This is a genomic window from Citrobacter sp. BDA59-3 (genome assembly GCF_015167655.1).
In the GTDB taxonomy this organism is placed as follows: domain Bacteria; phylum Pseudomonadota; class Gammaproteobacteria; order Enterobacterales; family Enterobacteriaceae; genus Phytobacter; species Phytobacter diazotrophicus.
This window is the reverse complement of record NZ_CP063427.1, coordinates 288,358-346,028: the sequence shown is the minus strand read 5'-3', so window position 1 is coordinate 346,028 and position 57,671 is coordinate 288,358. Positions and strand designations below refer to the sequence as shown.

42 protein-coding genes, 1 tRNA gene, 3 rRNA genes, 1 pseudogene and 1 riboswitch (2 of these 48 only partly in view) are annotated in these 57,671 nt (G+C 54.1%); of the genes and pseudogenes, 17 read left to right on the top strand and 30 right to left on the bottom strand.

Going from position 1 to position 57,671, the window contains the following annotated elements:
- Positions 1-2,206 carry the 3' portion of a glycerol-3-phosphate 1-O-acyltransferase PlsB gene (gene plsB / locus IP582_RS01615; RefSeq protein WP_039077916.1) on the top strand. Its footprint begins 215 nt before the window's first position, so only the last 2,206 of its 2,421 coding nucleotides appear in the window; its start codon lies beyond the left edge, outside the window; its stop codon occupies positions 2,204-2,206.
- A gap of 117 nt (positions 2,207-2,323) precedes the next feature.
- On the opposite strand, the gene ubiA is transcribed toward plsB, so the two are convergent.
- The 5 genes from ubiA to malK form a co-directional block, all read right to left on the bottom strand.
- Complete coding sequence (gene ubiA, locus IP582_RS01610; protein ID WP_193794893.1) at positions 2,324-3,193, bottom strand: 4-hydroxybenzoate octaprenyltransferase; 870 nt, start codon at positions 3,191-3,193, stop codon at positions 2,324-2,326.
- Positions 3,194-3,204: 11 nt separating this feature from the next.
- Positions 3,205-3,702, bottom strand: coding sequence for a chorismate lyase (gene ubiC / locus IP582_RS01605; RefSeq protein ID WP_039077918.1), 498 nt, complete (start codon positions 3,700-3,702; stop codon positions 3,205-3,207).
- A gap of 179 nt (positions 3,703-3,881) precedes the next feature.
- On the bottom strand, positions 3,882-4,847 hold the full coding sequence (malM, locus tag IP582_RS01600) for a maltose operon protein MalM (protein ID WP_193794892.1): 966 nt from the start codon (positions 4,845-4,847) through the stop codon (positions 3,882-3,884).
- A gap of 108 nt (positions 4,848-4,955) precedes the next feature.
- On the bottom strand, positions 4,956-6,266 hold the full coding sequence (locus IP582_RS01595) for a maltoporin (protein WP_039077920.1): 1,311 nt from the start codon (positions 6,264-6,266) through the stop codon (positions 4,956-4,958).
- Positions 6,267-6,375: 109 nt separating this feature from the next.
- Positions 6,376-7,485, bottom strand: coding sequence for a maltose/maltodextrin ABC transporter ATP-binding protein MalK (malK, locus tag IP582_RS01590; protein ID WP_039077921.1), 1,110 nt, complete (start codon positions 7,483-7,485; stop codon positions 6,376-6,378).
- A 369-nt stretch (positions 7,486-7,854) separates the two neighbouring features.
- On the opposite strand from malK, the gene malE reads away from it, so the two are divergent.
- The 3 genes from malE to malG all read left to right on the top strand — a co-directional run bounded on the left by malE (position 7,855) and on the right by malG (position 11,684).
- On the top strand, positions 7,855-9,045 hold the full coding sequence (malE, locus tag IP582_RS01585; RefSeq protein WP_039077922.1) for a maltose/maltodextrin ABC transporter substrate-binding protein MalE: 1,191 nt from the start codon (positions 7,855-7,857) through the stop codon (positions 9,043-9,045).
- Positions 9,046-9,234: 189 nt separating this feature from the next.
- A complete protein-coding gene (gene malF / locus IP582_RS01580) occupies positions 9,235-10,779 on the top strand; it encodes a maltose ABC transporter permease MalF (protein WP_193794891.1) in 1,545 nt (514 codons plus the stop codon).
- Positions 10,780-10,793: 14 nt separating this feature from the next.
- Positions 10,794-11,684, top strand: coding sequence for a maltose ABC transporter permease MalG (gene malG, locus IP582_RS01575; RefSeq protein WP_039077937.1), 891 nt, complete (start codon positions 10,794-10,796; stop codon positions 11,682-11,684).
- A 337-nt stretch (positions 11,685-12,021) separates the two neighbouring features.
- On the opposite strand, the gene psiE is transcribed toward malG, so the two are convergent.
- A complete protein-coding gene (gene psiE, locus IP582_RS01570; protein ID WP_039077938.1) occupies positions 12,022-12,435 on the bottom strand; it encodes a phosphate-starvation-inducible protein PsiE in 414 nt (137 codons plus the stop codon).
- A 145-nt stretch (positions 12,436-12,580) separates the two neighbouring features.
- Between psiE and IP582_RS01565 the strand changes: the two genes are divergently transcribed.
- Both IP582_RS01565 and IP582_RS01560 read left to right on the top strand, forming a co-directional pair.
- Positions 12,581-13,093 carry a GNAT family N-acetyltransferase gene (locus tag IP582_RS01565; protein WP_193794890.1) on the top strand — a complete coding sequence of 171 codons (513 nt, stop codon included), beginning with the start codon at positions 12,581-12,583 and terminating at the stop codon, positions 13,091-13,093.
- 21 nt (positions 13,094-13,114) lie between these two features.
- Complete coding sequence (locus tag IP582_RS01560; RefSeq protein WP_193796165.1) at positions 13,115-13,561, top strand: acyltransferase; 447 nt, start codon at positions 13,115-13,117, stop codon at positions 13,559-13,561.
- A gap of 75 nt (positions 13,562-13,636) precedes the next feature.
- Here the strand turns inward: IP582_RS01560 and IP582_RS01555 are convergent, their stop codons facing one another.
- The 5 genes from IP582_RS01555 to pgi all read right to left on the bottom strand — a co-directional run bounded on the left by IP582_RS01555 (position 13,637) and on the right by pgi (position 19,451).
- Positions 13,637-15,733, bottom strand: a complete 2,097-nt coding sequence (locus IP582_RS01555; RefSeq protein WP_193794889.1) for a YjbH domain-containing protein — start codon at positions 15,731-15,733, stop codon at positions 13,637-13,639.
- The gene (locus tag IP582_RS01550; RefSeq protein WP_193794888.1) at positions 15,733-16,473 is read right to left on the bottom strand and encodes a capsule biosynthesis GfcC D2 domain-containing protein; all 741 of its coding nucleotides are present in this window, start codon (positions 16,471-16,473) and stop codon (positions 15,733-15,735) included. Before IP582_RS01550 ends, IP582_RS01555 begins: the two co-directional genes overlap by 1 nt.
- Positions 16,470-17,108, bottom strand: a complete 639-nt coding sequence (locus IP582_RS01545; protein ID WP_039077928.1) for a YjbF family lipoprotein — start codon at positions 17,106-17,108, stop codon at positions 16,470-16,472. Before IP582_RS01545 ends, IP582_RS01550 begins: the two co-directional genes overlap by 4 nt.
- A gap of 65 nt (positions 17,109-17,173) precedes the next feature.
- Positions 17,174-17,416 (bottom strand): exopolysaccharide production protein YjbE, encoded by a 243-nt coding sequence (gene yjbE / locus IP582_RS01540; protein ID WP_039077929.1) that lies wholly within the window; start codon positions 17,414-17,416, stop codon positions 17,174-17,176.
- Positions 17,417-17,804: 388 nt separating this feature from the next.
- Positions 17,805-19,451, bottom strand: coding sequence for a glucose-6-phosphate isomerase (pgi, locus tag IP582_RS01535; protein WP_193794887.1), 1,647 nt, complete (start codon positions 19,449-19,451; stop codon positions 17,805-17,807).
- A 243-nt stretch (positions 19,452-19,694) separates the two neighbouring features.
- A riboswitch (Lysine riboswitch) is annotated at positions 19,695-19,890 on the top strand.
- Between the two features lie 114 nt (positions 19,891-20,004).
- Here pgi and lysC point away from each other — a divergent pair.
- Complete coding sequence (gene lysC / locus IP582_RS01530; RefSeq protein ID WP_071194369.1) at positions 20,005-21,366, top strand: lysine-sensitive aspartokinase 3; 1,362 nt, start codon at positions 20,005-20,007, stop codon at positions 21,364-21,366.
- Positions 21,367-21,607: 241 nt separating this feature from the next.
- Positions 21,608-21,832: a hypothetical protein gene (locus IP582_RS01525; protein ID WP_193794886.1), complete on the top strand. Its 225-nt coding sequence runs from the start codon at positions 21,608-21,610 to the stop codon at positions 21,830-21,832.
- A 188-nt stretch (positions 21,833-22,020) separates the two neighbouring features.
- Here the strand turns inward: IP582_RS01525 and IP582_RS01520 are convergent, their stop codons facing one another.
- From IP582_RS01520 to IP582_RS01510, 3 genes are read right to left on the bottom strand one after another with little or no spacing between them, the layout of a single operon-like run.
- Entirely contained in the window at positions 22,021-22,812 is a 792-nt protein-coding gene (locus IP582_RS01520; RefSeq protein ID WP_193794885.1) for a nucleotidyltransferase domain-containing protein, read from the bottom strand.
- 5 nt (positions 22,813-22,817) lie between these two features.
- Positions 22,818-24,044, bottom strand: a complete 1,227-nt coding sequence (locus IP582_RS01515) for an RtcB family protein (protein ID WP_071194371.1) — start codon at positions 24,042-24,044, stop codon at positions 22,818-22,820.
- 4 nt (positions 24,045-24,048) lie between these two features.
- Entirely contained in the window at positions 24,049-25,173 is a 1,125-nt protein-coding gene (locus IP582_RS01510) for a slipin family protein (RefSeq protein ID WP_193794884.1), read from the bottom strand.
- Between the two features lie 459 nt (positions 25,174-25,632).
- Between IP582_RS01510 and rtcR the strand changes: the two genes are divergently transcribed.
- The 3 genes from rtcR to IP582_RS01495 all read left to right on the top strand — a co-directional run bounded on the left by rtcR (position 25,633) and on the right by IP582_RS01495 (position 28,716).
- Complete coding sequence (gene rtcR / locus IP582_RS01505; protein WP_193794883.1) at positions 25,633-27,213, top strand: RNA repair transcriptional activator RtcR; 1,581 nt, start codon at positions 25,633-25,635, stop codon at positions 27,211-27,213.
- Between the two features lie 121 nt (positions 27,214-27,334).
- Entirely contained in the window at positions 27,335-28,276 is a 942-nt protein-coding gene (gene panS / locus IP582_RS01500) for a ketopantoate/pantoate/pantothenate transporter PanS (RefSeq protein WP_193794882.1), read from the top strand.
- A 167-nt stretch (positions 28,277-28,443) separates the two neighbouring features.
- On the top strand, positions 28,444-28,716 hold the full coding sequence (locus tag IP582_RS01495; RefSeq protein ID WP_071194375.1) for a DUF3811 domain-containing protein: 273 nt from the start codon (positions 28,444-28,446) through the stop codon (positions 28,714-28,716).
- Here the strand turns inward: IP582_RS01495 and rluF are convergent.
- The 3 genes from rluF to IP582_RS01480 all read right to left on the bottom strand — a co-directional run bounded on the left by rluF (position 28,713) and on the right by IP582_RS01480 (position 32,005).
- The gene (gene rluF / locus IP582_RS01490) at positions 28,713-29,591 is read right to left on the bottom strand and encodes a 23S rRNA pseudouridine(2604) synthase RluF (protein WP_193794881.1); all 879 of its coding nucleotides are present in this window, start codon (positions 29,589-29,591) and stop codon (positions 28,713-28,715) included. The genes IP582_RS01495 and rluF overlap by 4 nt on opposite strands.
- A gap of 174 nt (positions 29,592-29,765) precedes the next feature.
- Complete coding sequence (locus IP582_RS01485; protein ID WP_193794880.1) at positions 29,766-31,397, bottom strand: Na/Pi cotransporter family protein; 1,632 nt, start codon at positions 31,395-31,397, stop codon at positions 29,766-29,768.
- 161 nt (positions 31,398-31,558) lie between these two features.
- Positions 31,559-32,005, bottom strand: a complete 447-nt coding sequence (locus IP582_RS01480; protein ID WP_193794879.1) for a hypothetical protein — start codon at positions 32,003-32,005, stop codon at positions 31,559-31,561.
- A gap of 298 nt (positions 32,006-32,303) precedes the next feature.
- Here IP582_RS01480 and IP582_RS01475 point away from each other — a divergent pair, with 298 nt between their 5' ends.
- The gene (locus IP582_RS01475) at positions 32,304-32,744 is read left to right on the top strand and encodes a helix-turn-helix domain-containing protein (RefSeq protein WP_193794878.1); all 441 of its coding nucleotides are present in this window, start codon (positions 32,304-32,306) and stop codon (positions 32,742-32,744) included.
- A 542-nt stretch (positions 32,745-33,286) separates the two neighbouring features.
- Here the strand turns inward: IP582_RS01475 and IP582_RS01470 are convergent.
- The 3 genes from IP582_RS01470 to metH form a co-directional block, all read right to left on the bottom strand.
- Positions 33,287-34,654 (bottom strand): L-serine ammonia-lyase, encoded by a 1,368-nt coding sequence (locus IP582_RS01470; protein ID WP_039076771.1) that lies wholly within the window; start codon positions 34,652-34,654, stop codon positions 33,287-33,289.
- A gap of 63 nt (positions 34,655-34,717) precedes the next feature.
- A complete protein-coding gene (locus tag IP582_RS01465; protein ID WP_193794877.1) occupies positions 34,718-36,001 on the bottom strand; it encodes an HAAAP family serine/threonine permease in 1,284 nt (427 codons plus the stop codon).
- Positions 36,002-36,524: 523 nt separating this feature from the next.
- Positions 36,525-40,208, bottom strand: a complete 3,684-nt coding sequence (gene metH, locus IP582_RS01460) for a methionine synthase (protein WP_193794876.1) — start codon at positions 40,206-40,208, stop codon at positions 36,525-36,527.
- 193 nt (positions 40,209-40,401) lie between these two features.
- On the opposite strand from metH, the gene iclR reads away from it, so the two are divergent.
- Both iclR and IP582_RS01450 read left to right on the top strand, forming a co-directional pair.
- Entirely contained in the window at positions 40,402-41,235 is an 834-nt protein-coding gene (iclR, locus tag IP582_RS01455) for a glyoxylate bypass operon transcriptional repressor IclR (RefSeq protein WP_039076768.1), read from the top strand.
- Complete coding sequence (locus IP582_RS01450; RefSeq protein WP_193794875.1) at positions 41,228-41,641, top strand: ASCH domain-containing protein; 414 nt, start codon at positions 41,228-41,230, stop codon at positions 41,639-41,641. The genes iclR and IP582_RS01450 overlap by 8 nt, the downstream gene beginning before the upstream one ends.
- A 6-nt stretch (positions 41,642-41,647) precedes the next feature.
- Here the strand turns inward: IP582_RS01450 and aceK are convergent, their stop codons facing one another.
- From aceK to metA, 4 genes are all read right to left on the bottom strand, one after another.
- Positions 41,648-43,390, bottom strand: a complete 1,743-nt coding sequence (gene aceK, locus IP582_RS01445; protein WP_193794874.1) for a bifunctional isocitrate dehydrogenase kinase/phosphatase — start codon at positions 43,388-43,390, stop codon at positions 41,648-41,650.
- A 125-nt stretch (positions 43,391-43,515) separates the two neighbouring features.
- Positions 43,516-44,820: an isocitrate lyase gene (gene aceA, locus IP582_RS01440; RefSeq protein WP_103245891.1), complete on the bottom strand. Its 1,305-nt coding sequence runs from the start codon at positions 44,818-44,820 to the stop codon at positions 43,516-43,518.
- Between the two features lie 155 nt (positions 44,821-44,975).
- Entirely contained in the window at positions 44,976-46,577 is a 1,602-nt protein-coding gene (gene aceB / locus IP582_RS01435) for a malate synthase A (protein ID WP_039076764.1), read from the bottom strand.
- 268 nt (positions 46,578-46,845) lie between these two features.
- Complete coding sequence (gene metA, locus IP582_RS01430) at positions 46,846-47,775, bottom strand: homoserine O-succinyltransferase (protein WP_193794873.1); 930 nt, start codon at positions 47,773-47,775, stop codon at positions 46,846-46,848.
- Positions 47,776-47,930: 155 nt separating this feature from the next.
- Between metA and IP582_RS01425 the strand changes: the two genes are divergently transcribed.
- Positions 47,931-48,371, top strand: a complete 441-nt coding sequence (locus IP582_RS01425; RefSeq protein ID WP_193794872.1) for an acetyltransferase — start codon at positions 47,931-47,933, stop codon at positions 48,369-48,371.
- A 21-nt stretch (positions 48,372-48,392) separates the two neighbouring features.
- On the opposite strand, the gene IP582_RS01420 is transcribed toward IP582_RS01425, so the two are convergent.
- The 5 genes from IP582_RS01420 to IP582_RS01400 form a co-directional block, all read right to left on the bottom strand.
- Complete coding sequence (locus IP582_RS01420) at positions 48,393-48,776, bottom strand: YjaA family stress response protein (RefSeq protein WP_193794871.1); 384 nt, start codon at positions 48,774-48,776, stop codon at positions 48,393-48,395.
- Between the two features lie 73 nt (positions 48,777-48,849).
- Positions 48,850-48,965 (bottom strand): 5S ribosomal RNA (gene rrf / locus IP582_RS01415).
- A 195-nt stretch (positions 48,966-49,160) separates the two neighbouring features.
- A 23S ribosomal RNA gene (locus tag IP582_RS01410) occupies positions 49,161-52,063 on the bottom strand.
- A 182-nt stretch (positions 52,064-52,245) separates the two neighbouring features.
- Positions 52,246-52,321, bottom strand: a tRNA-Glu gene (locus IP582_RS01405).
- An 85-nt stretch (positions 52,322-52,406) separates the two neighbouring features.
- Positions 52,407-53,946: ribosomal RNA gene (locus IP582_RS01400) — 16S ribosomal RNA — on the bottom strand.
- The 16S, 23S and 5S rRNA genes sit together here with 1 tRNA gene alongside, the layout of an rRNA operon.
- Before the next feature lie 563 nt (positions 53,947-54,509).
- Here IP582_RS01400 and purH point away from each other — a divergent pair.
- On the top strand, positions 54,510-56,099 hold the full coding sequence (gene purH, locus IP582_RS01395; protein ID WP_193794870.1) for a bifunctional phosphoribosylaminoimidazolecarboxamide formyltransferase/IMP cyclohydrolase: 1,590 nt from the start codon (positions 54,510-54,512) through the stop codon (positions 56,097-56,099).
- A 15-nt stretch (positions 56,100-56,114) separates the two neighbouring features.
- On the top strand, positions 56,115-57,407 hold the full coding sequence (purD, locus tag IP582_RS01390; protein WP_193794869.1) for a phosphoribosylamine--glycine ligase: 1,293 nt from the start codon (positions 56,115-56,117) through the stop codon (positions 57,405-57,407).
- Here purD and IP582_RS01385 read toward each other — a convergent pair.
- A pseudogene (locus IP582_RS01385) lies at positions 57,404-57,671 on the bottom strand (sigma 54-interacting transcriptional regulator) (its annotated part continues 308 nt past the right edge of the window); the annotation flags it as partial. The gene purD and the pseudogene IP582_RS01385 overlap by 4 nt on opposite strands.

The window sequence follows — 57,671 nt, the reverse complement described above, 5'->3', positions numbered from 1 at the left end:
TGAAATCGACGGAGCAGAGCTGCCGCGTTATATCTTTATTCACGGCGGACCGCGTGTCTTTACCTGGTACACGCCGAAAGAAGAGTCGATCAAGCTATTCCATGACTATCTCGATCTGCACCGCAGCCATCCTGATTTGGATGTTCAGATGGTGCCTGTGTCGATGATGTTTGGCCGTTCTCCAGGTCGCGAAAAGGGCGAGGTCAACCCGCCGCTGCGTATGCTAAACGGTATTCAGAAATTTTTCGCGATCTCGTGGCTTGGCCGCGACAGCTTTGTGCGTTTCTCCCCGCCGGTTTCGCTGCGTCGTATGGCAACCGAGCACGGCACGGACAAAACCATTGCGCAAAAACTGGCGCGCGTCGCGCGTATGCACTTTGCCCGTCAGCGCCTGGCCGCCGTGGGGCCGCGTTTACCTGCCCGTCAGGACCTGTTTAATAAGCTGCTCTCCTCCAAAGCCATCGCTCGCGCCGTAGAAGACGAAGCGCGCAGCAAAAAAATCTCCCATGATAAAGCGCAGCAAAACGCAATTGCGCTGATGGAAGAGATTGCGGCGAACTTCTCCTATGAGATGATCCGTCTGTCAGACCGTATCCTCGGCTTCACATGGAACCGTCTGTATCAGGGCATTAATGTGCATAACGCGGAGCGTGTTCGTCAGCTCGCCCATGATGGCCATGAAATTGTCTATGTGCCCTGCCATCGCAGCCATATGGACTATTTGCTGCTCTCCTACGTGCTTTATCACCAGGGGCTGGTACCGCCGCATATTGCAGCCGGGATCAACCTGAACTTCTGGCCGGCGGGCCCCATTTTCCGTCGTCTGGGCGCGTTCTTTATTCGCCGTACTTTTAAGGGTAATAAGCTCTATTCGACCGTTTTCCGCGAGTATCTGGGTGAACTGTTTAACCGTGGCTACTCAGTGGAATACTTTGTTGAAGGCGGACGCTCCCGTACGGGCCGTCTGTTGGATCCGAAGACCGGCACACTTTCTATGACGATTCAGGCCATGCTGCGTGGAGGTACCCGTCCGATCACGCTGGTGCCAATCTACATTGGTTATGAGCATGTCATGGAGGTGGGTACTTACGCCAAAGAGCTGCGCGGCGCGACGAAAGAGAAAGAAGGTTTTGCCCAGATGATACGCGGTCTGAGCAAGTTGCGTAATCTCGGTCAGGGTTATGTGAACTTCGGCGAGCCTATTCCGCTGATGAACTACCTGAACCACCGGGTGCCGGAGTGGCGCGAGTCTATCGATCCTATCGAAGCAGTACGTCCCGCCTGGCTGACGCCGACGGTGAACGCTATTGCTGCTGATTTGATGGTACGCATTAACAATGCCGGTGCGGCAAACGCCATGAACCTATGCTGTACCGCGCTTCTGGCCTCTCGCCAGCGTTCTCTGACCCGTGAACAGCTCACCGAGCAGTTGAATTGCTACCTCAACCTGATGCGCAATGTGCCCTATGCCGCCGACACAACGGTACCCACCGTAAGTGCGGACGCGCTTATTGAGCATGCGTTGCAGATGAACAAGTTCGAAGTAGAGAAAGACACGATTGGCGATATCATCATTCTGCCGCGCGAGCAGGCGGTTCTGATGACATACTACCGCAACAACATTGCGCATATGCTGATGTTGCCCTCGCTGATGGCGGCCATTATTACCCAGCATCGTCATATCTCTCAGGACGAGATGCTGCGCCATGTTGAGCTGCTTTACCCGATGCTGAAAGCCGAGCTTTTCTTACGTTGGGAAAAAGAAGAGCTGGCAGGCGTGCTGGAAAGTCTTGCTCAGGAACTGCTGCGCCAGGGGCTGATTACCATGAAAGATGGCCAGCTTTATATCAACCCGGCACATTCCCGAACTCTGCAATTGCTGGCGGCGGGTGCGCGCGAAACGCTGCAACGCTATGCCATCACCTTCTGGCTGCTGAGCGCCAATCCGGCAATGAACCGCAGTACGCTGGAGAAAGAGAGCCGCACGCTGGCACAGCGACTGTCTGTTCTGCACGGCATCAATGCGCCGGAATTCTTCGATAAGGCGGTATTCAGTACCCTGGTGCTGACGCTGCGTGACGAAGGGTATATCAGCGATACCGGAGATGCCGAGCCTGAGCAGACGCTGGCGGTGTATCAACTATTAGCCGAGCTGATTACCTCTGATGTGCGCTTGACGATTGAGAGCGCAACCCAGGCTGAGTGAATAAAGCAGTCGCATCAGGGAGTAACGTCCCCGATGCGCTTTGCTTATCGGGGCTACGCTGAGCCTGGCGCTTGAGGTAGCCCGGATAAGGCAATGCCGCATCCGGGAAGAGGTGAATTACGCCAGATAACTTGCCGCGAGACCGATAAACAGCACCAGCCCCACATAGTTATTATTCATAAACGCCTTAAAACAGGCGTCGCGATCGCGATTCACAATCAGCTTCTGCTGATAAACAAACAGCGCACCCGCAATAATAACCGCCCCATAGAATTGCCAGCCTAAGCCATTGAGCGCACCGATCGCCACCATCAGCGCCAGCACCGCCACCTGCAATATGCCGATGATTAACTTATCGTGGCGTCCAAAGAGTATAGCGGTCGACTTTATACCGATTTTCAGATCATCGTCGCGATCCACCATGGCGTACTGCGTATCGTAGGCCACCGCCCACAAGATATTGGCAAGAAACATAACCCAACAACTCAGCGGCACCGACTCACTCACGGCGGCAAACGCCATCGGAATCGACCAGCCAAACGCCGCCCCCAGCACCACCTGCGGCAAATGGGTATACCGCTTCATAAACGGATATACCCAGGCAAGCAGAAGCGCCGCAACGGAGAGCAGAATGGTCATCATGTTAAGCGTCAACACCAGTGCAAACGCCAGCACCACCAATACCACAAACAGTACGCGCGCTTCGTTTTCCGTGACGGCCCCACTGGGCAGCGGACGATTGGCCGTGCGTTTCACATGCCCGTCAAATTTACGATCTGCATAGTCATTTACCACACAGCCTGCCGCACGCATCAACCAGACCCCTGCAACAAAAACCAGCAGGATCCACAGGGGAGGAACGCCCGGCGTTGCCACCCACAGCGCCCACAGTGTTGGCCAGAGCAGCAGCAACGCACCAATGGGCTTGTCCGTGCGCATGAGTCGATGAAAGGCCAGCAGCTTATTCTGCGAGAGACTCCACTCCATTTTTTTTCCTCTTAGTACAGCGGTGACGCAGGCAAAAACAGTTCAGTCAGCAGGAGAGGTTTCCCCCCCAGGCGCAAGCGGGAGCGTCTTCCCCACAGCGTGTCATAGCGACCAACTTCAATAAAATCTCGTGTCAGCGTAGATGATGTAAAGAGATAACGCCCAAGCGGCGTGGTACCCAGCTTCTGCAGCGCTAGTTCCGGGCCGGTCAGCGTAGACTCCGGCACCACGGTTCGCCCGGCAAGCCAGGGTTCGCCGTCAGCGCACAGCAGGATCTCCCGCAGCCAGTACCGCGTATCGTCAGGCAGCAAATGGCGCTCGCCATCAAGCATATCGGACGTCACAAACCCTTCCTGGATAAGCGTCACAGACACCTGTTTACCCTGTTGCTCAAAACGTTTCGTCATGGAATCTTCCAGCAACAGCCAGTCCAGTTGCTGCGGGTCGAGCGCGGGAAGTGCGTCAAAATAGCGTAGCGCACGCAGTTGCGTAAGCGCGGGGTGTGACATGCCTTACTCTCCAATACATAACGTCACATTATTGTATCGCAGAACAGGCTGCCTCGTGCGGGGAACTTCATTCAGTTTTCATAAGCGCAACAGATATGCAACAGCGTCGTTGCGCCAGAAAAAAGGGTGCGTCAGGCGACGCACCAGTTGTTGCAAACATCAGCATTGCGGGGAGACGGTTACCCCTTGCCTTTTACACTGCTGATAAAGGTTTTCCGGGCGGATGTAGACCCGAGACGCTCAGCTTCATTCAGTAATTTCAGGGCCTTATCGATATCACCTTTTGCGGCGGCCTGTTTAATGGCCTGGTTGAAATAGCTTTCAGTGTCATTCAGCATCGGCTCACTTTTCGCGGCAGGCGCAGGTGCAGAGGTCGGCGCGGTAGCCACCGCAGCAGGTGCGGCCGCTGGTGCGCTATAAGCGGTGGCAGGCGCGGCGGTGTTGCCCACCGTCACCGGCCCTGGTCCGGATGAACCAAACAATGGGCCAACCAGCACGCTGGAACCGCTGTTGGTTTTCACTTTCAGTTTCACCACGCCCTCAGTAACGTGACGGGCTATCGGATCGGGGATATCCGGTACCGCGTTACCCGTTCCTTTGGCATAGGATTTGGCCGGGTCCATCAGTTTGGTGGTCTGGCGCAGATCGTTTTCGGTTGTGAAGACCAGCAGATAGATTTTTTGTTGGCCCAGCGCAGGCGTCAGGCGCATCACCCCTTCCAGCCTGTCGGCACTCATCACTCCCGGCTCCTGATAGGTAAAGAAGCTGCTGGGGAAGTACGCGGCAGGTGACATGTTCTGGTCAAGAACCAACACATTGGGCGCAAAAACGCTGGTTTGTTTATTCACTTCACTGCTGAGCGTGAGCGTCAGTTCACCGATGTTCGCCGGGACACTGTATGCGGCCACCGGGCCACTGATCCCCGCTACATTCAGGCGCTGGCCCGTGGTGGCAAGCTCAGTTGTTTGTGTTTTGCTTTGATCGACAGGCGTCCAGCTCAGTTGCTGGAGTGCGGAGGCCGGAATGGCAGGGGCCGCCGTGGTATTTTGCGGGACAATGTTAACATCTGCGAAGCTAACCCCAGGCGCTGCGGTGAGTAAACCCGCGGTCAGGCACAGGGCGACGAAACTTTTTTTCATTTTCATTGTTATCACCTTCTTTACGAGAGACAGCTAACGCCCGGCAATAGCGCGCTATCTCGAAGAATTGAGGGGCTTGCGCCCCTCTTGTTTCGGTACGTCAGGTGGCGAGGATTACCACCAGATTTCCATCTGGGCGCCGAAGCTCCACTCGTCGTTATCACCACGGCTGAAGGTTTTCGCGGAAGTATCGCGATACGCTACGCCAGAGGTGTAACCAGTACCGGAATCGCTGTTGGCATAGCCCCATTTCTCATCCCACTTCGCGTAGGTTGCGAAAAGACGAATTGCCGGACGAGACCAGATGCTGTCGCCAGCCTGCCACTGTTGGGCCAGGGTGATTTTGTACTGGTTGTTGGTGTCGCTGGTGCGCTGGGATTTGACGTTGTCATAACCCAGTTCCAGCAGGGTGCTCATGATCGGTGTCCATTTGTACATAGGACGTACGCCCACGGTCCACCACTTGGTACCGTTGTTGTCGTCACGGTTGATGTCCTGGTACATACCGACATACATCAGATCCCAGTTGTCAGCGAGGTTGATTGCCCCGTGATCCAGCACGCGCCACAGTGAACCGTTGTTGTTGATGCTGCCGCCCTGCGGAATACCTTTACCGTTAGAGGTCATAGAGTCTGTTGCGTACTGCAGAACAAACTTGTTGTAACCCTTCATCATGCTCTGGGTATGTTCAGCGGTGAACATCCAGCCATCTTTTGATGCGCCCGGCGCCAGGTCATATTTGTCCGGCAGGTTGGTGTGACCGTAATCCACACCAAACTCCAGCGTACCGCCAGGGTTGACAGCCATTTGCGCTAAACGCACGTCGAAGACGTCATTTGGCACCAGGTTGTCATATACACGATTGCCAAGCGAGTCACGGTCAGCGAAAGTACCGGAACCACCCGCCTCAGACGAACGGGTTGCCGCTAAAGAGAGTTTACCGAAGCCAACATCAACGTTTTCAAGACCGGCACCAGGACCAGAGATATCCCAGTAGTAGAAGTCGATCATGTGAACGTCATGACGTTGATAGAAGCGTTTACCTGCCCAGATGGTGGAGCCCGGCAGCGCGTCGATCAGGTTTTTACCCTGAACGTTGGCTTCACGGAACGCAGGGCTGGTCGCTTCCCAGTCATTACGCTGGGCAACGGAGTAGGCTACGTTGGTATCGAAGTAGAAGCTCTTGTCGCCTTCTTTCCATACTTCCTGGCCCAGTTTCAGTTCGGCGTAGGTTTCGCATTCGTTGCCAAGACGATACTTACTTTGAGCACCGGTGGCCTGGAAGCACTGCTGCTCGCCGCCGCTGCCGGTCCAGCCAATACCCGAACGGGCATAGCCTTTAAAATCGACAGCGCCCGCCTGAGCAGACAAAATGCCCGCGGCGATGGCGATTGCCAGTGGAACTTTGCGCAGAGTAGTCATCATTCTATCTCCTGAGATCATTGCTTTTCTTTAAACACCTCGCCTCTCGGGCTGCCTCTTCGTTGGCTGCAACCGCGAACGGTTTGGCGTTTTGCTTTTTTAATGGGAGACCTTAAACGCCCGGCTCTTTATGCAACCGACGACAGGCCGTACCATCCTCGCGGAACAGATGGCAGCGCTCTGGCGGCAAGCCGATAGCGAATGTGGCCCCCTCTTCTACCAACACCACGTCATTCTGGCGGTAGACCAGGTTTTGACGGATGGCGGGGATCTGGATGTGAATTTGCGTTTCGTGGCCTAGCTGTTCGACGACCTGAACTTCGCCTTCCAGGGTGACATCAGCGATGTCGCTTGGCAGCAGGTGTTCAGGACGAATACCGAGTGACATATTGCTGCCGACCTGCACATTGGCGCTGTCGACAGGCAGCCAGACCCGCTGGCGGTTAGGCAGCTCGACCTGGACTTGTTCAATGGCGGTGGCCGTTACCTTCACCGGCAGGAAATTCATTTTTGGCGAACCAATAAACCCGGCGACAAAGCGGTCTGACGGATAGTGGTAAAGCTCAAGCGGTTTACCCACCTGCGCGACGCGACCGGCGTCCAGCACCACGATTTTGTCAGCGAGCGTCATCGCTTCTACCTGATCGTGGGTGACGTAAATCATCGTGCGGCCGAGGCGCTTATGCAGACGCGAAATCTCAATACGCATCTGCACACGCAGCGCGGCATCGAGGTTGGAAAGCGGTTCATCCAACAGGAAAACGCGCGGTTCTGCCACCAGCGTACGACCAATTGCCACGCGCTGACGCTGACCGCCAGACAAGGCTTTCGGTTTACGCTCCAGCAAATGCGCCAGTTGCAGGACTTCTGCGACCTGGGTGACCCGCTGGTTGATGACCTCTTTTTTCGCCCCGGCCAGCTTTAAGCCGAATGACATGTTCTCCGCCACAGAAAGGTGCGGATAAAGTGCATAAGACTGAAACACCATGCCCACGCCGCGCTCGGCGGGTGGGATATCGTTCATACGAGCATCGCCAATAAACAAATCGCCGCTGGTAATGGTTTCCAGACCCGCAATCATGCGCAGCAGCGTCGATTTCCCACAGCCTGACGGACCGACAAACACCACGAATTCTCCTTCGTGGATGTCGAGATTGATGTCTTTTGACACCACCACATCGCCCCAGGCTTTCGTTACATTCCGCAGCTGTACGCTCGCCATGCCCCTCTCCCTTCGTTACAACCTGTCACTTACAGAAACATTCAAGATGCGCTGACTATGGGCTATTGATAACGCTGGCGAATCCTCCACCCCCTCGCTTTTTTATGGGGGAGGAGACGGGAGGATGAGAGGGACGAGTCTGCCCCGCGTTGCCGGGGGCTGAGGCGATTTTCGTGACGCAGACGGCAAAAATCGGTGTGTTTTTATGTGCGCTGACACACATAAAGAAACTTTATGTAACAGAGATCACACAAATCCACCCAGGGGCGTAGGGGTAAGGAGGATGAGAAGCGCTTGCCAACAAAGGAGACTACACCCCGTTAGACCACCAAACATATCCACGAGCACATCACCTAAAGGACGGGATATATGAAATTCAAAACAGGCGCACGCATCCTCGCATTGTCCGCACTGACGACGATGATGTTCTCCGCTTCTGCCCTCGCAAAGATTGAAGAAGGTAAGCTGGTTATCTGGATCAACGGCGACAAAGGCTATAACGGCCTGGCCGAAGTGGGTAAAAAATTCGAGAAAGATACCGGTATTAAGGTCACCGTTGAGCACCCGGACAAGCTGGAAGAGAAATTCCCGCAAGTTGCAGCGACCGGCGATGGCCCGGACATTATTTTCTGGGCTCATGACCGTTTTGGCGGCTACGCACAGTCTGGCCTGCTGGCGGAAGTGACCCCGGATAAAGCCTTCCAGGACAAGTTATTCCCGTTCACCTGGGATGCAGTGCGTTATAACGGCAAGCTGATCGCCTACCCGGTCGCCGTGGAGTCCCTCTCACTGATTTACAACAAAGATCTCGTGCCGAACCCGCCAAAAACCTGGGAAGAGATCCCGGCACTGGATAAAGAGCTGAAAGCGAAAGGTAAGAGCGCGCTGATGTTCAACCTGCAAGAGCCGTACTTCACCTGGCCGCTGATTGCCGCTGACGGCGGTTACGCCTTCAAGTTTGAAAACGGCAAATATGACGTGAAAGACGTTGGCGTGGACAGCGCTGGCGCGAAAGCGGGTCTGAGCTTCCTGGTTAAGCTCATCAAAGACAAACATATGAATGCGGATACGGATTACTCCATCGCCGAAGCCGCGTTTAACAAAGGCGAAACTGCGCTGACTATTAACGGTCCGTGGGCGTGGGGCAACATTGATAAGAGCAAAATCAACTACGGCGTGACCTCTTTGCCAACCTTTAAAGGCAAAGCGTCCAAACCGTTCGTTGGTGTGCTGAGTGCCGGTATTAACGCCGCCAGCCCGAATAAAGAACTGGCAAAAGAGTTTCTGGAAAACTACCTGCTGACCGATCAGGGTCTGGATGAAGTGAATAAAGACAAACCACTCGGCGCGGTAGCACTGAAATCCTTCCAGGACCAGTTAGCTAAAGATCCACGTATCGCGGCAACAATGGATAACGCCCAGAAAGGCGAAATCATGCCGAACATCCCGCAGATGGCCGCCTTCTGGTACGCCACCCGCACCGCCGTGATCAACGCTGTGAGTGGTCGTCAGACCGTCGATGCCGCGCTGAAAGACGCACAGGGTCGTATTACTAAGTAAGACTGTAGTCCCTTATTTCTCAGGAAGTAAGGATTGTTAAATACGTTGTTTACACGAAATCATTCGTGTTGCATCGAGGCGGCAAGGATGCAAATCCCCAGGAGCTTACAAAAGTAAGTGACTGGGGTGCGCATCCGCAGCCAACAAAGAGGCAACGCGAAGGATGAAGTGTAAAGAGGAAACTCCCCCATGGATGTCATTAAAAAGAAGCACTGGTGGCAAAGTGACGCGCTGAAATGGTCAGTGATAGGTCTGCTGGGCTTACTGGTGGGGTACCTTGTAGTTTTAATGTATGCACAAGGGGAATATCTTTTCGCCATCACGACGCTGATTTTAAGCTCGGCTGGCCTGTACATTTTTGCGAACCGTAAAACCTACGCCTGGCGCTATGTCTATCCAGGCCTTGCCGGGATGGGGCTGTTTGTCCTGTTTCCCTTGATTTGTACCATCGCCATTGCGTTCACGAACTACAGCAGCACCCACCAGCTCACGCAAGAACGCGCGCAGCAGGTGCTGATGGACCGCTCTTATCAGGCGGGCAAAACCTATAACTTTACGCTTTTCCCGGCGGAGGGAAGCTGGCGACTGGCGCTGACCGACGGTGAAAGCGGCAAAAACTATCTTTCGGACGCCTTTAAACTCGGTGGCGAGCAAAAAATCGTCTTAAAAGAGGCGGATACCCTGCCTGCGGGCGAACGTGGCACCCTGCGCGACGTCACGCAAAACCGCACCGCGCTTAACCAGCTTACCGCCGTATTGCCAGATAACAGCAATGTTGTGATGAGCTCACTGCGTCAGTTCTCTGGTACCACGCCGCTGTACAGCATGGCGGAAGATGGCACGCTCACCAACAAGCAGAGCGGTGTGAAATACCGTCCCAATAACACTCTCGGTTTCTATCAGGCCATTAATGCTGATAACAGTTGGGGCGATGAAAAGCTCAGCCCAGGCTACACCGTGACCATTGGCTGGGATAACTTCATGCGCGTCTTTACCGATGAAGGTATCCAGAAACCGTTTATTGAGATTTTCGTCTGGACGGTAGTCTTCTCGCTGTTAACCGTCGTGTTGACCGTCGCCGTCGGCATGGTACTGGCCTGTCTGGTGCAATGGGAATCGCTGAAAGGCAAGGCCATCTACCGCGTCCTGCTGATTCTGCCTTACGCCGTGCCGTCCTTTATCTCCATTCTGATCTTCAAGGGGCTGTTTAACCAGAGCTTCGGTGAGATCAACATGATGCTGAGCGCGCTGTTTGGTATCAAACCGGCGTGGTTTAGCGACCCGACCACGGCACGTTCGATGATCATTATCGTCAACACCTGGCTCGGTTATCCGTACATGATGATTCTGTGCATGGGGCTGCTGAAAGCGATTCCGGACGATTTGTATGAAGCCTCGGCAATGGATGGCGCCGGGCCGTTCCAGAACTTCTTCCGCATCACTTTTCCGCTGCTGATCAAGCCGCTCACCCCGCTGATGATCGCCAGTTTCGCCTTTAACTTTAATAACTTCGTGTTGATTCAATTGTTGACCAACGGTGGCCCGGACCGTATCGGCACCACCACGCCTGCGGGCTATACCGACCTGCTGGTCAGCTACACCTACCGCATTGCCTTTGAGGGTGGCGGTGGGCAAGATTTTGGCCTCGCGGCCGCTATCGCCACGCTGATTTTCTTGCTGGTTGGCGCGCTTGCCATCATCAACCTGAAAGCCACACGCATGAAATTTGATTAAGGAGGGCGATGATTATGGCAATGGTCCAGGCGAAATCGCAAAAATTAAGGTTATTCGTTACCCATTTGTTATTGCTGGTATTTATCGCTGCAATTATGTTCCCGCTGCTGATGGTGATCACCATCTCTCTGCGTGAAGGCAACTTCGCCACCGGGAGCCTGATTCCGGAAAGCATCTCGTGGGAACACTGGAAACTGGCGCTGGGCTTTAGCGTGGAGCACGCCGATGGCCGCGTGACGCCGCCCCCCTTCCCGGTGCTGCTGTGGTTGTGGAACTCCATTAAGATCGCAGCGATTACCGCCATCGGTGTAGTGGCGCTCTCAACTACCTGTGCGTATGCCTTTGCCCGTATGCGCTTTCCTGGCAAAGCGACGCTGCTGAAAGGGATGCTGATTTTCCAGATGTTCCCGGCGGTACTGTCACTGGTGGCTCTGTATGCCTTGTTTGACCGTTTGGGCCAGTACATTCCGTTTATCGGCCTGAACACGCACGGCGGGGTTATTTTCGCCTATATGGGCGGCATCGCCCTGCACGTCTGGACGATTAAAGGTTATTTCGAAACCATCGACAACTCGCTGGAGGAAGCGGCAGCGCTGGATGGCGCAACGCCGTGGCAGGCATTCCGTCTGGTGCTGTTGCCGCTGTCAGTACCGATTCTGGCGGTCGTGTTCATTCTGTCGTTTATCGCCGCGATCACCGAAGTGCCAGTAGCCTCGTTGCTACTGCGCGATGTCAACAGCTACACCCTGGCCGTTGGCATGCAGCAATACCTCAACCCGCAAAACTATCTGTGGGGCGACTTTGCAGCCGCTGCGGTGCTGTCAGCAATCCCGATTACGGTTGTCTTCCTGCTTGCGCAGCGTTGGCTGGTTAACGGCCTCACCGCAGGCGGTGTAAAAGGTTAATTTTCATCGTCATACTCTAAATAATTCGCGTGGCAGGAAGGCGGCAAATGAGAGAGTCCCCGGGAGCTTACTGGAGTAAGTGACCGGGGTGAACGAGTGTAGCCAACGCATCTGCAACGTGAAGTATGACGAGTATATATGCCACTGTAGTCCTCATTGGAATATTGACCCGAACTCTAAATAATTCGGGTTGCAGGAAGGCGGCAAGAGAGAGCATCCCCGGTAACTTACAAAATGTAGGTGACGGGGGTAAACGAGGCCGCCAACCCCCCTGCAAACCGATATATGGCGAGTTAACTTGTGACTGTTGTTAGGCGCTCCCCGGAGCGCCATTTTTTTATTCGCGTTTCAGACGTTTAGAGTTACACAACCACAAGGTGATCACGAGAAGCAGGATCGCGCCAGAGTAGATCAGCACGTCCATTGGCGATTTATGATCGACGATGATCAGCCGCACAATGGCGGTGATCCCAATGTAGATAAAATAACGAAGCGGGAAGTGAAAACCGGACTGAAAGTACTTCACAATCAGCGCGATAAATTCAAAGTAAAGAAAGTAGACCACCAGTCCTTCCACCAGCGCATACTTGCTGGTTTGTTCAGGCGCGAAAAGGACATCCGCCAGATGCAGCGTCTCCTTACCCAGAAAGACAACCAGAATCAGGCCAAGACTCAGCAAACCCAGATTCAACACGGTCTGGAGAACAGTGGAGATAAACTCAACGCGTGGACGAACAGTTAGCGATGGCATTGTCATACCGGCACCTCATTCTCAGTGGCGAGCTTTCTGTATAACGCAAAAATGTGATCCAGATCTAGATTTTTTGCTTATATTTTGTGCTCTATCGTGGTGACATATCGCCCTGCAAGCACAGCAACAGGGAGTAAAAAACATAATGCTTACAATCTGTAAGGCGCAGGTTAACGATGCTGAACTGCTCCACGATATGGCATATGCCAGCTACACCCATCATTTCGCCCATTTGTGGCAGAACAAAGATGAACTGGCGAATTTTCTCGCGCAAGAATACGCCCTGCCCGTTTTACAGCAGAGTCTGCAGGACGAGGGATGCTGCTGGCTGATTGCGGCCAGCGATGGTATCCCGGTCGGCTTTGCCAAATTCAGTTGGCATGCTGCCGCCAGCCCCCAGGGCCCGTCAGGAACGCTACTGCATAAACTCTATTTTCTGCCGCAGGCGACCGGTAAAGGTTATGGGGAAGGTGTTATCCAGGAGGTAACGCGTCGCGCGCGGGAACATGGCGAACGCTTCCTGTGGCTGGAAGTGTTGGATGCCAACCCGCAGGCCCGTCGATTCTATGAACGCCAGGGCTTTGAACACCTGCGGGATACCGTGTTCAGTACCGCCTCGCAGCAGAGCACGCTGCATATTCTGGGCAAAGTCATTTAAGGAGATGGGATGGGTGCGAAGATGCGGCAGGCCGCTATCCGTAACGTGGTTTGCGGTGAGAATGTGGTGATCTATGACCCGGTGAATCTGTATGACTGCGAACTGGCAGAAGACGTTTTCATCGGACCTTTTGTCGAAATTCAGGGGCATACAAAAATCGGTGCGGGCAGCAAAATCCAGTCCCACAGTTTTATCTGCGAATATGTGACCATTGGCGAGCGCTGTTTTATTGGTCATGGCGTGATGTTCGCCAACGATATGTTTCGTGAAGGCAAGCCCAACCCGGACAGGGATAGCTGGGGAAAGATCGTGGTGGGTAATGATGTGTCGATTGGCAGCGGCGCCACCATTCTGGCAGTGACCATTTGCGATGGCGTGGTGATTGGTGCGGGCAGCGTGGTCACCAAATCGATTACCGAGAAAGGGGTTTACGCGGGCAATCCGGCGAAGCTGTTGCGGCGCTTGTAGACCCCCGGCGGCGCTGCGCTTGCCGGGGCTACACGCCCAGTCGCCCGGATAATACGTTTGCGCCGCATCCGGGAATTAGCGGAAATTCAAACTTTTATCGCTGGTCATACTGTAAAGATCGAACTTACGTCCCAGCATCTGTCCGCCGTCACGCGTCAGTGGCGTCCAGCCCACGGCCGCACGGCTGCGGGTAGCACCGGAGGTGAAGAGATCCATTGGAATAGACACATACACCCCTTTGGTGAAATCCCCCTCTCCGTACTCTTTCGGCGACACGTTGGTGATGGTGGCATACGTCCCGACAACCACCCCGCTGTCGAAATGTTTAGCCACTTCCAGAGTGCCGCCTTTATCGCCCGCCAGATATTGCCCGACGCTCGCTTTGATCAGCACATCCTGGGCGAACGGGGGTGTCCAGTAGGCCGTTAAGTGCCCGGTTTTAACGCTGTAATCCGTAAACTTCATCATATCCTGCGCGCTACGCCAGTCACGCTGTTTCACGTAGTTGGCGTCAATACCAAAGGCCCAATTGCTGTCAACCGGACGCCACAGCACCTCTGCCCCCGCACCACCGTACATCGTCTCCAGATAACCGGCGTACACCTGGCCATAGAAATTGTTACCCATATACTGGAAGTAGTTGGCCTGCAGGTTGTTCACGTAGATATCGTTTTGCACATACTCACGCACGCGGGTGCGTACACGTGGCAGTTTTGAATCCGGCGGCGGATTGGTGTAGTTAAATTTGTCGTAGTTATTGGCAATGTTGGCGAACAGGCTGCCGGTTGTCAGCAGGTGATCGCTCAGCCACCAGTCGGCGGTCGCCATCGCCCCAAGCTGGTACATGTAAAAACTTTCCGGACCCCCAACAGACTGGTTTAATACCGGGTCGATGTGGAAATCAAAGCTCGATTTCTCGATATACCAGCCCTGTTCCGGCTTATCCGGCACAATCGGCTCAACACGCCGTTGCACGAGCTGCGTTTCCTGGCCCAGTGGCTCACCTTCAAGATGACGCTGCAGACTGGCAACATCGGTTTCGGTGGTCACCTGCGGCATATTCAGACGGTTTTCCGTCACGCGGATCGTGCGGATACCCTCCGGTAAATCGTTCATGATGATACGATTTGCGCGCACCACGCCTTCCTGGGAGTCACGGTATTTCACCTGCTCCCCGGTCACGTAGAGCGTGTCGCCCTTCACCTGAATTTGTGGATTGGCAAACCCGGCGTTGTACTTCAACAAGGTCAATTGATTGGCCACGACAGAGTGCTGCAGAATGGCATCCTGGGGCTGTGGCTGATACTTCGGACGTGAGTTATCGTTGTAATTCGGACGCAACTCATTGAAGTTATTACGCAGGGTAAAACCGAACATCACGGTATTTCCACGCTCATAGCTCAGGTTCACGTCGGCCCAGTCCGTCACCCGATAAATCGCGCCGACGTTAAACTTGCTCTTTTGCGGTAGCTTACCGGCAAAGTCCTGCTGATAGTTGTTGCCTTCATATTCCAGTTTCAGACGCAGCGGCTGCCACGGCGTCTGGTATTCCACCCCGCCGAAAAGCGCGGTCGGGCCGTGAAACATCTGGCTGGCATCCACAGAGCCCGCCTGGTTATAGCTGTTATCGCGATAGCAGAATTTTTGCTTATAGGTACACAGCGGGTTTTTGATATTGCCAGAGGTACCCAGATATCCCCAGCCAAGCCCAAGCGAGAAATCAAAGGGTCCCCAGGCTTTGTTCGCCACAACATACTCGCCGTCAAACAGGCCAGTACCACCGATATCGCGCGCGCCAACCGCCACCTGCGGCAACCAGAATCCCTCTTCCCATAAACGCACTTTCACGTCGAAGGCTTTATCCTTATAGGTCTGCTCACCGGAGAAGGCCTCCACGCTGCTGTATTTCCGGGTACGCACATCGGTATAACGCAGTGTGGTTTCCAGCCACGGGAAAAGCTGCATTGAGCCTGAATAGTAGCGATACTGGTCGTTGTCGCGATAGTTAAGGCTGATCTCCCCCGCAGGCGCCATACGGGCCGTCGGGGTTTGCAACAGACCTACGCCACCAAAATCCGATTGCGAGGGCCCAACAGGTGCCGGATACGTTTCAGCCTGGCAGGCGGCACTCACACTTAGCGCCAGGACACTGATGACAAACGATTTTTTCATTATTCTTCCGGTATCCGATGCGTCAGTAAGCGAAGAATGTCAGCGTTCAGCACTTCGTAGCGATCGCCCCATAATGCCGGAGCGAAGCCGACAAAAATCACGCTGCCCGGCATAGGTTCAACATGGCGTCGGTTCCAGTACGCCACCGGCACTTTCTCTGTCCGACCATTGGGATAAATCAGCCAGGCATCGCTTTTTTCCGCCCCGCTCAGCAAACTCATCTCATCGAGGTAACTCACCACGTCACGTCCTGGCGTAAAGGGCTTTTTACCCGGCTGGCTTACCAGCCCCAGCACGGTGACAGTCGCAGGCTGGGGTCCGACCCATAAGCTGTATTCGCCCTCCAGCGGAGGGTTAGCACGCGTTTTAATTCGCACATAATCCGGGTCGAGATTGATCAATTGCCGCCCCGTCACACGCAGCGCCTGAACCTGGCGACGCATACTGTTTATCGCTGCCGCATCGTCGCCCTCTTCCCCGGCGGCCAACGCGCTAAGGCGGCCAAGTAATGCCTGCTGGCGCTGCTCTTCAAGAGCCGTGGCCTGCCGCTCGCTGATGACCGCCCCCGGCCACCAGCTTTGTGCCAGACGAGGCTGCCCCACGACATCAATCAGACGTGCCGCGTTGGTGAGTACCCTGGGTTTACTGTCGCCTGCCATGTAGACATTGACGTTGCCAGCGGCCTGCGCCAGTGAAGAGGCGAAACAGAGTAACAGCGCGGTCGCGGATAAGAGCCTCATGATTTCGCCGCCTTGATAAGCATGGTTCTGACCGGGAACCAGTTCGCCCCCAGGTACTGTTCCGACTGACGAATTAATCCGTCTTCATCCACCCAGTAACGGTTGCGCCAGTGGGTCTGGTCCGTCGTAATCTCTTCATCAAGAATGCGCACATGCGTGGATTCGCTGCCCAGCGTGACCGAGTCAGAGCCATTCCAGTGGAAGACCGAGCGCGCCGTCGCGTAACGCACCTGTTTGTGCTCCGTCCAGCCCATTGTGCGGGTCCAGCTCGCGCCGTCGATAATTTGATTTGGGTTGGCTAACGGGTCTGCCGCCAGGTTATTCACCTCCAGCAGGTTGTCGCCGTTGGTCAGGGTTTTCACAATGCGATAATGCTGTGTAACGAAAATGGCCTGATCCTGCGTTGCCCATTTCTGCAGCCCGTCTTCTGAGAAGGCGAGCACAACGAAAAGCTGCGGCCCGCCATTGAGCCGCACATACTGGCTGGCGTAGGGCATGTTTTGGATTTCGTCATCGGTTAACTGGACGCCCGGCGTGCCGAACACGCTATTCCAGAGCGAATAGCCCAGCCCTTTCGTGGTGGATGAACAGGCCTGAATCAGCAGGCAAATCAGGATGATCGCGGGTCGCTTCACGACTCTTCTCCAGAGGGGGACGAAATAACCACACCGAAGTGTGGTTATGATTAAAGTACTCGCCGTTATTGAGTACTGGTGGTCGTGGTGGTCGTGGTTCCGGTATTGGAACCATCACCGCCACCGGTTGCCGCAAGGGCAACACCTACCGCGGAACTTACGGTGCTGACGCTGGTTGCTGAGGAGCTACCCGCAGAAACTGTCGTCGCTGCCGACCCTGCCGCATCACCGACTTCAATCGGTGCCGCAAAAGCAGAACTCGCCGCAAGCGCGGTAATGGCAAAAATGCCATACAGTGCTTTTTTCATATCAATTTCCCTTCATTGAATGAATGGAGATTTGCCTGAAAATAAACAGGCGAGAACGAGTATACACAACTAAAGCAGGCTATTTGTCGAATGGGAAACGCAGCGGGAAGTTTTAAGAAAATTGGATAAAAACGATAAACTGCCAATATTAATTTAATATAAAATCATTATATTTCATTTATTTACAATTAAAGAAACAACCTGGCAGTATACGTAACATCTGAAAATAACACTGAGGAATTAACCGGATATTCTGTTTTTTCAGAATAACCTCATAATGAAGGATTATGTCGACGCCGGAACAACAAGAATTATCCGATAATAAAATGCCGACGTTATGTCGGCATTTTAATTTGCGTATTTCGCTCATCCTTACCGATGAACGATATTAACGCCAGGCTTTATAAAGATTAATCAGGCCATTCGTGGAACTGTCATGGCTGCTGACTTCTTTATCATCACCGAGTTCAGGCAGGATACGGTTAGCAAGCTGTTTGCCAAGCTCAACGCCCCATTGATCGAAGGTGAAGATGTTGAGGATCGCGCCCTGAGTAAAGATTTTGTGCTCGTACAGTGCGATCAACGCGCCCAGGCTGAACGGGGTAATTTCGCGCAGCAGGATGGAGTTGGTTGGACGGTTGCCTTCGAACACTTTGAACGGTACCACGTGTTCCAGCGTCGCGGGATCTTTACCCTGATCGCGATATTCCTGCTCAACCACTTCGCGGGATTTACCAAACGCCAGCGCTTCGGTCTGCGCAAAGAAGTTAGACAGCAGCTTCGGATGGTGGTCAGACAGCGGGTTGTGGGTGATCGCCGGGGCGATGAAATCGCAAGGAACCATTTTGGTGCCCTGGTGAATCAGTTGATAGAACGCGTGCTGGCCGTTAGTACCCGGCTCACCCCAGATGATGGGGCCGGTCTGGTAATCCACCGCGTTGCCGTTACGGTCAACGTATTTACCGTTGGATTCCATGTTGCCCTGCTGGAAGTAAGCGGCAAAGCGGTGCATGTACTGGTCGTACGGCAGAATCGCTTCGGTTTCCGCACCAAAGAAGTTGTTGTACCAGATACCGATCAGCGCCAGCAACACCGGCAGGTTTTTCTCAGCCGGCGTGGTGGAGAAGTGTTTGTCCATCGCGTGCGCGCCGGAGAGCAGCTCAACAAAGTTGTCGAAGCCAACGGACAGAATGATGGACAGGCCAATCGCCGACCACAGAGAGTAACGGCCGCCAACCCAGTCCCAGAACTCAAACATGTTCGCCGTGTCGATACCAAACTCGCCAACCGCTTTGCCGTTGGTGGACAGCGCGGCAAAGTGTTTTGCCACGTGTTTGTTGTCGCCAGCGGTTTTCAGAAACCAGTCGCGCGCGCTGTGGGCGTTGGTCATGGTTTCCTGAGTAGTGAAGGTTTTAGACGCGACCAGGAACAGTGTGGTCTCCGGGTTTACTTTCTTGAGCACTTCGGCGATGTGGGTACCATCGACGTTAGAAACGAAGTGCATATTCAGATGGTTTTTGTACGGGCGCAGCGCTTCGGTCACCATGAACGGGCCGAGGTCGGAACCGCCGATACCGATGTTCACCACGTCAGTGATCGCTTTGCCGGTGTAGCCTTTCCAGCTACCTGAAATGATCGCTTCAGAGAACGCTTTCATTTTTTCCAGCACCGCGTTGACTTCCGGCATCACATCTTTGCCGTCAACAATAATCGGGGTATTGCTACGGTTACGCAACGCCACATGCAGCACGGCGCGATCTTCGGTACGGTTGATTTTCTCACCGGAGAACATGGACTTGATAGCATCCGCCAGAGCGGTCTCTTTGGCCAGATCCTGCAGTTTGCTCAGGGTCTCTTCGGTGATGCGGTTTTTGGAGAAATCCACCAGCATGAAGTCATCGAAGGTCGCGGAGAATTTAGAGAAACGATCGGCATCTTTCGCGAACAGATCCGCGATAGTAACGTCTTTCATTTCATCGAAGTGTTTCTGTAATGCCTGCCAGGCAGCGGTCTGCTTTGGGTTGATGTTTTTCATTAGCAATACTCTTCTGATTTGAGAATTGTGACTGCGGTCGATTGTAGCGCCTGCGAATGAAAATTGTGATGGTTTTTGTGTCGCTGTCCAGCAGCGCTGCTAAAACAGCCTTTTTTACGCGATAAGTATGTCTAACATAAGACGTTTTTCTAATCGATTCGTCTGCATGAAAAATCCGCATAATCGTAGCATTGACAGCGGTGCCGCCAGCCTTTATTTATTAGGGCGCTACCCGCGCGTGCGCGGGCCAGAAGAGGCGCGTTACCCAGGTACGGTGTTGGAAGAGCCAATCTAACGAAAACACCTGAGGGGGAGTAACGCCGAGGTGGTGAAGTGCATGGCGGCATTCATCATCGGCTACAGGGGCTGAATCCCTTGAGTTGTCACCAGAAACGTTCGCAGTCGGGCGTTTCACAAGTGGTGGAGCACTTCTGGGTGTAATCGTAGTTGTCTTTTGCTCTGCGCCTACCCCTTTTCGCTCTTCCCTTGTGCCATGGCTGAATAATGTTGTCTGACGTCACACGCCAGGCTTCCCTGACACGAGGTTATAACAATGAGTCACTCCGTTTCCCCGCTCGTCGTCGCCAAATTCGGCGGTACCAGCGTGGCAAATTTTGATGCAATGAACCACAGTGCGGACGTGGTGCTTTCCGATGCGAGCGTACGTCTGGTCGTGCTTTCCGCCTCTGCCGGTATCACCAATTTGCTGGTCGCGCTTGCCGAAGGGCTTGAGGCTAGCGAGCGTTTCGTTAAGCTCGATGCGATTCGCAAAATTCAGTTCGATATTCTGGAGCGTCTGGCGAATCCAAACGTTATTCGCGAAGAGATCGAACGTCTGCTGGAAAATATCACCACTCTGGCAGAAGCCGCTTCGCTGGCAACCTCTAATGCATTGACCGATGAGCTGGTCAGCCACGGCGAACTGATGTCCACCCTGTTGTTTGTTGAGATTCTGCGTGAACGCAATGTGCAGGCGCAGTGGTTTGACGTGCGTAAAGTGATGCGTACGAACGATCGCTTTGGCCGCGCCGAGCCCGATGTGGCAGCCCTGTCAGAACTGGCGACCCAGCAGCTTGCGCCGCGCCTGGCCGACACCATCGTTATTACGCAGGGCTTTATTGGCAGTGAAGCGAAAGGCCGTACCACCACGCTGGGACGTGGCGGCAGTGACTACACCGCAGCGCTGCTCGGCGAAGCGCTGCATGCGACCCGCGTTGATATCTGGACCGATGTCCCCGGCATTTACACCACCGACCCGCGCGTAGTGCCTGCCGCCAAACGCATTGACGAGATTGCCTTTGAAGAAGCGGCTGAGATGGCGACATTCGGCGCGAAAGTTCTGCACCCGGCAACCTTGCTGCCTGCCGTTCGTAGCGATATCCCGGTGTTTGTCGGTTCCAGCAAAGATCCCAAAGCCGGCGGTACACTGGTGTGCAACAAAACCAGTAACCCGCCGCTGTTCCGCGCGCTGGCGTTACGTCGCAGGCAGACATTGTTGACGCTACACAGCCTGAATATGCTGCACTCCCGTGGTTTCCTGGCGGAGGTGTTCGGCATTCTGGCGCGTCACAGCATTTCGGTTGACCTGATCACCACCTCGGAGGTGAGCGTGGCGCTGACGCTGGATACCACCGGGTCCACGTCAACCGGCGATACGTTGCTCACGCAGGGTCTGCTGACCGAGCTTTCGTCACTCTGTCGTGTGGAAGTGGAAGAGAACCTCGCGCTGATAGCGATAATTGGTAATGACCTGTCGAAAGCCTGCGGTGTTGGCAAAGAGGTCTTCGGCGTGCTGGACCCGTTCAATATCCGCATGATTTGCTACGGCGCGTCCAGCCACAACCTCTGTTTCCTGGTGCCGGGCGCCGAAGCTGAGCAGGTGGTGCAGAAGCTGCATCATAATTTGTTCGAGTAATCGCAGGCAGCGGGGCGGGAGGGGAACGCGGTGTTCCCCTTTACCCGTTCACGTGTTCAGGAGGTCCATTTCGCCATGAACATACGGTGAAGGGAACCCACCACCTGAGCCGCATATTCCCCTCACCCCAACCCTCTCCCCGGGGGCTGAGGAATCCCCAGTAATCTTACCTTTTACAGCGACAACGCCGCTTAATAAGAATAAAACAGTGACAGCGATGACAGGGTCCGGCTGAAAATCGATGAGGCGTTGGCGGCTGACCGGGGCCGCCCGCAGGGAAGCGGGCGGAGGGGATAGCCTGCAAGGACGCAGGCTGGTCCCCGCCCCGAAAGTCAGACGACATAAGCATCATGGACCGCGCCAGCGGCGATTTTCCTGGCCGGGAGCCCGGGTCGCCAGGGTGGTGGCGGTGAGCCACCCTGGCAGGTTCACGAGTTCTGTCGCGACAGAAAAGCAAGGAACATAAGGTGAACGGAATGACCATCAGAGCCGCATCTTCCCCCTCACCCTAACCCTCTCCCCAAAGAGGAGAGGGAACCGATCGTGCTCGCATTTTTGTGGGGATTCCTCAGCCCCGGGGGAGAGGGAGAAAACCAGCCGTACCCCGCATAAGGCGTCTACGCCGCCACCCGGGGCAACCGTAATTTACCGGGCCTACATCTGCCCCATGACCGTCCGGTACAACATTGCGTCCAACGTCCTGACGTCGCCTTCCCGGCTCTCCGGTAACGCAGGGGGAATGGTTCCCCTTTCGATCTCGGCTGCGATAAACGCGTGTAAACGTGGCAGATGCTGGCCGTATTCCGCTTCTCCTGCACGCTGCTTACGTGCCAGCAATTCAGCAATCTCCTGACGCAATGGCGCATCCAGCTCGCTTCCGGCCAGCAGTTCGGCAAAGCGCATCGGCGGCACACCTTTTCCCGCCTCTACCCAACGCACCGCCAGCAATGGGCGCAGCACATAAAAGTATTTCTTTAACCGCACCTCATCGCCCTGCAAATAGCTGTGAAAGTTTCGGCGGGCCATCGAGTAGTAATGCCAGCACGCCCGCACGGCGGAAAACCATTTCGGCATCTCCGCCTTAAGCGCACAGACGGTAGCATCGTCTTGCTGATAGACCACCGGTGAATCCAGCCACTCGATCAGGGTCGGGTTTGCGCTTTTCAGTAAGCCTAAGGCTTTACGCCACTCCCAACCGCTCACGTCCAGTTCATCATCGATGGGCAGTTCGATCACGTCACGCGGCGCTTCTACGCGCAGATACCACTCCGGCGGATGCACATATAAAAAACGCACATCGTAGTCGCTGTCCGGTGAGGCAAAGCCCCAGCCACGGCTGCCGGATTCGCAGGCGTACAGCACTCTGACACCGTAACGCTGCTCCACCTCTTTTAATTGCTGCCGCACGCGTTCACGCATTGCGGCATCCACTCCGCTATAAGACATCTCATTTATCCTTTTACACAGACCACCTGGCGTAAGGTGTGGACAATCTCCACCAGCGACGCCTGCGCCGCCATTACCGCATCGATATCTTTATAAGCCATCGGGATTTCATCAATCACGTCGCTATCTTTACGACACTCAACGTGCGCAGTCGCCCGAATCTGGTCATCAACGGTAAAGCGCTTTTTCGCAGCCGTACGGCTCATCGTGCGCCCTGCGCCGTGGCTACAGGAGCAGAAACTCTCTTCATTTCCCAACCCACGCACGATAAAGCTTTTCGCCCCCATCGAACCGGGAATAATCCCCATCTGGCCCTTTTGCGCCGAGACCGCACCTTTGCGCGTCACCAGCACCTCTTCGCCAAAATGGGTCTCTTTTTGCACGTAGTTATGGTGGCAATTCACCGCTTCCTGCTGGGTCATAAACGGTTTTGTCACGATGCGCGACAGCGCCGCCAGTACGCGCGACATCATCACTTCCCGGTTATGACGGGCAAAATCCTGCGCCCACGACACGGCTTCCATATAGTCGTCATAGTGTTTACTTCCCTCTTTGAAATAGGCCAGGTTTTTATCCGGCAGATTCGCAATATGCTGCTGCATATCCTGTTGGGCCAGCGTGATAAACAGCGTACCGATGGCGTTACCCACGCCGCGCGAACCGCTATGTAACATCACCCACACGCGCTGCTGCTCGTCCAGGCAGATTTCAATAAAATGGTTACCCGTTCCCAGCGTTCCCAGGTGTTGATAATTATTGGTTTTCAACAATTGCGGATAGTTATCCGTCAGACGTTTAAACCGCGCCGCCAACATTGACCAGTGGTTATCCACTTCTTGCGGCGGCGTTTCCCATGCGCCTTTATCACGCCCGGAACGGGTACTGGTGCGTCCGTGCGGTACCGCCTGTTCAATTGCGCTGCGAAGCCCGCTCAGGTTATCGGGCAGATCGCTTGCCACCAGTGAGGTGCGTACAGCGATCATCCCACAACCAATATCCACGCCGACCGCCGCCGGAATAATGGCCCCTTTGGTTGGGATCACGCTGCCGATGGTAGAACCTTTACCGAGATGAACATCCGGCATCACCGCCAGATGCTGAAAAATAAACGGCATCTTCGCGGTGTTCTGCAACTGTTCACGCGCCTCTGGCTCGACCGGGACCCCGTGCGTCCACATTTTTATCGGCGCACTGTTCTGCGCCGTCAGCAGTTGAAATTCGTTATGCTGCATTTGATTATCCTTTAATACTCACCAGTCCATTCAGGACGTTATCGAGGCCACCGAATACCGAGATTTTATCGATACGTTCAGCCACTCTTTCCAGCGTTTCCAGCTCTTTTAAGCGCAGGGCTACCGGGTTGTTCTCCATTACCTTCGCGGTGTTTAGCAGTGAACGGGTCGCCGCCGTCTCCTCACGCCGACGAATCACATTCGCCTGCGCCGATTTTTCTGCTTCTATCAGTTTCGACAGAATCGTTTTCATATCGCCCGGTAGCACGATGTCACGCACGCCCAGCGAGGCGACATCCATACCAAAGGAAGCCATGCGGGTTTTCACCTGGGCACTGACCACCTCATCGATGATCTGCTTATCTTCCAGCAGTTCGTCCAGCGTACGGGTCCCTACCGCTTCACGCAGGGCAAACTGCAATTCGCGATACAGGTGGTCCAGCGGTTTGGTTAACTGGCTGAACGCCTGTAATACATCGCTGTATCGCCAGTTCGCGCCCAGGTTGATGCGCAGGTTCACTTTGTCTTTGGTCAGAATTTCCTGGCCGGACACTTCCATCAGTTGCAAGCGCGTATCGACAACGTCGGCATCAACCAGATGGTTCACTTTCCAGTAAGCGCTTAATCCCGGCGGCAACAGAGGTTGTGTTACGCCATCGATTTTTAAGACACCGACGTGCCATGCCGCGACATTCACTGTCAGTATGGCATCCCGGCCTTTTACTGCTGCGCCGCTTCGCGGCTGCAACACGGCATTCATGATGCTCTCAGGTACGCGCACATCCCGGGTATCCAGCAATTCCACGCTCAGGCTGCCGTCCTGCCAGAACAGGCGGCGTGACGCTGGAGGGATAATTTCCACCAGGATACCGTTACGGTAGAGCGTGGCTACATCATGCCCGGCGGTATCGACGGCCAGGCAGTACGCGTCGACCCATTCAGGTCTGAAGCGGCGCAAATAATTCGCCAGATCTTCCGCTACATCGCTGCCATTGAGCTCAACGATCGTGACCTCTTGCTTACCAAACCATGAAAGACGGTGCTCGCCTGCCTCAAGGATATGTGTGTAATCGCCCGCTTTCACCAGCAGGCCCAATTGTCCCTTACGGATCGTGATTTTCTTATTCATTTGTCATCCTTACATTTTCACGTACCGGCGCGAATGCAGGATCGGAGCCGGAGGGAAACAGACCCTCACTGCCAGCCTGTTTTGCCTGCGACCCGGAGCCCTTATCGGCGCCGGTTCATTGCCATCGTTTACCACCCGACGGCGCGTTTACGAACACAACCAGTGTTCACCGGAAAGGTGAGTTGGGAATCGAACCCTCATGGTGTCTCTCTGCTGACAGAACGCCCCGCGGATAACGTCTTACCGTTCCGGGTGCGCTGGCGGGGCATAATCCCCTGCGTGTTCAGCGTCGTGACGTATCAGGTATTGCCAGAAGTGTGCCAGGTGCTAAGGAATGAAAAATAAAAAATTTAATTTATTGATATTTAATGATTTTAAATTTTACGCACTTTGATCGCTTGCTGGTGACACCACGCCTTTTTTATATTTAGTTATCGTTGTTTATCTTTAAGGATAAAAATGCAAAAGCGCAGAGTGGTGATTGGCGTACTGGGAACGGTGTTGGATAAACGCGGCAAGCGATCACATCGTTTTCGCAAATGGCGACCAACCGTTGGGTTATGCCAGCAGCCGGATTTTCCGGTTGATCGACTGGAGCTGCTCCACCAGCCGCGCGACGAAGGAATGGCTCAACAACTGGCGGAAGATATCGCGCTCCTTTCACCGCAAACCACTGTGCGCCCTCATACGGTGAATATTCGCGATCCCTGGGATTTTGAAGAGGTGTACGCCGCGTTTCTGGATTTCGCCAGCCACTACGATTTTGATACGGAAAATGAAGAGTATCTGGTGCATATCACCACCGGCACGCACGTGGCGCAGATCTGCTGGTTTTTGCTGACGGAGGCCCGCTACCTGCCCGCCAGCCTGCTGCAAACCAGCCCGGCACCGAAAGGGGCTTCTGAGGAGGATGTTGCCGCCGGCGTTTACTCGGTTATCGATCTCGATTTGAGCCGCTATGCGACCTTAACCAGCCGCTTTCAACGCGAACAACAACAGTCGGTCTCGCTGCTGAAAGCCGGTATCGATACACGCAATACAACGTTTAATAAGCTCATCGATCAAATTGAACGGGTAGCCTTGCGCTCAACGGCCCCCATTCTTCTCACCGGGCCTACCGGCGCCGGTAAATCTTTTCTGGCAAAACGTATTTATCAGTTGCGCCAGTCGCGCCACCGCGTCGCGGGTAAACTTGTCGCCGTTAACTGCGCCACACTGCGCGGCGATAACGCCATGTCGACCTTGTTTGGGCATGTCAAAGGGGCCTTTACCGGCGCGCTAACGCCGCGAATGGGGCTGCTGCGAGAAGCCGATGGCGGTGTGCTGTTTCTGGATGAAATCGCTGAACTGGGTCTGGATGAGCAGGCCATGCTGCTGAAAGCCATTGAAGAAAAAACGTTCTTCCCCTTTGGCTCAGATAAAGAGGTTCACAGTGATTTCCAGCTTATCGCCGGAACGCACCGCGATATGCGCCAGTGGGTAATGGAAGGAAAATTCCGTGAAGATCTTTACGCGCGTATCAATATGTGGACTTTTGCTTTGCCGGGGCTTGCAGAACGGCGGGAAGATATCGCGCCGAATATTGAATTCGAACTCCAGCGCTTTTGTAGTGAAGCCCAGACGCACATCCGTTTCGACAAAGACGCACGGGAACGTTATCTGGCATTTGCCTGTTCCGGGCAGGCGCAGTGGCGCGGCAACTTTCGTGAGCTGAGTTCCTCGATTGCCCGTATGGCGACGCTGGCCGAACAGGGGCGCATTACCCTTTCTATCGCCGACGAAGAAATCAGCCGTTTGCAGCACGCCTGGCAGACGCCTTCCGCGCTTCCCCCTTTAGCAGAGGAGGTCGATCTGTTTGATCAACGCCAGTTAGAAACCGTACTGGAGGTTTGTCGTCGTCACCACTCTCTTTCCGATGCCGGGCGCGAGTTGTTTGCCGTTTCGCGCCTGAAAAAAGCCAGACCGAATGATGCTGACCGTCTGCGTAAATACCTCGCTCGCTTCGGTCTGAACTGGGAAAGCGTCCGCCCGGCGACATGAATCCTCTTCACCTTAATTTGTTTGAATAAAATTTCCTCACGCGATAAACAATACCTATGGCCGGGCTCGAACCCGGCCTTTTTATAACGAAACACAACACAACGCGTTAAAGGAAAACACTATGCTCGCTGTACTCACCCGGCTGTTCCCGTTATGGGCGCTGCTGCTCTCTGTTATTGCCTGGTACACCCCCACAACCTTTACCCCTGTAGGCCCGTGGGTCACTACGCTGCTGATGCTGATTATGTTCGGCATGGGCGTGCACCTGAAAATTGATGATTTCAAACGCGTGCTTTCCCGCCCGGCGCCGGTGGCGGCAGGTATTTTTCTACACTATCTGGTGATGCCGCTGGCCGCCTGGCTGCTGGCGATGCTATTCAAGATGCCGCCGGATCTCTCTGCCGGGATGGTACTGGTGGGTAGCGTAGCCAGCGGTACGGCATCCAACGTCATGATCTATCTGGCGAAGGGCGACGTAGCGCTCTCGGTGACGATATCGTCCGTCTCAACGCTGGTTGGCGTGGTGGCGACACCGCTGCTGACGCGTCTGTATGTTGATGCCCATATTCAGGTAGACGTCATGGGCATGCTGCTGAGCATTCTGCAGATTGTGGTGATTCCCATTGGCCTCGGTTTAGTGGTGCACCATCTCTTCCCACGCGTGGTGAAAGCCGTGGAGCCGTATCTTCCCGCGTTTTCGATGGTCTGTATTCTGGCGATCATCAGCGCCGTGGTAGCGGGTTCCGCCTCGTATATTGCTTCCGTGGGCATAGTGGTTATCGTCGCGGTGATTTTGCACAACAGTATCGGCCTGCTGGGTGGTTACTGGGGTGGCCGTCTGTTCGGTTTTGACGAGTCCACCTGTCGCACACTGGCCATCGAAGTGGGAATGCAGAACTCTGGCCTGGCTGCCGCACTCGGTAAAATCTACTTCTCGCCGCTGGCTGCTCTGCCAGGCGCGCTGTTCTCAGTCTGGCACAACCTCTCCGGTTCGCTGCTGGCAGGTTACTGGTCCGGTAAACCTATTTCAGATAAACCACGCGAAACAGTAAAAGAGGGCTGATAAGCCGTAGCCCGGTCGGCATGCGTCAGATCCGGGTTTCCCCGGCGGCGCTTCGCCTGCCGGGGCTACGCGTCAGTGCGATAGATGTTGTAACAAATGACAATTTACTGTGAGCACCCCACGCCTATGCCGTACACTGGTTCAACTTCCTGACCGAGGGCACCCACATGGCACTCCCCCGCATTACCCAAAAAGAGATGACCGAGCGCGAGCAGCGTGAACTGAAAACCTTGCTCGACCGCGCGCGCATTGCGCACGGGCGTGTATTGACCAACGCCGAAACCAACAGCATCAAAAAAGAGTACATCGATAAATTAATGGTTGAGCGTGAAGCAGAGGCAAAAAAAGCCCGCCAGATAAAGAAAAAGCAGGCTTACAAACCAGATGAAGCGGCCACCTTTTCCTGGTCGGCCAGTACGTCGACGCGCGGCAGGCGTTAACGCCCCTTCTTCTTGCGCCCCGGCTGGGTAAAGCGTTTACGTGAAGCCAGTTCCGCCGGGGTTTTCGCCATATTTTTCGCCCCACTGGCGGCGGGTTTCTTCGCGGCAGTCGTCGCCGTTTTCGGTTTGCTCTTTGCCTTTGGCTTCGCTTCGGACGATGAATTCTCGATAAGCTTAAACAGGGTAATCAGCTCATCATCGGTCAGATCGCGCCACTCCCCGAGCGGCAGGCCAGCCAGCCCCACATTCATAATCCGGGTACGTTCAAGCTTCGTGACTTCATAGCCAAAATGTTCACACATGCGGCGAATCTGGCGATTCAGCCCCTGAATCAGGGTGATACGAAAAACAAACGGCGCCTCTTTTTTGACTTTACATTTTTTCGTCACGGTTCCCAGAATCGGTACGCCTGCTCCCATGCCACGAATAAACTCATCGGTCACGGGTTTGTCCACCGTCACCAGATACTCTTTTTCGTGGTCATTGCCGGCACGCAAAATCTTGTTCACCAGGTCGCCGTGGTTGGTGAGGAAAATCAGCCCCTGGGAATCTTTGTCGAGACGACCAATGGGGAAAACGCGTTTGCTGTGGTTAACAAAATCAACAATGTTGTCTTTTTCACTGTCTTCCGTGGTACTGACAATGCCCACGGGTTTGTTTAACGCGATAAAGACCAGATCTTCGGCCTCTCGCGGCTCAATCAACTGACCGTTTACCTTTACGACGTCGCCAGGCTTAACCTGATCGCCAATGGTGGCACGTTTACCGTTGAGGAAAACATTGCCTTGTTCAATGTAGCGATCGGCTTCGCGGCGCGAGCAAATTCCGCTTTCGCTGATGTATTTATTTAATCGGGTTGATGAGTCTGGCAGCATAAATTCTCCTGTAAAAGCGCAATATATCTTATCAGAAGGTTAAGGAAATCTGCGCTTTCTCGCATCCCGGTGCTGCTGGATAACGAATCTATCCATACGGTCAGGCGTTTTATGCCAGCGAAGCGTGGCGCGGATAAATTCATTGTCTTGTGGGCAACCACGCAACCGCTGACGTTAATACTCATCCCTTTCATCATCTTCATCCGGCTGCTCCAGCACGCTGTAAGCCACCGAACAGAACAGCGAGTTAAGGCGTTTCATATCGCCCAACAGCCCCAGATGTAGCGAACTGGTCTCTATACTCTGCACGTTCTGCTGATGCAACCTGTCAACATGGGCATGGGAGTAGCGACGGTTGAGGATACGAAAGCGATGTTTGCTGCGACGCAGGCGGCGCGCGCTGGTGACATCGGCAGAGAAAAAGACCGACATCGCCAGTTTCAAATTGCTGACCAACTGTTCGTGTAACGTATCAAGCTCTTTCAGCCCCTCACCGGAAAAAGCCCGCCGCGCCGCCAGTGATTTATCGGCGATTTCACTGCCCATGCGCTCCACAATGTCAGAGGCCTGCTCAAGGTTAAGAGACATCTCGATAATCTCAGCCCAGCGCCGTGACTCCTCTTCCGCCAGTTCTTCTTTTGGCATACGTGCGAGGTAGAGTTTGATGGCGGTATACAGCACATTAATGTCATCGGCGAGCTTACGCAGGTCTTTTTCTTCCCTCGGCGCACCGTGCATCACTTTATGCAACCCTTCGAGCATCAGCTCCATCGCGTCGCCCATCCGTAATGTTTCGCGGGCCGCGTTCGCCAGGGCAAGCGTCGGCGTATCCAGCGCTGAACTGTCGAGATGTTTTGGTTTGAGGCGCGCATCCAGTTCCGGCTCATCGCGAATTAAACGTTGACAGAAGGTCGCCATCACGCCCACAAAAGGCACCATTGCCAGGCAGCGAATCAGGTTGTAGAAGACGTGGAAGTAGATGACCAGCTCCGCTTTCGGCAGCGGCAGCTTGCCCATCACATCGGCCAGTAAGTGCACAAACGGCAGGATCACCAGACTCCCCACCAGCTTAAACAACAAGCTGCCCAGCGCCACGCGGCGTGCGGCGGCGTTGGCGGCGCTGTTATTAAGCATTGCCAGCAGGCCGGAACCGAGGTTGGCGCCAATCACCAGGCAGAGCGCCACCGGAAAGGAGATGATCCCCGCCGTGGTCAGCGTGGCGGTCAGTAACACAGCCGCCAGACTGGAATAGCTGATGATAGCGAACACCGCGCCAATCAGCGCATCCAGCATGATATCGCCCGTCAGCGACGCGAAGATCACCTGCACGCCATCGGCCTGGGTAATAGGAGTTACCGCCTGAACAATCAGCTCAAGCGCCAGTAAAATCAGCCCAAGGCCAATGCTGACACGCCCCAATTGGCCTTCGCGCGTTTGCTTACGCCCCAGGAAGAAAATCACGCCAATGAAGATCAGCAACGGTGATAACCACGAGAGATCGAAGGTGAGAACACGCGCCATCAGCGCGGTCCCCACGTCGGCCCCCAGCACGATCACCAGCGCAGGCGCGAGCGCCACGAGGTCCTGGGCAACAAACGACGTCACCAGCATGGTGGTGGCGTTACTGCTTTGCACCAGTGCGGTCACGCCAATCCCTGCGCTAAAAGCGAGAGACTTCTTTTCAATACTGCGACTCAGTACCGTGCGCAGTCGCGCGCCGAAAACGCGCATCACACCGGTACGTACGATATGCGTGCCCCATACTAACAGGGCAACAGAAGAGAGTAAGTGAAGCAAAATTAACACGTATTCTGGTTCTCCTTATCGTTGTCGATTCCTTTCGGTTTCTCCTCGACCCGGTTTTACCCTGCGTGTTGGGGAAAAACTCTGTCAAACAGGTCAGAGCAAGGCTCATTGAATCTAAGTATAAAGTCTTACGCGCCATAAAGAGACAGACGAACTCAACATTACGTTAACAATCCCCGTCTTCTCAGCCACAGCAGCGAACCGACCTTGAGCGTTTCGGAAAGGACAAATAAAAAAAGACCAACGAAGAAGTTATCGATTCGCATAACCTGCAGGAACAACGGAAAAAGTGCGATCGAGCAGGTAAGAGATAAAATACGCATCACTTCCTGCAACCCAATGAGCAGGAAACGTATTTTCTTTTTCGCGAGAAAGGCGTATGCCGAAAAACAGAGCGATAACAATAACCCTGAATGGATAAAAAAGAGCGATTGCAGAAAAATACGGTCAGCACCCCGGACTTCCATTAACGCTAGCTGAGCGTAAAAAAGCTGGATATCGGACCAGATCGGTACGTGACCCATCTTTAGGGAATAGAAAAGGTAGCTCCCGATAGCCAGCAGATCCATCGCGCCCCAGAATGTAAATATTTTATCTTTGAAACTCATGCCATTACCGCTTCCCTGTTATGCATAACGCTTTTTATCAGTATAAAGGCAAAGGCGTAATAAAGAGATAAAGAAAACGGAGTAAACTGCATTATCCATCCAGGATGAAATAATAAAATGGACAACTGCGGTAACTTTCTTATTCAGCGGCTTGTCTTTAATTATCGTTTCTTCTGTAGAAACTTTGTTAAAGAAAAAACAATGTTGTTACTCTCGCAAAAGAGAAATTATCCGCTTTATTTATAATTTAATATGCTAAATAATCTGCCATGATTTATTACGCAGTAGGGGAATTAAGATGCGTTTCAGTACTATGTCCGACAGTGAAATTATTTCTGAACTGTGCCGCAGAATTAAAGAAACGCGTATGCAGCTTGGGCTATCGCAGATTGAGCTGGCCGAGCGTGCACAAGTCGGCGCTGCAACCATCAAACGCGTTGAATTAGGCGAGTCCGTTACCCTGAGTACGCTGATTGGTATTCTGCGCGGTCTGGATCGTCTGCATCAACTGGAGTCGGTTTTATTCGATTCGCACATTCGCACCTTTAACGCGCAAATCAATGCCGCGACCCCTTCCCGCATCCGTATCCGGAAAAAAGCGCATCAGCCAAAAGAAAAATTTGCCACCGCTGCGCAGACCAATGAAGCGAACGCCACCATTAACGAATGGTATACCTCATCGGCATCTCACAGTGTGGTGTGGTCTTTCCTGCCGCCTGACACAGAGAAAAAAAGTTAGCCCGGTTTTCTCCCTCTCCCCCGGGGAGAGGGTTGGGGTGAGGGGAATATGCGGCTCAGGTGGTGGGTTCCGTTCACCGTATGTTCATGGCGAAATGGACCTCCTGAACACGTGAACGGGTAAAGGGGAACACCGCGTTCCCCTTTACAATTCCCGCGGCCCCGCAAAGAAATCGGTGCTTCGCACTGCGTTCGCCTCCCGCCCCGCTGCCTGCGGTCGGTTTGACTCGAGTTACTCGCTCCATCCCTGGGGCTCGCCCTTCGGGCCAACGCGTTGCGTTGTTCAAAATCGTTCCGGACGATTTTGTCCTGTCCCGACAAACCTCAGTCCGCCATCCCTGGCGGCCTGCCCTTGTCATCGGGTCTTCGTCTCACCGATTTCAGCGGGGACTCAACCCCCTCGCTGCACAGTCTGCGCCAACCGGTTACAAAGTTGTCGCTGTGGTTGTCATGCGGGAAAACGAGTCAGCCATAGCTAAGGCGTTCACAGTATCTATCAACTATAGCCCCGGTTAGCACAGCGCCACCGGGGAGAGAAAGGACTCAGGATTCACATACCGCGACTTTAATCGCCAGACCGCCTCGTGCGGTTTCACGGTATTTGGCGTTCATGTCTTTGCCCGTCTCAAACATGGTTTCGATGACTTTATCCAGTGAGACCTTCGGATCGCTGGTGCGGTACATCGCCATGCTGGCCGAGTTAATCGCCTTCACGGCCGCAATCGCGTTACGCTCAATACACGGCACCTGGACCTGACCGGCCACCGGATCGCAAGTCAGCCCAAGGTTATGCTCCATGCCGATTTCCGCCGCGATGCACACTTTCTCCGGGCTACCGCCCAGCAGTTCCGCCAGACCGGCAGAAGCCATAGAGCAGGCGACCCCCACTTCACCCTGGCAGCCGACTTCCGCCCCGGAAATTGACGCATTCATCTTATACAGAATGCCAATCGCGCCCGCCGTCAGGTAGTAGCGCATATAGATTTCCGGCGTCACCGCTTTGATAAAGCGATCGTAATAGGCCAGTACTGCCGGGATGATACCGCAGGCACCGTTGGTCGGCGCGGTAACCACTCGCCCACCCGCCGCGTTCTCTTCGCCGACGGCCATGGCGAACATATTGACCCAGTCCATGGCGCTTAACGGCGTAATGGACTGGCTTTGCGGCGCCAGTACGCGATGCAGCGCAGAGGCACGACGCGGTACTTTCAGCGGGCCAGGCAAAATGCCTTCCGTGTTCATACCACGGTTGATGGCGTTTCTCATGGTCTCCCAGATTTTCGCCATATTTTGCTCAACGTTCTCCCTGCCGTGGCGGGCGATCTCATTTTTCATCATCACCGCAGAGATCGACAGGCAGTTGTCGTGGCAATGTGCCAGCAGGTTGCGGGCAGAATAGAACGGGAACGGAATATCGACATCCGCGTCCTGATTCTTACCAAAGTTTTCTTCCGTGACGATAAAACCGCCACCGATCGAATAATAGGTCTGGAAGTGGACAATTTTGCCATCGCAAAACGCCGTGATGCTCATGCCGTTTTCATGCAGCGGCAGAAACTCATTGTGGAAACGCATGCATTCCGCCACCGGGAACTCAATTTCCCGCTGACCTTCTTCAATAAACAGACGATGCATGGTGTTTACATCGCGAATAATTCCGGGAATGGCATCGATATCAACGGTATCCGGTAAATACCCGGACAACCCAAGAATGATCGCGATATCGGTGTGGTGGCCTTTACCTGTTAATGACAGGGAACCGTACACATCCACCACCAGACGAGTCACTTTATGCAGCAGGCCTTTTTCCTGCAGGGTATCAACAAAATGTTTTCCTGCTTTCATCGGCCCAACAGTGTGTGAGCTGGACGGCCCGATGCTGATTTTGAAAATATCGAAAACGCTAATCATGTGGCACCCATGCGGTTACAAAGCAAAACGGATGCGCCGCCTGTAACAGGCGGCGCTGAAAACTTAGCTGAACAGAGAGAAGAAGATGGCGGAGATGGCAATCAGACCCATCAGCACCACAAACGCATTGCTGATGTGACCGCTGTACTTGCGCATAGCCGGTACTTTGTTGATGGCATACATCGGCATCAGGAACAGAATCATCGCGATAACCGGGCCACCCAGCGTTTCAATCATGCCCAGGATGCTCGGGTTCAGGGTCGCAACAATCCAGGTCGTCACCAGCATAAACAGCGCGGTGATTTTGTTCAGTTTGTTGATTTCGATAGATTTGCCTTTGCCGCGCAGAGATTTAATCACCATGCCGTTGAAACCTTCACGCGCACCGAGGTAGTGGCCGAGGAAAGATTTGGTAATGGCGATCATGGCGATAATCGGCGCCATCCAGGCAATCACCGGCGCGTTAAAGTGGTTCGCCAGATAGGAGAGAATAGAGATGTTTTGTGCTTTCGCTTCCGCCAGGTTTTCCGGGGAAAGGCTCAGTACACAACTGAACACAAAGAACATCACGGTCAGCACCATCATGATATGTGCAAAGCCCAGAATACGGGAACATTTGCGCTCGGCATCCTGGCCGTACTCTTCACGTTTAGCGACCGCGAAAGAGGAGATAATCGGTGAGTGGTTGAACGAGAAAACCATGACCGGAATGGCCAGCCACAGCGTCATCCACAGACCGTGACCACCTGGCGCAGCGCTGCTCAGGGAAAGTGTATCGAGGACCGCACCGTTCCATTGTGGGATCAAATACAGCGCCAGCAGCATCAGCGCGGCAACGAACGGGAACACCAGCACGCTCATCGCTTTAACAATCATTTTTTCGCCAAAACGGACAATCCCCATCATGCCGATAATCAGAATCAGCGACAAAATGGCGCGCGGCGGAGACACCAGACCAAGCTGGTGAGTAATAAAGCTGTCGACCGTGTTAGTAATTGCAACACTATAAACCAGCAGAATTGGATAAATAGCGAAGAAATAAAGCAGCGTAATGAGTTTACCGGCGCCGATACCAAAATGTTCTTCAACCACTTCGGTAATATCTTCACCCGGATTTTTACCCGACAGAACGAAACGGGTTAAACCACGGTGGGCGAAAAAGGTCATCGGGAATGCGAGAATTGCCATGATGATTAACGGAATTAAACCACCAACCCCGGCGTTAATCGGCAGGAAAAGGACCCCTGCGCCAATCGCAGTACCGTACAGGCCCAGCATCCAGACGGTATCACTTTTTCTCCAGCCGCTGCTTTCGCGAGCGACGAGGGTATTTTGAACGGTTTCCATAATATGGCCTCAGTAATATAGATTAGAGCCATTTTTATTTGGCTCTGATTCAGGTAATAAAAGCGCTGTGTTTATTTGGCTATTTTATTAAATGCAACTATGCTGAGTTACTAACAGCGATCACATAACCTGATTTATTGAGGGACTTTTAAAGTATCAAAAATAACACCGGGATTTTAATATATTTTTAAGGTATCATTTTTAATACGTTATTAATTACGGCGCGGATTAACACTTTATATAGTTATATATACTAAGGCTGCTAATGACAATTATAATTGTCATACGATTAATAAAAATATTTACCCTGCTGTTATCTAAAGATACTGAGTAATGAAAAACTGGCCTGCAGGATAGTTCCGTGAATGAAAGAGCGTTAAGAATCAGGCCCGGCTGGCGTCATCGGCGCTGAGTGTTGAACGCAGACAGCGCGCAAAAACCGGAACGTACACTGAGTACGTGAGGATTTTGAGCACTGTCCAGATTCAAACAGGCAAGCAAGATAGCCTCATTCGCCTGATGTTTAGTCCGCGTCATAGCCCAGATTCGGTGCCAGCCAGCGTTCCACTTCCGCCACGCTCATTCCCTTACGCAATGCGTAGTCCGCCACCTGGTCGCGCTGAATCTGCGCCACGGCGAAATACTTGCTGTCAGGGTGGCTAAAGTACCAGCCGGAGACCGAGGCGCCCGGCCACATGGCGAAGGATTCCGTCAGCTTCATACCGGTGTGGGTTTCCACATCCAGTAGCTGCCAGATCGTGCCTTTTTCCGTATGCTCCGGGCAGGCCGGATATCCCGGCGCCGGGCGGATCCCCTGATAATTTTCGCGGATCAGCTCTTCGTTACTGAGGTTCTCGTTGGCCGCATAGCCCCAATAGACCTTACGTACGCGCTCATGCAGATATTCGGCGAAGGCTTCCGCCAGACGGTCTGCCACGGCTTTTATCATGATTTTGTTGTAATCATCATGCTGCGCGTCGTACGCCTCTGCCAGCGCGTCTTCCTCAAGACCACCGGTAACGGCAAACGCGCCGATGTAATCTTCTTTGCCGCTCAACTTCGGCGCGACAAAATCGGCCAGACAGTAGTTAGCGAAACCCACTTTCTCGGTCTGCTGACGCAGATGACGACTTACCGCGAGCACCTGAGTGCGGGTTTCATCGCGATAGATCTCAACATCGTCGCCTACGCGGTTCGCCGGGAACAAGCCCACCACACCACGTGGGTTCAGGCTCTTCTCACGGCTTAACATATCCAGCATATCGTTGGCGTCCTGGAACAGGCGCTTAGCCTCTTCCCCGACGATTTCATCTTCGAGAATGCGCGGATACTTGCCAGCCAGCGACCAGGTCATAAAGAACGGCGTCCAGTCGATGTAATTACGCAGGGTTTCGATGCTGGCTTCCACTTCCTGTACGCCCAGGCGATGGGCCACCGGCGGGGTGTAGCTCTCCCAGTCGAAGGCCAGATCGTTTTCACGGGCGGCCTCCAGCGTTACGGGTGGCGTACGTGGCTTCTTACGGCCATGCTGAATACGCACGGTTTCGTACTCTTTACGGGTGCGGGCCACAAACTCATCGCGCTGGGTATCAGACAGCAGCGAGGCCACCACACCTACGGTGCGCGAGGCGTTTTGCACATAGACCGTCGGGCCGCTGTAATTCTGCTCGATTTTCACCGCCGTATGCGCTTTCGATGTCGTCGCGCCGCCAATCAGCAACGGGATCGTGAAGCCCTGGCGCTCCATCTCCTTCGCCACATTGACCATTTCATCCAGCGACGGGGTGATAAGGCCAGACAGGCCAATCAGGTCGGCGTTCACTTCACGGGCAGTTTTGAGAATTTTGTCTGTCGGTACCATCACGCCGAGATCGACGATTTCGTAGTTGTTACACTGCAATACCACGCCGACAATATTTTTGCCGATGTCGTGGACGTCGCCTTTCACGGTGGCGATGACCATTTTGCCGTTGCTGGAGCCCTTCTCTTTGCTGGCTTCGATAAACGGCTCAAGGTAGGCCACCGCCTGTTTCATAACGCGGGCGGATTTCACCACCTGCGGCAGGAACATTTTGCCTTCGCCGAACAGGTCGCCGACCACGTTCATGCCATCCATCAGCGGCCCTTCAATCACCTCAATCGGGCGAGCGGCCTGCTGGCGGGCCTCTTCGGTGTCCTGTTCGATAAACTCGGTAATACCTTTAACCAGCGAATATTCCAGACGCTTTTTCACGTCCCAGCTCCGCCATTCCGCCTGCTGGGCGTTGGCGGTATCGTCGGTTTTGCTGCCACGGTATTTTTCTGCCAGATCCAGCAAGCGTTCTGTGCTGTCATCGCGGCGGTTCAGAATCACATCTTCCACCGCATCACGCAGTTCTGCCGGCAGGTCGTCGTAAATCGCCAGTTGCCCGGCGTTGACGATCCCCATATCCATGCCATTACGGATAGCGTAATAGAGGAAGACCGCGTGGATCGCCTCACGTACCGGGTCATTACCGCGAAACGAGAACGAGACGTTGGAGACGCCGCCGGAGATCAGCGCATGGGGCAGTTCGCGTTTGATGTCTTCGCAGGCGCCGATAAAGTCCTGCGCATAGTTGTTGTGCTCTTCGATCCCGGTGGCGACCGCAAAGATATTCGGGTCGAAAATAATGTCTTCCGGCGGGAAGCCCACTTCGTTGGTCAGGATGTTGTAGGCCCGGCGGCAAATTTCGATTTTGCGCTCGCGGGTATCCGCCTGCCCCACTTCATCAAAAGCCATCACCACCACGGCGGCACCGTAACGGCGCACCTTTTTCGCATGATGGATAAACGCGTCGACGCCCTCTTTCATTGAGATGGAGTTAACGATGCCTTTACCCTGAATGCATTTCAGCCCTTTCTCGATCACCTCCCATTTTGAGGAGTCGATCATAATCGGCACGCGGGCGATGTCCGGTTCACCGGCAATCAGGTTGAGGAAACGCACCATCGCCGCTTCGGCGTCGAGCATCCCCTCATCCATATTGATATCGATGATTTGCGCGCCGCTTTCCACCTGCTGACGCGCCACGTCCAGCGCTTCGTTGTACTTCTCTTCTTTGATCAGGCGTTTGAATTTCGCCGAACCGGTGACGTTGGTGCGTTCACCCACGTTCACAAACAGGCTGTCATCGCCAATATTCAGCGGCTCCAGGCCCGCCAGACGGCAGGCGACGGGGATGTCTGGCAGTTTGCGCGGTGGCAGACCGGCGACGGCATCGCTCATCGCTTTAATGTGTTCCGGCGTGGTGCCGCAACACCCGCCGACCACGTTCAGGAAGCCGGATTCTGCCCATTCGCGAATTTGTGCCGCCATGGTGTCGGCGTCGAGATCGTATTCGCCAAAGGCGTTTGGCAACCCGGCGTTCGGGTGCGCGGTCACGTAGCATTCGGCAATGCGCGAGAGTTCCTGCACATACTGGCGCAGTTCATCTGGCCCCAGTGCGCAGTTCAGGCCGAAGGTGAGCGCATCGGCGTGGCGCAATGAGTTATAGAAGGCTTCTGTAGTTTGCCCGGAAAGCGTACGCCCGGAAGCATCGGTAATGGTGCCAGAAATCATGATCGGCAGATCGACGCCCAGCGCCTCCAGCTCTTCTTTCACCGCGAAAATGGCGGCTTTGGCGTTCAGGGTGTCGAATACCGTTTCGATCAGGATCAGGTCGCTACCCCCTTCCACCAGCGCTTTGGTCGACTCGCGATAGGCGGTCACCAGTTGGTCGAAAGTGATATTACGAAACGCGGGGTCGTTAACGTCCGGCGAGATAGAGGCGGTGCGGTTGGTTGGGCCAAGAACACCGGCAACATAACGCGGTTTGTCCGGCGTGCGGGCAGTCCATTCATCGGCACACGCGCGGGCGAGTTTGGCCGCCGCAAAGTTGATCTCCGCCGACAGGGATTCCATCTGGTAATCCGCCATCGCGATAGTGGTGGAGTTAAAGGTGTTGGTCTCAATGATATCCGCACCCGCTTCAAAATAGGCGGAATGGATAGCGGCAATCACCTCTGGCTTTGTAATCACCAGCAGATCATTGTTACCCTTGAGGTCGCAGGGCCAGTCGGCGAATCGCTCGCCGCGGAAATCCTGCTCACTGAGACGCTGATTCTGGATCATGGTGCCCATGCCCCCGTCCAGAACCAAAATTCGTTCTTTTAACTGCTGCTGCAGTTGCTCAACTTTGCTGCTCACACGTGCTCCCGACAACGCTCAACCAGGCCAAAAGGCCAGCAGGACATACTGGCACAAACTGACAGAGCGGAAAAGGCGCACAGGGGGAACATGAGAGATGTTCATTTGAACTCATCCGATCAGTCCGCGTCAGAGTTGCATTATAATTAAATAAAACGAAAATGATTTCCACGATACAGAAAAGGAGTCAGCCATGGTCGCCACTGTTCCCGCTAAACGCGGCAGAAAACCCGCCGCCCCCGCCGCTCAGGCTACCGGGCAAGTCCAGTCTCTGACGCGTGGACTCAAACTGCTTGAGTCAATTGCCGAATCCCATGGTAGCGTTGCGCTCACCGAGCTGGCGCAACAGGCTGGCCTGCCCAATTCCACAACCCACCGTCTGCTCACCACCATGCAACAGCTTGGCTTTGTACGCCAGGTCGGTGAATTAGGCCACTGGTCCGTTGGCGCCCACGCGTTTATCGTCGGCAGCAGCTTTTTGCAAAGCCGCAACCTGATGGCGATTGTCCATCCGATCCTGCGCAAGCTGATGGAAGATTCCGGCGAGACGGTCAACCTTGCGGTACTCGACCAGAGCGACCATCAGGCCATAATTATAGACCAGGTACAGTGTACCCAACTGATGCGCATGTCCGCGCCGATTGGCGGGAAGCTGCCGATGCACGCTTCCGGCGCGGGTAAGGCGTTCCTCGCCTATTTGAATGATGACCAGGTCTCCGGCCTGCTCCATCGCAAAGGGCTGCATGCCTATACCCATGCCACGCTGGTATCACCGGTGCACCTGAAAGAGGATCTGGCCCAGACGCGTAAGCGCGGTTACTCCTTTGATGACGAGGAACATGCGCTTGGCCTGCGCTGCGTCGCTGCCTGCATTTATGATGAACACGGTGTGCCGTTTGCCGCGATCTCTATTTCCGGCCCCATTTCCCGTATCACCGATGACCGGGTGACTGAGCTGGGCGCGCTGGCGATCAAAGGGGCCAAAGAGGTGACGGTCGCCTGGGGCGGGATGCGTCAAAATGGCTGACCTCAAATCATATTGGCAGGATAAATACCCTTCGGCTTTCTGCTGGTCGTTCGGCGATTCACCGGAACTGGCCGACGAACTGGCAGACCTGGTCATCGCGGGGAAAAAGCGCGGTACCTGCGGCTCGCTTGCCAGCTACAGGCAAGAACACCCCCCCGTCACGCCAGGGGCCTATCACATTGTGCTGGATGGCCAGGACAAAGCCGTATGCGTGATACGCACTCTGACGCTCAGGCTGATCCGGTTTAATGAAATGAGTCCTGAGCTCGCCGCGCTGGAAGGCGAAGGTGATTTGAGCCTGGCTTACTGGCAATCGGCGCATCAGGCATTCTTTGAACGTGAAGGCACCTGGACGCCGGATATGGAGCTGATTTTTGAGGAATTTGCCGTTGTTGAAGTAGGCTAAACCAAGTTACCCCACCTGCTGTAGGTTACCGTAGCGCACGCAAAAGCGCTGGCGGCGACGGTAGGCGTAAACATCTTCCACATGACCGTTTTTGATGCGTGCCTGCAGACCTCGCCAGTAGTCGGCGCGCAGCAAATCGGCGTGCATCTCTTCAAATAGCGGTCCGATGCGCGGGTCGGCGCACAACCAGTGGCGAAACTCCTCCGGGAAAACATCGCCCGGCGAGACGCTATACCAGGGTTCGGCACTCAGTTCATCTTCCGGGTAACGCGGCTGCGGAATATCACGGAAGTTGACCTCCGTCATATAACAAATCTCGTCATAATCGTAGAACACCACGCGCCCGTGACGGGTGACGCCAAAGTTTTTAAACAGCATATCGCCGGGAAAAATATTCGCCGCAGCAAGCTGGCGGATGGCGTTCCCGTACTCTTCCACCGCATCGCGCAACTGCGAACCATGTACCCGCTCGAACCAGAGATTAAGCGGCACCATGCGGCGCTCTATATAGAGATGACTGATGGAGATGCGATCCCCAAGGTCGGTGATTTTCTGCGGCGCCTCCTGGAGCAATAGCGCCATTAACGCCGGGTCAATCTGGCGCTTTTCAAGAACGAAGTGTTCAAACTCTTGTGTATCCGCCATACGTCCGACGCGATCATGTTCCTTCACCAGTTGATAGCAGGCGCGCACATGCGCCGCGCTCATCTCTTTTTGCGGCGGGAATTTATCTTTGATGACCTTAAAGACCCTGTCGAAGCCCGGCAGCGTGAAGACCAGCATCACCATGCCGCGAATGCCCGGCGCCTCAACAAACTGCTCGTCCGAGGCATAAATATAATTCAGGTATTCGCGATAGCTTTCCGTTTTACCGTGCTTCTGGCAGCCAATAGCCATGTAGAGTTCAGCGGTGGTTTTACCCGGCAGAATCTCCCTTAACCACTCAATGGTGGCTGCGGGTAACGGGGCATACACCATAAAATAGGAGCGGGCGAAGCCGAACACGATACTGGCCTCCGACTGCGAGGTCAGACAGGTATCGACAAACAGCTCGCCTTCGTCCGTACGATGAATCGGCAGCAGGAAGGGAAGCGTGCCCGCAGGGGTGATCAATTTGCCCACTAACCACGCCGCTTTATTACGGTAAAACAGCTCGTTTGCGACCTGCAAATGGGACTGACGCAATGTATCGGCGCCAAACGTCTCTGTCAGGTGAGTAATGATATAACCGACATCCCGCGCTTTATCCTGCCAGGGCAGACGCAGCGGCAGATCGGTTAATACCTTGGTTAACAGGGATTCCCAACCACGCTCAGGCCAAAAGTCCTTCGCCAGCGGGCGCGGAATGGTGCGAAAGCGCCGTTCCGGCTGAGAACTGAAAATAAACAGGCGCTCGGGGCTAAGCGAGCGGTGATCGAACAAGCGGCAGTAGACGGAGTTAAAAAAACTCTCAGCAATTTCGAAGCGCGGGTAGTCCGGTAACAGGTGGGTGTAATGCTCTTTCACCCGTAGCAGAAATTCGGCATCAGGCTGCTGGCTGTCGGTGATGCAGCGTAGCTGCTCCACAACCAGCCCAACGTGGTGATCGTAAAGATGGATGCGCTGTTTCATCGCCTGCTGGACGGCGTGCCAATCCGCCAGTTCGAAACGCTGCTGCGCGCCGGCAGTCACTTCCAGAAAGCGCCCGTATTGCGCATCGAAACCTTGCAGGATGGTTTGTGCAATCAGTAATTCCAGGCCACGCGACATCGCATCGTTCCCCTCACCCCGGCCTCTCCCTCCAGGGAGAGGGGGAAAACATTATCCAGCCAACCCCGAAAACTGCACGGATCGATCCTCTCTCCCCTGAGGGGAGAGAGTTACGGTGAGAGGTGTCAGAACTGAGCTTCTTCCGTCGAGCCCGTTAACGCGGTAACAGAGGACGCCCCACCCTGGATGATGGTGGTCACTTTATCGAAGTAGCCCGTGCCCACCTCTTGTTGGTGAGACACGAAGGTGTAGCCCTCTTTGGCGGCGGCAAACTCTGGCTGCTGCACTTTTTCCACGTAGTGACGCATCCCCTCACCCTGCGCATAGGCGTGTGCCAGGTCGAACATGTTGAACCACATGCTGTGAATGCCCGCCAGGGTAATAAACTGGTATTTGTAGCCCATCTCCGACAATTGCTGCTGGAAGCTGGCAATGGTTTTGTCGTCCAGATTTTTCTGCCAGTTGAATGACGGCGAGCAGTTATACGCCAGCAACTTGCCAGGGAATTTCGCATGAATGGCATCCGCAAAGCGTTTCGCCAGCGCCAGATCGGGTGTTGAGGTTTCACACCACACCAGGTCGGCATACGGCGCATACGCCAGGCCACGGCTAATAGCCTGTTCGATCCCGGCGCGGGTACGGTAGAACCCTTCGCTGGTGCGCTCGCCGGTGATGAACTCGCTGTCATAAGGGTCGCAATCCGAGGTAATCAGGTCCGCAGCATCCGCATCGGTACGGGCAATCACCAGCGTCGGTACGCCCATGACATCTGCCGCCAGACGCGCAGCCACCAGTTTCTGAATCGCCTCTTGCGTCGGTACCAGCACTTTTCCGCCCATATGGCCGCATTTTTTCACCGAAGCCAGCTGATCTTCGAAGTGAACGGCCGCTGCACCGGCTTCAATCATCGATTTCATCAATTCAAAGGCATTCAGTACGCCGCCAAAACCGGCTTCGGCATCCGCCACGATCGGCAGGAAATAATCGGTGTAACGCGGATCGTTCGGTTCAATACCCGCTGACCATTGGATCTGATCCGCGCGGCGGAAGGTGTTGTTGATCCGATCGACCACAGCCGGAACGGAGTTGGCCGGGTAGAGCGATTGATCCGGATACATACTGGAGGCCAGGTTCGCATCTGCCGCCACCTGCCAGCCCGACAGATAAATCGCTTCGATGCCTGCTTTTGCCTGTTGCAATGCCTGCCCGCCAGTCAGTGCGCCAAGGCTGTTGATATAGCCTTTTTTCGCCTCACCATGCAGCAGACGCCACATTTTCGCTGCGCCCATCTGCGCCAGCGTGCATTCCGGGTTCACCGAGCCACGTAATTTCACCACCTCTTCCGCGCTATAAGGACGCGTGATGCCTTCCCAGCGAGGGTTAGTCCATTCTTTTTTCAGTTCTTCTATTTGTTGGGTACGGGTTTTCATGTGCAGATGCTCCATATTCTCGTCCTGGCTTTCCAGGCGTTATTGGTGAAAGCAGTTTGGTCACGGAGCCGCGCAAAAACCGGAGCGTACTTAGCGTACATGAGGATTTTGAGCGGCTTCCCGGGGCCAAAATGGCGAACAAAATAGCCTGGGCGCTAAGCCAGCAGGCGATAGCCTGGCAACGTCAGGAAATCGATTAACTCATCAGAGGTGGTGATCTGCTCCATCAGGCGGGCAGCATCATCGAAACGTCCGCTACTAAAGCGGTGTTCGCCCAACTCTTCCTGAATCACCAGCATCTCTTCGGCCAGCATTTGACGGAACAGGGCCTTCGTGACCGGTTTGCCATTGCTGAGCGTTTTCTCGTGATGGATCCACTGCCAGATTGAGGTACGCGAGATTTCAGCCGTTGCCGCATCTTCCATCAGACCGTAAATCGGTACACAGCCGTTGCCGGAGATCCACGCTTCGATGTACTGAACGGCCACGCGGATATTGGCGCGCATCCCCTCTTCTGTGCGTTCGCCATCGCAGGCCGCCAGTAGCTGATCTGCCGTAGTGGGGGCGTCGCTCTCACGCGTAACTGCCAGTTGGTTTTTGTTTTCACCCAGTACCTCGTTAAAGACAGCCATGGCCGTATCCGCCAGGCCCGGATGCGCAATCCACGTACCGTCATGGCCGTTGTTGGCTTCCAGCAATTTGTCCGCTTTTACTTTATTGAGTACCTGGTTGTTGCGTTCAGCATCTTTACTGGGAATAAAGGCCGCCATGCCGCCCATGGCGAACGCGCCACGGCGATGGCAGGTTTTAATCAGCAGCCGTGAATAGGCGCTCAGGAACGGTTTATCCATCGTTACCACCTGACGATCGGGTAGCACACGATCCGGGTGGTTTTTCAATGTCTTGATATAACTAAAGATGTAATCCCAACGGCCACAGTTCAGACCAACAATATGGTCACGCAGCGCATACAGGATTTCATCCATCTGGAAGACGGCAGGCAGCGTCTCGATCAGCAAGGTGGCCTTGATGGTACCGCGCGGCAGGTCGAAGCGATCTTCGGCATAACAGAAGACTTCACTCCACCATGCCGCTTCCTGCCATGCCTGGGTCTTCGGCAGATAAAAGTAAGGACCGCTGCCTTTTGCCAGCAACGCTTTATGGTTGTGGAAGAAATAGAGCGCAAAGTCGAAGAGGCTGCCAGGGATAGCTTCGCCGCGCCAGGTCACGTGTTTTTCTGGCAGATGCAAGCCACGGACGCGACAAATCAGTACCGCCGGATCGGGCTTGAGCTGGTAGATTTTCCCGGCCTCATTGGTGTAGCTGATGGTGCCATTCACCGCATCACGCAAGTTAATTTGCCCATCGATCACTTTATCCCAGTCCGGTGAAAGGGAGTCTTCGAAATCCGCCATGAAGACTTTCACGTTGGCATTGAGCGCATTGATCACCATTTTGCGTTCAACGGGTCCGGTGATCTCAACACGGCGATCCTGCAAATCTTCCGGGATACCACGAATAGTCCAGTCGCCCTCGCGAATGGAATTAGTTTCCGAAATAAAATCAGGCAGCTTGCCGTTGTCGATATCCTGCTGCTGTTGCATACGCGCAGCCAGTAGCTTATTGCGTTGTGGCGTAAAGCGTGTCACCAGCTCCGTAAGGAATTCGACCGCTTCCGGGGTCAGAATTTGCTTTTCCATTTCGCCATAAGGCTTGTTAAAAGCCAACTCACCTGTCGTCGTTGCCTGTTGTGTCATTGCGCTGCTCCTCATCATCGTTGATCCGCGTACACTCCCCAACGCGAACGAAAGATCGTTGTATGGTTTTCGTTCAGCACAATTAAGACTACTCATTTAATTTTCAAAATCAAAAACAATTTCCATTTTAATTTAAAAAACAACTTAACTATTTGATAACAATGAATTTAAAATTTAATTACTTGTTGGAGGGAATTTCAGGCATGAAAAAGGCACCCGAAGGTGCCTGAAATGGTGAGCTGAAACGCTTTAGGATCGTGCTGAAACGTTAATCAAGCGTTGGGTTCATATGGCTCAGGTCGAACGGCGTAATCTGGTACACGTAGTAGTTCAGCCAGTTGGTAAACAATAGATTTCCATGGCTACGCCATGTCGCATGTGGCTTGTTCCGGGGATCGTCGTTCGGGAAATAGTTATACGGGATTTCAGGTGACAGCCCGGCCTCAACATCACGGAAATACTCACCTGCCAGAGTATTAGCGTCGTACTCAGGATGGCCGGTAACAAAGGCGATACGCTTATCTTTGCTGGCGAACAGATAGGCATCGCCCTGATCGCTTTCAGCCAGGATTTCCAGGTCGGTATAGTCACGAATCAGTGCCGCCGGGAAATCGGCATAGCGTGAGTGCGGCGCGAGGAACGTATCATCAAAACCACGAGTCAGCAGAGCATGTGGATATAAAATGTGGTGCTCATAGACGCCGGACAGCTTTTCACTGCGGGTTTGCTTAGGAATACCGTAAAGGATGTTCAGTGCGGCTTGTACCGCCCAACAGACAAACAACGTGGAGGTGACATGGTCTTTTGCCCACTCCAGTACCTGTTTGATCTGCGGCCAGTAGGCAACATCGTTAAATTCAACCAGACCCAATGGCGCACCGGTTACAATCAAGCCATCGAAGTTCTCTTCGCTGATTTCATCAAAGTTACAGTAGAAGTTGTTGAGGTGTTCCACTGGCGTATTGCGTGATTCACGTGCGTCAATGCGCAGTAGCTTGATATCCACCTGCAGTGGCGAGTTGGAGAGTAACCGCAGAAATTGGTTCTCTGTCTCGATCTTCTTTGGCATCAGGTTGAGGATAAGTACCTTGAGCGGACGAATTTCCTGACCTGTAGCACGCGATGTCGTCATCACAAAGACGTTTTCATCACGCAAGAAATTGACGGCTGGTAGCTCGTCCTGCACCCGAATCGGCATAACTTATATCCTCACTGCATACGTTTAAACGTTTAGACATCCAGATAGCTGACAATACCCAGGAATGAGCGAGTTGTCGAGTCTGCATGTAGAAGGTGAGAAAGTTTCACGAAAGTGTTTGCGTTAGAATATAAGCGCGCATAACAGGAGACAATATGGTTATTAGTATTCGTCGTTCACGACCTGAGGAAGGAGAGAAGCTGATCGCTATCTGGTGCCGCTCGGTCGATGCGACACATGATTTTTTGTCCAGAGACTATCGGGCAGAACTGGAGGAGCAGGTGAGTGCATTTTTACCGACAGCGCCGCTTTGGGTTGCCGTCAATAAACAGGATGAACCCGTTGGGTTTATGCTACTCACCGATAAGCATATGGATGCACTGTTTATTGATCCTGACGTTCGCGGCAGCGGCGTAGGGAAACGACTGGTTGAACACGCTCTGTTGTTGGCTCCCAACTTAACGACCAACGTTAATGAGCAAAACGAGCAGGCCATTGGGTTCTACCTTAAGCTGGGATTTATGGTAACCGGACGAAGCGAAAAGGATGATTCCGGCAGGCCATATCCACTGCTGCATTTACGCTATCAACAGTAATGTTTACCGCTTAACTCTTTTTTACCGCTTCGCGATCAGCGCCATCACAGCGTCATCGCTCAGGGGTGTTGATTGCGCGTGCGTTATCAAGCGGCGATAACGCATTCGCGTCGCACCTGCGACGACTTCCTGCAGGATACGCTCTTCGACCTGCGATAATCCGCCCTCATTCATTTCCAGCGCGCTGATAACAATGTCAAAGCGGTCTGTGCGCAGCAGTTTCCTGAGCCATGAACGGGGTCGGATCTGTTCGATAAGGTCCCACAGAACTTTTTCGGCCTTGAAAAAATCAGCGATAAGCAGGCGTTGATTACTAAAGGCACTGCTTCCTGATACATCCTGCTTACGCTCAATGTTGCGAACGGTGATTTGATTTTTGCGAACCTGGATATAAAGAACAGACATGAAAAATTCCTTTTATCATGCGAAGAAAACGCAAAAAGCCCATCCGTGAGGATGGGCTTCTTACTTGTCTGATGCCTGGCAGTTCCCTACTCTCACATGGGGAGACCCCACACTACCATCGGCGCTACGGCGTTTCACTTCTGAGTTCGGCATGGGGTCAGGTGGGACCACCGCGCTAAAGCCGCCAGGCAAATTCTTTGTGCTCGTCCTGTGTCTTTTGCGCTCATACTGCGTTGGCTGCTCTTGCGAACGTCAGTCACATACTCATGTATGCTCCTTCCGTCGCTGCGTTTGCCGCCTTGTCTCAGCGCAAAATCCTTCGGACTCTGAATCTAAGCTGAAATTGTTGTCTTCTCAAATCCGCCAAAACATCTTCGGCGTTGTAAGGTTAAGCCTCACGGTTCATTAGTACCGGTTAGCTCAACGCATCGCTGCGCTTACACACCCGGCCTATCAACGTCATCGTCTTCAACGTTCCTTTAGTGGACTTAAAGTCCAAGGGAAGACTCATCTCGGGGCAAGTTTCGTGCTTAGATGCTTTCAGCACTTATCTCTTCCGCATGTAGCTACCGGGCAGTGCCATTGGCATGACAACCCGAACACCAGTGATGCGTCCACTCCGGTCCTCTCGTACTAGGAGCAGCCCCCCTCAATCTTCCAGCGCCCACGGCAGATAGGGACCGAACTGTCTCACGACGTTCTAAACCCAGCTCGCGTACCACTTTAAATGGCGAACAGCCATACCCTTGGGACCTACTTCAGCCCCAGGATGTGATGAGCCGACATCGAGGTGCCAAACACCGCCGTCGATATGAACTCTTGGGCGGTATCAGCCTGTTATCCCCGGAGTACCTTTTATCCGTTGAGCGATGGCCCTTCCATTCAGAACCACCGGATCACTATGACCTGCTTTCGCACCTGCTCGCGCCGTCACGCTCGCAGTCAAGCTGGCTTATGCCATTGCACTAACCTCCTGATGTCCGACCAGGATTAGCCAACCTTCGTGCTCCTCCGTTACTCTTTGGGAGGAGACCGCCCCAGTCAAACTACCCACCAGACACTGTCCGCAACCCGGGTAACGGGTCCACGTTAGAACATCAAACATTAAAGGGTGGTATTTCAAGGTTGGCTCCATGCAGACTGGCGTCCACACTTCAAAGCCTCCCACCTATCCTACACATCAAGGCTCAATGTTCAGTGTCAAGCTATAGTAAAGGTTCACGGGGTCTTTCCGTCTTGCCGCGGGTACACTGCATCTTCACAGCGAGTTCAATTTCACTGAGTCTCGGGTGGAGACAGCCTGGCCATCATTACGCCATTCGTGCAGGTCGGAACTTACCCGACAAGGAATTTCGCTACCTTAGGACCGTTATAGTTACGGCCGCCGTTTACCGGGGCTTCGATCAAGAGCTTCTCCTTACGGATAACCCCATCAATTAACCTTCCGGCACCGGGCAGGCGTCACACCGTATACGTCCACTTTCGTGTTTGCACAGTGCTGTGTTTTTAATAAACAGTTGCAGCCAGCTGGTATCTTCGACTGATTTCAGCTCCACCCGCAGGGGCTTCACCTACATATCAGCGTGCCTTCTCCCGAAGTTACGGCACCATTTTGCCTAGTTCCTTCACCCGAGTTCTCTCAAGCGCCTTGGTATTCTCTACCTGACCACCTGTGTCGGTTTGGGGTACGATTTCGTGTTACCTGATGCTTAGAGGCTTTTCCTGGAAGCAGGGCATTTGTTACTTCATCACCGTAGTGACTCGTCATCACACCTCAGCCTTGGTTATCCGGATTTGCCTGGATAACCAGCCTACATGCTTAAACCGGGACAACCGTCGCCCGGCTAACATAGCCTTCTCCGTCCCCCCTTCGCAGTAACACCAAGTACAGGAATATTAACCTGTTTCCCATCGACTACGCCTTTCGGCCTCGCCTTAGGGGTCGACTCACCCTGCCCCGATTAACGTTGGACAGGAACCCTTGGTCTTCCGGCGAGCGGGCTTTTCACCCGCTTTATCGTTACTTATGTCAGCATTCGCACTTCTGATACCTCCAGCATGCCTCACAGCACACCTTCGCAGGCTTACAGAACGCTCCCCTACCCAACAACGCATAAGCGTCGCTGCCGCAGCTTCGGTGCATGGTTTAGCCCCGTTACATCTTCCGCGCAGGCCGACTCGACCAGTGAGCTATTACGCTTTCTTTAAATGATGGCTGCTTCTAAGCCAACATCCTGGCTGTCTGTGCCTTCCCACATCGTTTCCCACTTAACCATGACTTTGGGACCTTAGCTGGCGGTCTGGGTTGTTTCCCTCTTCACGACGGACGTTAGCACCCGCCGTGTGTCTCCCGTGATAACATTCTCCGGTATTCGTAGTTTGCATCGGGTTGGTAAGCCGGGATGGCCCCCTAGCCGAAACAGTGCTCTACCCCCGGAGATGAATTCACGAGGCGCTACCTAAATAGCTTTCGGGGAGAACCAGCTATCTCCCGGTTTGATTGGCCTTTCACCCCCAGCCACAAGTCATCCGCTAATTTTTCAACATTAGTCGGTTCGGTCCTCCAGTTAGTGTTACCCAACCTTCAACCTGCCCATGGCTAGATCACCGGGTTTCGGGTCTATACCCTGCAACTTAACGCCCAGTTAAGACTCGGTTTCCCTTCGGCTCCCCTATACGGTTAACCTTGCTACAGAATATAAGTCGCTGACCCATTATACAAAAGGTACGCAGTCACACCACGAAGGTGCTCCCACTGCTTGTACGTACACGGTTTCAGGTTCTTTTTCACTCCCCTCGCCGGGGTTCTTTTCGCCTTTCCCTCACGGTACTGGTTCACTATCGGTCAGTCAGGAGTATTTAGCCTTGGAGGATGGTCCCCCCATATTCAGACAGGATACCACGTGTCCCGCCCTACTCATCGAGCTCACAGCCTGTGTGCTTTCGTGTACGGGGCTGTCACCCTGTATCGCGCGACTTTCCAGACGCTTCCACTAACACACAAGCTGATTCAGGCTCTGGGCTGCTCCCCGTTCGCTCGCCGCTACTGGGGGAATCTCGGTTGATTTCTTTTCCTCGGGGTACTTAGATGTTTCAGTTCCCCCGGTTCGCCTCGTTTGACTATGTATTCATCAAACGATAGTGCAACGGATTGCACTGGGTTTCCCCATTCGGACATCGCCGGGTCAAAGGTTCATATCACCTCGCCGGCGCTTTTCGCAGATTAGCACGTCCTTCATCGCCTCTGACTGCCAGGGCATCCACCGTGTACGCTTAGTCGCTTAACCTCACAACCCGAAGATGTTTCACTTCTGATTGCGATAATTTGAGAGACTCGAACACACATGAGCTGTGTGTCGTTTCAATTTTCAGCTTGATCCAGATTTTTAAAGAGCAAATATCTCAAACATGACTCGTAAGTCAGTTTTGAGATATCGGTGGCAACGCCTTTCACACATTACCGCGCAAGTGGCGTCCCCTAGGGGATTCGAACCCCTGTTACCGCCGTGAAAGGGCGGTGTCCTGGGCCTCTAGACGAAGGGGACACTGAAGTCTCACTCGCAAGACGCCTTGCTTTTTACTTTTCATCAGACAATCTGTGTGGACACTACAAAGGCAGGTTCTTTAAGGTAAGGAGGTGATCCAACCGCAGGTTCCCCTACGGTTACCTTGTTACGACTTCACCCCAGTCATGAATCACAAAGTGGTAAGCGCCCTCCCGAAGGTTAAGCTACCTACTTCTTTTGCAACCCACTCCCATGGTGTGACGGGCGGTGTGTACAAGGCCCGGGAACGTATTCACCGTGGCATTCTGATCCACGATTACTAGCGATTCCGACTTCATGGAGTCGAGTTGCAGACTCCAATCCGGACTACGACATACTTTATGAGGTCCGCTTGCTCTCGCGAGGTCGCTTCTCTTTGTATATGCCATTGTAGCACGTGTGTAGCCCTGGTCGTAAGGGCCATGATGACTTGACGTCATCCCCACCTTCCTCCAGTTTATCACTGGCAGTCTCCTTTGAGTTCCCGGCCGGACCGCTGGCAACAAAGGATAAGGGTTGCGCTCGTTGCGGGACTTAACCCAACATTTCACAACACGAGCTGACGACAGCCATGCAGCACCTGTCTCACGGCTCCCGAAGGCACTAAGGCATCTCTGCCGAATTCCGTGGATGTCAAGACCAGGTAAGGTTCTTCGCGTTGCATCGAATTAAACCACATGCTCCACCGCTTGTGCGGGCCCCCGTCAATTCATTTGAGTTTTAACCTTGCGGCCGTACTCCCCAGGCGGTCGACTTAACGCGTTAGCTCCGGAAGCCACGCCTCAAGGGCACAACCTCCAAGTCGACATCGTTTACGGCGTGGACTACCAGGGTATCTAATCCTGTTTGCTCCCCACGCTTTCGCACCTGAGCGTCAGTCTTTGTCCAGGGGGCCGCCTTCGCCACCGGTATTCCTCCAGATCTCTACGCATTTCACCGCTACACCTGGAATTCTACCCCCCTCTACAAGACTCAAGCCTGCCAGTTTCGAATGCAGTTCCCAGGTTGAGCCCGGGGATTTCACATCCGACTTGACAGACCGCCTGCGTGCGCTTTACGCCCAGTAATTCCGATTAACGCTTGCACCCTCCGTATTACCGCGGCTGCTGGCACGGAGTTAGCCGGTGCTTCTTCTGCGGGTAACGTCAATCGCTGCGGTTATTAACCACAACGCCTTCCTCCCCGCTGAAAGTACTTTACAACCCGAAGGCCTTCTTCATACACGCGGCATGGCTGCATCAGGCTTGCGCCCATTGTGCAATATTCCCCACTGCTGCCTCCCGTAGGAGTCTGGACCGTGTCTCAGTTCCAGTGTGGCTGGTCATCCTCTCAGACCAGCTAGGGATCGTCGCCTTGGTGAGCCATTACCTCACCAACAAGCTAATCCCATCTGGGCACATCCGATGGCAAGAGGCCCGAAGGTCCCCCTCTTTGGTCTTGCGACATTATGCGGTATTAGCTACCGTTTCCAGTAGTTATCCCCCTCCATCGGGCAGTTTCCCAGACATTACTCACCCGTCCGCCACTCGTCACCCGAGAGCAAGCTCTCTGTGCTACCGTTCGACTTGCATGTGTTAGGCCTGCCGCCAGCGTTCAATCTGAGCCATGATCAAACTCTTCAATTTAAAAGTTTGATGCTCGTAGAATTAAACTTCGTAATGAATTACGTGTTCACTCTATGAGACTTGGTATTCATTTATCGTCCGGGGACGTTAAGAATCCATGTCACTTTGAGTGCCCACACAGATTGTCTGATAAATTGTTAAAGAGCAGTGCAACGCGGCTTTCGCTCACCGTTGCGAGGTGGCGTATATTACGCTTTCCTCTTTCAGAGTCAACCCGTTATTTCAGGATTTTTCTCTTCAACCGACCCGGCTGTTTGTGTGAAGTGATTCACATCCGCCGTGTCGATGGAGGCGCATTATAGGGAGTTCTCCGCAGGCCGCAATAGAAAAATTGCAGAAAAATGACTGACTGCTGCATTCCACAGCAAAAGCGCGCCTTATACCCTTTTGCACACAGACTTATCCACAATGCTGCGAAAAAGTGAAAATTCGCGAGCGTTGCGCAAACGTTTTCGTTAAAATGCCCCCGCTAAAACAAGGATGCCCCGTAAGGGGCGTTAGCTGAGTTTTTGATGAAAATTCAGCTAACGCTCTCTGTAATCGTCAAATCCAGGGGATTTACCATGCAACAACGTCGTCCAATCCGCCGCGCGCTGCTCAGTGTTTCTGACAAAGCCGGTATCGTCGAATTCGCCCAGGCACTTTCTGCACGCGGTGTGGAACTGCTATCTACAGGGGGCACTGCCCGTCTGTTAGCTGATAAAGGCCTGCCGGTGACCGAAGTTTCCGATTACACCGGTTTCCCGGAAATGATGGATGGACGCGTTAAGACTCTGCATCCGAAAGTGCATGGTGGGATCCTTGGCCGTCGCGGTCAGGATGATGCCATCATGGCTGAGCACAGCATCTCTCCTATTGATATGGTCGTTGTTAACCTTTATCCGTTTGCCCAGACCGTGGCCCGCGAAGGCTGTTCCCTGGAAGATGCGGTAGAGAATATCGATATCGGCGGCCCGACTATGGTGCGCTCGGCGGCGAAGAATCATAAAGACGTCGCCATCGTTGTAAAGAGCAGCGACTACGATGCCATTATTAAAGAGATGGATGCCAACGAAGGCTCCCTGACCCTCGACACCCGCTTCGACCTCGCCATTAAAGCCTTTGAACACACCGCCGCTTACGACAGCATGATCGCCAATTACTTTGGCAGCATGGTGCCGGCCTATCACGGCGAGACAAAAGAAGCCGCCGGCCGCTTCCCGCGCACTCTGAACCTGAACTTCATTAAGAAGCAGGATATGCGCTACGGCGAAAACAGCCACCAGCAGGCAGCCTTCTATATAGAAGAAGAGATCAAAGAAGCTTCTGTTGCGACCGCGCAGCAAGTTCAGGGCAAAGCGCTTTCCTATAACAATATCGCCGATACCGATGCTGCACTGGAATGTGTGAAAGAGTTCAGCGAACCGGCCTGCGTTATCGTTAAACACGCTAACCCATGCGGCGTAGCGGTCAGTTCCTCTATTCTGGATGCTTACGATCGCGCTTATAAAACCGACCCGACTTCCGCGTTCGGCGGTATCATCGCCTTTAACCGCGAACTGGATGCGCAGACCGCGCAGGCCATTATCTCCCGCCAGTTTGTAGAAGTGATCATTGCACCGTCTGCGACTGAAGAAGCCCTGAAGATCACTGCCGCGAAACAGAACGTCCGCGTGCTGACCTGTGGTGAGTGGACCGCACGCGTCCCGGGTCTTGATTTCAAACGCGTTAACGGCGGCCTGCTGGTTCAGGACCGCGATCTGGGTATGGTGACCGAAGGCGAACTGCGTGTTGTTTCCAAACGCCAGCCGACCGAACAGGAACTGCGTGACGCGCTGTTCTGCTGGAAGGTCGCGAAGTTCGTGAAATCCAACGCCATCGTCTACGCCAAAGAGAACATGACCATCGGGATCGGCGCAGGCCAGATGAGCCGCGTTTACTCTGCGAAAATTGCCGGGATTAAAGCAGGCGACGAAAGTCTGGAAGTGAATGGCTCCGCCATGGCGTCTGACGCCTTCTTCCCGTTCCGTGATGGTATCGACGCGGCCGCAGCCGTAGGCATCACCTGCGTGATCCAGCCTGGCGGCTCTATCCGCGACGACGAAGTCATTGCCGCAGCCGACGAACACGGTATCGCGATGATCTTCACCGACATGCGTCATTTCCGCCATTAATCCACGGAGCAGAAAATGAAAGTATTAGTGATTGGCAACGGCGGGCGCGAGCACGCCCTGGCGTGGAAAGCGGCACAGTCACCGCTGGTCGACACCGTTTTCGTCGCACCGGGCAACGCAGGCACAGCGCTGGAACCCACGCTGCAAAACGTCGCCATTGGCGTAACCGATATTCCGGCGCTGCTGAGTTTTGCTCAGAGCGAGAAGATTGATCTGACCATCGTTGGCCCGGAAGCGCCACTAGTGATTGGCGTTGTGGATGCGTTCCGTGCCGCAGGGCTGAAAATCTTCGGCCCAACCGAAGGCGCGGCTCAACTGGAAGGCTCTAAAGCCTTCACCAAAGATTTCCTCGCGCGTCATAACATTCCGACAGCGGAATACCAGAACTTCACCGAAGTCGAGCCAGCGCTGGCGTACCTGCGTGAGAAAGGTGCGCCGATCGTCATCAAGGCCGACGGCCTGGCCGCCGGCAAGGGCGTGATTGTCGCCATGACGCTGGAAGAAGCGGAAGCGGCCGTTCACGACATGCTGGCAGGCAACGCCTTTGGCGACGCAGGCCACCGTATCGTTATCGAAGAGTTCCTCGACGGTGAAGAAGCCAGCTTTATCGTGATGGTTGACGGTGAGCATGTGCTGCCTATGGCGACCAGCCAGGATCATAAACGCGTCGGTGATGGCGATACCGGTCCGAACACGGGCGGTATGGGCGCTTATTCCCCCGCTCCGGTGGTGACGGATGAAGTCCACCAGCGCACCATGGAGCGTATCATTTGGCCAACCGTTAAAGGTATGGCCGCCGAAGGGAATACCTATACCGGCTTCCTGTATGCCGGTCTGATGATCGACAAGCAGGGTAACCCGAAGGTTATCGAGTTCAACTGCCGCTTCGGTGATCCGGAAACCCAGCCGATCATGCTGCGCATGAAATCCGATCTGGTGGATCTGTGTCTCGCAGCCTGCGATGGCAAGCTGGATGAGAAAACCTCCGATTGGGATGAGCGCGCGTCTCTTGGTGTCGTTGTTGCGGCGGGTGGTTATCCGGGTAATTACAACACCGGGGACGAGATCCACGGACTGCCGCTGCAAGAAGTGGCGGATGGCAAAGTCTTCCACGCCGGCACAAAGCTTTCCGACGATGACCGCGTTCTCACCAACGGCGGTCGCGTACTGTGCGCGACTGCGCTGGGCCACACCGTTGCCGAAGCACAAAAGCGTGCATACGCCTTAATGGAAAATATCCAGTGGGAAGGTAGCTTTAGCCGTAAAGATATCGGTTATCGCGCAATTGCCCGCGAGCAAAACAGCTAACGGCTGAGCTTTGCCAGCAGCGTTTTGCGCGTAATGCCCAACTGACGGGCGGCTTCTGTTTTGTTGCCGCCCGTTTTTTCGAGCGCAGCGAGGATCGCTTCTTTCTCTACATCGACCAGCGGCTGAATAACATCATCGCCGTGTGGCGCGTTCGCAATCGGCGTACCGACAATCGCCAGCGGCAGCTCGCGCTCAGAAATAAACTCTCCGGTCAGCAAGACCACCGCCCGTTCAATCGCATTCTCCAGCTCACGAATATTGCCC

Coding starts and splice junctions, on each gene's coding strand:
- aceA (WP_103245891.1), bottom strand. CDS start 44,820: ATGAAAACCCGTACCCAACAAATAGAAGAACTGAAAAAAGAATGGACT.
- IP582_RS01480 (WP_193794879.1), bottom strand. CDS start 32,005: ATGAGTTTCAAAGATAAAATATTTACATTCTGGGGCGCGATGGATCTG.
- IP582_RS01550 (WP_193794888.1), bottom strand. CDS start 16,473: ATGAGGCTCTTATCCGCGACCGCGCTGTTACTCTGTTTCGCCTCTTCA.
- rluF (WP_193794881.1), bottom strand. CDS start 29,591: ATGCTGCCAGACTCATCAACCCGATTAAATAAATACATCAGCGAAAGC.
- malM (WP_193794892.1), bottom strand. CDS start 4,847: ATGAAAATGAAAAAAAGTTTCGTCGCCCTGTGCCTGACCGCGGGTTTA.
- IP582_RS01510 (WP_193794884.1), bottom strand. CDS start 25,173: ATGAATAAGAAAATCACGATCCGTAAGGGACAATTGGGCCTGCTGGTG.
- purD (WP_193794869.1), top strand. CDS start 56,115: ATGAAAGTATTAGTGATTGGCAACGGCGGGCGCGAGCACGCCCTGGCG.
- IP582_RS01555 (WP_193794889.1), bottom strand. CDS start 15,733: ATGAAAAAATCGTTTGTCATCAGTGTCCTGGCGCTAAGTGTGAGTGCC.
- malG (WP_039077937.1), top strand. CDS start 10,794: ATGGCAATGGTCCAGGCGAAATCGCAAAAATTAAGGTTATTCGTTACC.
- panS (WP_193794882.1), top strand. CDS start 27,335: ATGCTCGCTGTACTCACCCGGCTGTTCCCGTTATGGGCGCTGCTGCTC.
- aceK (WP_193794874.1), bottom strand. CDS start 43,390: ATGTCGCGTGGCCTGGAATTACTGATTGCACAAACCATCCTGCAAGGT.
- rtcR (WP_193794883.1), top strand. CDS start 25,633: ATGCAAAAGCGCAGAGTGGTGATTGGCGTACTGGGAACGGTGTTGGAT.
- IP582_RS01495 (WP_071194375.1), top strand. CDS start 28,444: ATGGCACTCCCCCGCATTACCCAAAAAGAGATGACCGAGCGCGAGCAG.
- IP582_RS01515 (WP_071194371.1), bottom strand. CDS start 24,044: ATGCAGCATAACGAATTTCAACTGCTGACGGCGCAGAACAGTGCGCCG.
- IP582_RS01520 (WP_193794885.1), bottom strand. CDS start 22,812: ATGTCTTATAGCGGAGTGGATGCCGCAATGCGTGAACGCGTGCGGCAG.
- malE (WP_039077922.1), top strand. CDS start 7,855: ATGAAATTCAAAACAGGCGCACGCATCCTCGCATTGTCCGCACTGACG.
- aceB (WP_039076764.1), bottom strand. CDS start 46,577: ATGACACAACAGGCAACGACGACAGGTGAGTTGGCTTTTAACAAGCCT.
- IP582_RS01425 (WP_193794872.1), top strand. CDS start 47,931: ATGGTTATTAGTATTCGTCGTTCACGACCTGAGGAAGGAGAGAAGCTG.
- IP582_RS01565 (WP_193794890.1), top strand. CDS start 12,581: ATGCTTACAATCTGTAAGGCGCAGGTTAACGATGCTGAACTGCTCCAC.
- yjbE (WP_039077929.1), bottom strand. CDS start 17,416: ATGAAAAAAGCACTGTATGGCATTTTTGCCATTACCGCGCTTGCGGCG.
- ubiA (WP_193794893.1), bottom strand. CDS start 3,193: ATGGAGTGGAGTCTCTCGCAGAATAAGCTGCTGGCCTTTCATCGACTC.
- lysC (WP_071194369.1), top strand. CDS start 20,005: ATGAGTCACTCCGTTTCCCCGCTCGTCGTCGCCAAATTCGGCGGTACC.
- malK (WP_039077921.1), bottom strand. CDS start 7,485: ATGGCGAGCGTACAGCTGCGGAATGTAACGAAAGCCTGGGGCGATGTG.
- malF (WP_193794891.1), top strand. CDS start 9,235: ATGGATGTCATTAAAAAGAAGCACTGGTGGCAAAGTGACGCGCTGAAA.
- pgi (WP_193794887.1), bottom strand. CDS start 19,451: ATGAAAAACATCAACCCAAAGCAGACCGCTGCCTGGCAGGCATTACAG.
- IP582_RS01525 (WP_193794886.1), top strand. CDS start 21,608: ATGAGGCGTTGGCGGCTGACCGGGGCCGCCCGCAGGGAAGCGGGCGGA.
- IP582_RS01470 (WP_039076771.1), bottom strand. CDS start 34,654: ATGATTAGCGTTTTCGATATTTTCAAAATCAGCATCGGGCCGTCCAGC.
- psiE (WP_039077938.1), bottom strand. CDS start 12,435: ATGCCATCGCTAACTGTTCGTCCACGCGTTGAGTTTATCTCCACTGTT.
- IP582_RS01420 (WP_193794871.1), bottom strand. CDS start 48,776: ATGTCTGTTCTTTATATCCAGGTTCGCAAAAATCAAATCACCGTTCGC.
- metA (WP_193794873.1), bottom strand. CDS start 47,775: ATGCCGATTCGGGTGCAGGACGAGCTACCAGCCGTCAATTTCTTGCGT.
- IP582_RS01465 (WP_193794877.1), bottom strand. CDS start 36,001: ATGGAAACCGTTCAAAATACCCTCGTCGCTCGCGAAAGCAGCGGCTGG.
- IP582_RS01475 (WP_193794878.1), top strand. CDS start 32,304: ATGCGTTTCAGTACTATGTCCGACAGTGAAATTATTTCTGAACTGTGC.
- purH (WP_193794870.1), top strand. CDS start 54,510: ATGCAACAACGTCGTCCAATCCGCCGCGCGCTGCTCAGTGTTTCTGAC.
- IP582_RS01450 (WP_193794875.1), top strand. CDS start 41,228: ATGGCTGACCTCAAATCATATTGGCAGGATAAATACCCTTCGGCTTTC.
- IP582_RS01595 (WP_039077920.1), bottom strand. CDS start 6,266: ATGATGACTACTCTGCGCAAAGTTCCACTGGCAATCGCCATCGCCGCG.
- ubiC (WP_039077918.1), bottom strand. CDS start 3,702: ATGTCACACCCCGCGCTTACGCAACTGCGTGCGCTACGCTATTTTGAC.
- iclR (WP_039076768.1), top strand. CDS start 40,402: ATGGTCGCCACTGTTCCCGCTAAACGCGGCAGAAAACCCGCCGCCCCC.
- IP582_RS01560 (WP_193796165.1), top strand. CDS start 13,115: ATGCGGCAGGCCGCTATCCGTAACGTGGTTTGCGGTGAGAATGTGGTG.